We start from the raw sequence: 54,129 nt of genomic DNA, 5'->3' as shown, positions 1-54,129 counted from the left end.
GTTGGCGCTCGTGTTTCTCGCCAGGGTAGCCGCAGAACGTGAAGCGCAGATAGGTCACTTCCTCGCCGGTGCGGTTGGAGGTGTAGCGCGACATATACATGCCGACCAGCGCGGTCGGCGTGAAATCGTAGGCGGTTTCCTCCAGCGTTTCGCGGATGACGGCCTGCTCCAGCGATTCATACGGATCGAGATGGCCGGCCGGCTGGTTGATGCGGATGCCGTCGCTGGTGACTTCTTCGATCAGCAAGAACTTGCCATCTTTTTCGACGATGGCGGCGACAGTAACAGAGGGTTTCCAGATACGCGGCATGAGTCATCCTTGAAAGAGCCGATATTTTAGCCTGTTCCAGCCTTTTGGTTTGAGCTGGAACAAATTTAGCGGGTAATTAATGACAAATAGTAATACTTGAAATGATGAAACCGATGTTTCATGGCCTAAAAAACCATGTTAGATTGTAGTCAGTTTATTAATCGTTTTGGAGGCACCATGAGAATAAGCGTACCGGCCGAAACTCGGCCGGGGGAGACCCGGGTGGCAGCCACGCCGGAGACTGTGAAAAAGTTGGCCGCGAAGCATCAGATACTGGTGCAGGCGGGTGCCGGTCTTGCCGCCTCGGTGACGGATGAAGCCTATGTCGCAGCTGGTGCACAAATCGTGCCCGCCAGCGAGGTGTGGGTGGCGGACGTGATCCTCAAGGTGCGTGCCCCCAATCCCGAGGAGCGGGCGCAGATCAAGCCGGGGACGGTGCTGATCGGCATGCTGAATCCTTTTGATGCGGACAACAACGCGGCGATGGCGGCGGCCGGGCTGCAGGCGTTCGCGCTGGAAGCGGTGCCGCGCATCACGCGGGCGCAGTCGATGGACGTGCTGTCGTCGCAGGCCAACATCGCTGGCTACAAGGCGGTGATGGTGGCGGCCAATACCTACCAGCGCTTCATGCCGATGCTGATGACGGCGGCCGGCACGGTGAAGGCGGCGCGGGTCCTGATCATGGGCGTCGGCGTGGCGGGCTTGCAGGCGATTGCCACCGCCAAGCGCCTGGGCGCGGTGATCGAGGCGTCCGATGTGCGGCCGCCGGTCAAGGAGCAGGTGGAGTCGCTGGGCGCCAAGTTCATCGACGTGCCGTATCTGACCGATGAAGAGAAAGAGATCGCGCAGGGCACCGGCGGCTACGCGCGGCCGATGCCGGCCGACTGGATGCGCCGCCAGTCCGAGCTGGTGCACGAACGCGCCAAGCTGGCCGACATCATCATCACCACCGCACTGATACCGGGCCGCCCGGCGCCGGTGCTGATTTCCGAAGAGACGGTGAAGGCCATGAAGCCGGGCTCCGTGATCGTCGACCTGGCGGTGTCGCAAGGCGGCAACTGCCCGTTGTCGGAGCTGGGCAAGACGGTGGTCAAGCATGGCGTGCATATCGTCGGCGAGCCGGATCTGGCCACCCACGTCGCGGCCGATGCCTCGGCGCTGTATGCGCGCAACGTGCTGGACTTCCTCAAGCTGATTATCGATAAAGAGGACAAGTTAGTCATCGATCGCGAGGACGAGATCATCAAGGCCACGCTGCTGAGCACTGGCGGCGAACTGCTGCGCAAATAACAAGGGGACCGACATGGAAGTCAGCCACACCATCATCAATCTGATTATTTTTGTACTGGCCATTTACGTGGGCTACCACGTGGTCTGGACCGTGACGCCGGCGCTGCATACGCCGCTGATGGCGGTCACCAACGCGGTATCGGCCATCATCATCGTGGGCGCCATGCTGGCGGCCGCGCTGACCGACGGCTGGGTGGGACAGGTGGCCGGCACGGTCGCGGTGGCGCTGGCCGCCGTCAATGTGTTCGGTGGCTTCCTGGTCACGCAGCGCATGCTGGAGATGTTCAAGAAAAAAACCAAACAGGGAGATAAGGCATGAACTTCATCTCCATGAATCTGGTGACGATGTTGTACCTGATCGCATCGGTGTGCTTCATCCAGGCGCTGAAAGGCCTGTCGTCGCCGGCCACGGCGCGCCAGGGCAATGCGTTTGGCATGACCGGCATGGCGATCGCGTTCGTGACGACGATTGCGCTGATCCTCAAGCTGCAGTCGGAAGCCACCGCAGCGGTGGCGGCGGGCGGCGGGTTGGGACTGGGACGCGTGGCGCTGGGCGTGATCATCGGCGGCGGCATTGGCGCGGTGCTGGCCAAGAAGGTCGAGATGACCAAAATGCCGGAACTGGTGGCGGCGATGCACTCGCTGATCGGCCTGGCGGCGGTGTGCATCGCGGTGGCGGCGGTGTCGGAGCCGCACGCGTTCGGCATTGCCGCGCTGGGCGAGGCGCTGCCGACCGGGAACCGCATCGAGCTGTTCATCGGCACCTTTGTGGGCGCGATCACCTTCTCCGGTTCGGTGATCGCGTTTGGCAAGCTGTCGGGCAAATACAAGTTCCGCCTGTTCCAGGGCGCACCGGTCAGCTTCCCCGGCCAGCATTTGCTGAACCTGATCCTGGCGATCGTGATGGTTGGCCTGGGTCTGACGTTTGTGGCGGCCGGTGGCACCGAGCCGGCCTGGCTGCCGTTCCTGCTGATGACCGCGATCGCGTTCGTGCTGGGTGTGCTGATCATCATCCCGATCGGCGGCGCCGACATGCCGGTGGTGGTGTCGATGCTGAATTCCTATTCCGGCTGGGCGGCGGCGGGCATCGGCTTCTCGCTGAATAACTCGATGCTGATCATCGCCGGTTCGCTGGTGGGATCGTCGGGCGCCATCCTGTCCTACATCATGTGCAAGGCGATGAACCGTTCGTTCTTCAACGTGATCCTGGGTGGCTTTGGCGGTGCGCCGGCGGAGGCGGGTGCTGGCGGCGCCAAGGAACAGCGTCCGGTCAAATCCGGTTCGGCCGACGATGCCTCGTTCATCATGGCCAACGCGGAAAGCGTGATCATCGTGCCGGGCTACGGCCTGGCGGTGGCGCGCGCGCAGCACTCGCTGAAGGAGCTGGTGGAGAAGCTGACGCACAAGGGCGTGACGGTGAAGTACGCGATCCACCCGGTGGCGGGGCGCATGCCGGGCCACATGAACGTGCTGCTGGCGGAGGCCGAGGTGCCGTACGATCAGGTGTTCGAGATGGAGGACATCAACGGCGAATTCGGCCAGACCGACGTGGTGCTGATCCTCGGCGCCAACGACGTGGTCAACCCGGCTGCCAAAGACCCGAAATCGCCGATCGCCGGCATGCCGATTCTGGAGGCGTACAAGGCCAAGAGCATCATCGTCAACAAACGCTCGATGGCCTCCGGCTACGCGGGCCTGGACAATGAGCTGTTCTACCAGGCTAATACCATGATGGTCTTTGGCGACGCCAAGAAGGTCATCGAGGACATGGTCAAGGCGGTCGAGTAATCCGGATGCTGAAAAAAATCGTATTTATGGTGTGCGCCGCATTCGCCTTTCAACTGGCGTTTGCGGCGGATGCCGAACCTGCCACGTCTTCCTATCTCGATGGTCAGTGGGAGGGCGCGCTGCGTGATCTGGAGCCCGCCGCAGGCGGTAAGACGGAGCTGGAATTGAAGGTCCGTCTGCATATTGCCGGAAAAAAGGCTCAAGTTTTCACGGCGGGAGAGGATGGCAAATGGAGCGAGGTCAAGCCGGGCAAGTTCAACGTATTTCAGCGTAACTTCAGTGCCGTGGTGTTAGCCAATGACTCCTGGGATGGCGACTGTTGGGATGAAACATGGTCATTTACCGTGGCGCTCGACAATGCCAATCAGTTGGTGACCCGCTTTGGGCGTGCCGTCTCCAACGTCCGTTGCATGAGTGCGAAAGCGGAAAGCTTTGGCCGCGCGCGGGCGGGTGTGCTGCATCAGCAGCCAGCGGATGACAGCGCCGTCGCTCACTGATGGATGTGATAAACCCGTTCCAGGAACTGCAGGGCATCGGCATTACCTTGGTCGGCTGCGCGGCGCAGCCACTGTTGCGCTAGTTGGGCGTCTTTCGGCACGCCCAGGCCGAGGCTGTAGGCGCGTCCCAGGCGCATCTGGCCCACCGCATTCCCTTGTTCTGCCGCGCGTTTGAACATGACCACCGCATTGGCGGCGGCGCCGCTGTTGTCGGGATTCAGACCATACAGCATGAACATGCCCATATCCGCCACGGCGGTCTGATTGCCTTGACTGATCGATAGTCTCAGATACCGCATCGTCTCTTCGGTAGTGACCGCGCCGGCGTCGCCAGTCTGATAGAGCAGCGCCAGCTTGCGCTGCGCTTCGCTGTCGCCCTGATCGGCCGATTTCTTATACCACTCGGCGGCCTTCAGGTAGTCGCGTTTAACGCCGATCGCTTCCTGATACGCAGTGCCCAGGCGTAGCTGTCCGTAAGCGTCGCCAGCCTGCGCGGACTGCAGGTACAGGGCGAATGCCTTGTCCAGGTCTTTCTCCACCCCATGCCCCATTTCGAAGTGTTCGCCCAGCTTGGCGACGGCGGTATCGTCGCCCGCCTCTGCGGCTTGTGCGAACCAGGCATGTGACTGACGGTAATCCCGCACGATGCTGGTGCCGTTTTCATGGAAGACACCGAGGTTGTACATGGCGGTGCTATTGCCAGCCGTCGCCGCGCTGATATACCCGCGCCGAGCCTCGGCGTGATCAGGATGGCCACCCTGACCGTTGTCGAGCATGTAGCCAAGGCTGGCCTGTGCCCGGTCATCGCCTTGATCCGCCGACTTGCGCAGCCATGTTTGCGCTTGCTGATCATCCAGATCAGTACAACTGCCAGTGCGGTAACATTGCGCCAGGTGATATTGGGCGGAGGCGTTGCCTTGTTCGGCTGCGGCGCGATAAAGCCGCGCCGCCTGCGGGAGGTCGACCGGCACGCCCTTGCCATATTGATCCATCCAGCCCTGTTGCAATTGGCCTTCCGGATTATTCTTTGCCGCCGCCAGCGCGAACCAGTGATACGCCTTGGCGTAGTCCTGCTTGACGTGCTTGCCTTGCTGATAAAGCGCTCCAAGCGTCAACTGAGCCTGAACGTCGCCCTGCTCCGCTTCGGTGGCGAGTTCGCGGACGTAAAGCGGTGCCAGCAGGTCCGGCACCGTTGTCGGCCGCTCCGCCGCCTGGGTCAGCAAACACAAGCTCGCGCTCAGGAAGCCGATCAGATATCGCATGTTTGTCTTAGTTAGCGGCGGCCGTACATCATCAGTTCGGCCAGCAGGCTGCGGGCGGGGCTGATGATGTCGATGGCGGCTAGTGAGAGGCCCAGCAGCGCTTGTGCCGGCGAGTCGTTGGCGAAGATGCGGGCCATGGTATCGGTGATGCGCACGGTGGTCGTGCGGTCGCTCTGGCGTTGGGCGATGAATTGCGTCAGCGCTGTCGGCGTGGCTTGTTGGGCCAGCAGGCGCGCCAGCACGGTGACGTCGCGCAGGCCGAGATTCAAACCTTGGCCGGCCACAGGATGCAGCGTTTGCGCGGCATTGCCGATGGCGACGGTGCGATTGGTGCTGTGGGCGGCGGCGTTCAAACCTAAGGGGAAGCCGAGGCGCGGTGTGGCGTGGGTGAACGCGCCGACGCGGTCGCCGAAGGCTTTGCTCAGCGCTTGCAGGAAGCCGGCGTCGTTGAGGGCCAGCAGTTGGTCGGCGGTGTCGGGACGCACGCACCACACCAGCGAGTATTCGTCATCCTGCGGCAGCAGCGCCAGCGGGCCTTGTTCGGTGAAGCGTTCATAGGCGCGGTGCGGCGGCGGTGTGCTGCTGCGCACCTGGGCGATGATGGCGGTTTGCTGGTAGTCGCGATTCTGGGCGCGGGTTTGCTGCTCGTTGAACAGGCCACCTTCGGCCTGCACCACGATGGCGGCGCGGATGGTTTTCGGCGCGCCTTCGCTGTCGAGGATCAGGGTGACGGCATCGGCTTCTTCGTCCAGCGCGATCACGCGCGCCGGGCGCAGCGCGGTGATGCCGGCTTGTTCGCATACGGCGCCCAGCGCGCTGACGATGTCGCCGTAGCGGGTGACGTAGCCCAGCGCCGGCAAATCGTAGTCCTTGCGGTCGATCAGGCTGCGGCCGAACTGGCCGCGACGCGAGACGTGAATTTGTTCGATGGCGGTGGCCACGGCGGGCCAGGCGGCGATCTGTTCCAGGATCTGGCGGCTGCCCCAGGACAGCGCCAGCGAGCGCGGATCTTTGCTGGCCTGGGCCAGCGTCTTGGCGTCGATCAGGGCGATGCGGGCGGCGGCCATGCCGCGCTTGACCAGCAGCGCGGCCAGCGCCATGCCGGCCGGTCCGGCGCCGCAGATGGCGATGTCGTAATCCAGTTCAGTCATGCCGCATCAATTCTTCAATCTCGGCCACCGTCTTGGGCGCGGCGGCGCTGAGGATGGTATAGCCGTCGGCCGTCACCAGCACATCGTCTTCGATGCGGATGCCGATGTGCCAATACTCTTGCGGCACGCCTTCGGCCGGACGCACGTAGATGCCCGGTTCCACCGTCACCACCATGCCCGGTTGCAGCGGGCGCGATGGCTTGTCGGCCTGGCTGACGTCGCGGTACTGGCCAACGTCGTGCACGTCCATGCCCAGCCAGTGGCCGGTGCCGTGCATGTAGAACTGGGTGTAGCGCTTTTCGGCGATGATCTCATCCAGGCTGCCTTGCAGCAGGCCCAGATCCAGCATGCCTTGCGCCAGCACCTTCACCGCCGCCTCGTGCGCACCGGAGTAGGGCAGGCCGGGGGCGATGGCGGCAAACGCCGCATCCTGCGCCGCCAGCACCAGTTCATACAAACGCTTTTGCGGCGCGCTGAATTTGCCGTTGACCGGAAAGGTGCGGGTGATGTCGGATGCATAGCCATCCAGCTCGCAGCCGGCGTCGATCAGCACCAGATCGCCGTCCTGCGATTGCGCGTTGTTGCTGTTGTAGTGCAGTACGCAGGCGTTCGCGCCGGTCGCCACGATGGAGGTGTAGGCCGGCGCCTGCGCGCCGTTGCGGCGGAATTCGTACAGCAGTTCCGCTTCCAGTTCATATTCGTGGACGCCGGCACGGGCCGCGCGCATCGCACGCGCGTGAGCGGCGGCCGAGATGTCGGCGGCGCGCTGCATGATGGCCTGTTCGTGTTCGTCCTTTAGCAGACGCATTTCGTCCAGCAGCGGTAGCAGGTCGACCGTGGATGCGGGAGGAGTGACGCCGCTGCGGGACTTGGCGCGCACCGCGTTCAGCCAGCCGGCCACGCGCACATCCAACTCACCGCCCAACGGGTAATACAGCGCCGGCACATTCGACAGCAGTGCAGCCATGGCATCGTCCAGCGAGGCGATGGCGTGGGCTTCGTCGAAACCGAACGCCTCGCGCGCGGCTTGCGGACCGTAGCGATAGCCATCCCAGATTTCGCGGTCGGGATTTTTCTCGCGGCAGAACAGCAGTGTGCGCGCCGGCGTCTCACCTTGCGCGGCCACCAGCACCACGGCGGCTTCCGGTTCGGTGAAGCCGGTCAGATAGTAGAAGTAGCTGTCGTGGCGGTACAGGTATTCGCTGTCGCCATTGCGGGTGACTTCCGGCGCGGTGGTCAGCACCGCCACCGCGCCCGGCGACATCTGCGCCAGGACGCGAGCGCGGCGGGCGGCGTAGGGCGCGCTCATTACTGCACACCCTTGCTGACTGGCGCGCGCGACGCCAGCGGCGCGTTCAGCAGATCCAGCTGCGTCACGGTGCCGACATTGTGCCATTCGCCGCTGTAGACTTCTCCGCCGACCTGCTTGTTGTCGGCGTATTCGCGAATCAGCGGGCCTAGCTTGGCGTAGTCGCCGGCGGCGATGCGGTCGAACATTTCGGGACGATAGACGCCGATGTTGCCGAAGGTCCACTTGGGCGATCCCTCGTTGCTGACCGAATACAGCGTCAGGCCGAAATCGCCGTCCGGATGGAAATCCGGATTCGGCACCAGGTACAGCCAGCAGATATCGCGCTTGTCGGCCGGATAGGGATTGCCCCACATGTCCTCATCCTTCAGCACATCCTTGACCTGCTCGAAGTCGAAGTAGGGCATGTAGATGTCGCCCGACACCGCCACAAACGGCGCATCGCCCAGCAGATGGCGCGCCTTGGCGATGCCGCCGGCGGTTTCCAGCGCCTGCTCCTCGTGCGAGTACAGCAGCTTGGCGCCGAACTGGCTGCCGTCACCCAGCGTCTGCTCGATCTGGTCGCCCAGGTGAGCGTGGTTGATGACGATCTCGGTGATCCCGGCCTTCACCAGGTTGAGGATGTGCCAGACGATCAGCGGCCGGCCGCGCACCTTCAGCAGCGGCTTGGGCGTGGTGTCGGTCAGCGGGCGCATGCGCTCGCCGCGGCCGGCGGCGAAAATCATCGCTTTCATGCGTGCAGCCTCAGAAGGTGTAGCCGACTTGCGGCTCACGGTCTTCCAGCAGATCCAGCAGTTTGATCAGCGGCTTCAGATCCTTGTAGCGGCCGGCGGTCTTGCGCACGTATTCCATCACGGTCGGCAGATCGTCCAGATACTGGGCCTTGCCATCGCGGTAGTTGAGGCGGCAGAACAGGCCGAGGATCTTCAGGTGGCGCTGCAGCGCCATGTATTCGAAGTCCTTGTAGAAGGCGTCGATGTCCGGCGCCACCGGCAGGCCGAGCGACTTGGCGTGCTGCCAGTAGCGGATGGCCCAGTCCAGCACCAGTTCCTCGTCCCATTGCACGTAGGCGTCGCGCAGCAGCGAGGCGACGTCGTAGGTCATCGGACCGTACAGCGCGTCCTGGAAGTCCAGCACGCCCGGATTGCCGGCGTCGACCACCATCAGATTGCGCGAATGGTAGTCGCGGTGTACATAGACCTGGGCCTGGGCGGTGACGTTGGCCAGAATGGCGTCGAACACGCCCTGCAGCGTGGCTGCCTGTTTTTCAGTCAGCGTGGCGTTCAGGTGCTTGCCGATGTACCACTCGGGGAACAGATTCATTTCGCGCTGCAGGAAGGCGCGGTCGTATTCCGGCAGCACGTCCGGCCGGCTGGTCAGCTGGAACTTGACCAGCGCTTCCAGCGCTTCGGCGTACATGGCCGAGGCGTTATCGTGGTTCAGCGCCGACAAATAGGTGGTGGTGCCGAGGTCGGACAACAACATCAGGCCGGCCTCGTAGTCGGTGGCGACGATGCGCGGCACGGTGACGCCGGCATGTGTGAGCATTTCGTCAAGCTTGACAAAGCCCAGCACGTTTTCGCGCTCGGGCGGCGCATCCATGGCGATCAGGGTCAGGCCCAGCGTGGCCTGGTGGGCCGGCAGCACGTCGAGGCGGAAATAGCGGCGGAAACTGGCGTCGGCCGAGGCTGGACGCAGGCTGTCCACATCTACCACGTTCAGGCCGCGCAGCCAAGTGACCAGCAGTTCCAGACGTGTATCGGTGGTTAAATTCTGTAATAAAGACATTGAAGCGTGCCGAGGAATCCGGCGTTCGGTGGAGATTCCCATATAATAAGGGATTCAAATCAAAAAATCGCCTGTCATGGTGTTTCATCCAGTCTTTTCATGAGTCGCATGCGCTGGCTACTGGCCCCCAAAATTAAACCGCAGCGCCTGGCGTATGCCTTGTCCGCTATCGTTACCGTCTCGGCGCTGCCGGCGTATGCCTATGGGCAGACCACACTCAAGCCGCAGCGCGCGCCCCGGGTGGAGGACAAGAACGCCGTCACCACCGTGCAGGCCGAGGATATCAGCGGCCGCCCCGAGCGCGAGCTGATCCTCGAACGCGACGCCGAACTGGTCAAGGACAAGACCCGGGTCAAGGCCGATGACGCCTGCTACCGCCAGGTCGAGGATGAGATCGAGGCCAAGGGCCATGTGCAGATCTGGCGCTTCGGCGACTATTTCACCGGCGATGAAGTCAAGCTGAACATGGATACCGGCAAGGGCTATATGCTCAACCCGACCTACAAGCTGGAAGCCAATGGCGGCCGCGGCAAGGCCGAGCGCCTGAATTTCATCAACGAAGACGTGGCGCAGGTGGTCAACGGCACCTACAGCACCTGCCAGGCCGCCGATCCGGACTGGTATCTGCGCTCGGACACCATGAACCTGGACTCGGGCCGCGATGTCGGCACCGCCGGCACCACGCTGATCTATTTCAAGGACGTGCCGATTCTGGGCACGCCGGCGATGTCGTTCTCGCTGTCGGGCGCGCGCCGCTCCGGCTGGCTGTCGCCAACGCCGGGCTATAGCTCGAAAAACGGCGCCGAACTGGTGGTGCCGTACTACTTCAACATCGCGCCCAACCGCGATTTGACGATTTACCCGAAAATCATCGGCGCGCGCGGCATTCAGCTGGGCGCGCAGGGCCGCTACATGGGCGAGACCGACGGCGGTCTGTACCAGGGCGAGACCTACATCGAGTATCTGCCGCACGACCGCGAGTACGCCAAGGCGCACCCGAACGAGTCGAGCGACCGCTGGATGATACGCTCGACCCACAGCGCCGACATCACCAAGGACTGGGCCTACAGCTGGAACTTCCGCGGCGCCTCGGATGACAACTATCCGAATGATTTCTCCAAGACCGTGTCGGCTTCGACCGACCGTCAGCTGCTGCGCGAGCTGCGCACCGACTACCATGGCGAGTTCTGGAACCTGACCGCGCGGGTGCAGAAGTACCAGGTGCTGCAAGATCCGGAATCGGTGACCGACCCGTCGCTGACCGTGACCCGGCCGTACGACCGTCTGCCGGCGGTCAACTTCAACGCCGCGCAATACGATGTGATGGGCGGCTTCGACTGGGCCTTCAACGCCGAGGCGACCCGCTTCTACCATCCGACGCTGATCAACGGCACCCGGCTGGTGGCGATTCCGCAGCTGAGCTATCCGATCATCGGGCCAAGCTACTTCATCACGCCCAAGGTCATGGTCAACATGGCCAGCTACAAGCTGGACTCGTATGAGGGGGCGGCGGCGCAGAGCATGTCGCGCTCGATTCCAACCTTCTCGCTGGATTCCGGCCTGGTGTTCGAACGCGACATCACCTACGGCGGCAAGAAGATGACGCAGACGCTGGAACCGCGCCTGTTCTACGTCTACACGCCGTACCACGACCAGAGCAATTTCCCGACCTTCGACACCGACACCGCGACCTTCAACTTCACGCAGATCTTCAGCGAGAACCGCTTCGTCGGCTCGGACCGCATCGGCGACGCCAACCAGTTGACGGCGGCGATCACCTCGCGCTTCCTTGACGCCAATGGCGCCGAGGCGCTGCGGCTGGCGTTCGGCCAGCGTTTCTACTTCAAGGATCAGCGGGTCCAGCTGGACTCGTCGACGCCGGTGGTCGATTCGCGTTCCGACATCCTGCTGGCCGCCACCGGCCGCATCTCGGAAACCTGGACCTTTGACAGCGCGGTGCAGTACAACACCGACAATCGCCGCGTGATCTCGGAAACCTACACCGCGCAATGGGTGCCGGGCGCCAAGAAGGTGCTGAACCTGGGCTACCGCTACACCCGCGACAGCTTCAAGAATGCCGAGATATCGGGCCAATGGCCGATGTTCGACCGCTGGTACGGCGTCGGCCGCATCAGCTACTCATTACAGGACAAAAAGATCCTGGAAAGCCTGGCGGGCCTGGAATACAAGGCCGACTGCTGGGTGTTCCGCACTGGCGCGCAGCGCTGGGTGACCACTTCGACCAAGGCCTCGACCCAGATCTTCTTCCAGCTGGAGTTGAACGGCCTGTCGCACCTGGGCGTTGGCAGCCCGCTGGAGGCGATGAAGAGCAGTATCGCGGGCTATCAACGCGTGAATGACGATTACGGTCGCTAACCGTGTACACTTGGCGTCCGCCGCGCAAGTCCTGTCGCGGCGCTTTTTGACTTTTTTATACCTCTTGAGCGTTCTACCACCATGCGTAATGCCAGTAAGTATCAGATGAAACTCCTCGCAGTCCTGTTGTGCACGGCCGCGCTCAGCGGTTGTAGCCTGTTCTCATCGAAAAAGAAAGCGGAACCGCCGAAGCCCGAGACTGTGGCCGCCGCTCCGGCCGCCGCTACCGCGCCGGCGGTCGCCAAGCCGGCTGACAAGAAAGACGGCGCCGGCTTCCTGCCGCCCGGCGAATCGGGCAATGTGGCGATCGACTCGATCCTGGTGGTGGTCAATGACGAGGTCATCACCCAGCGCGAGCTGAACAACCGCATCCAGACCGTTACCGCGCGCATGAAGCAGCAGAATGTGCAGATGCCGGACGCCGCCGACCTGCGTCGCCAGTTGCTGGAGCGCATGATTGTCGAGCGCGCGCAGCTGCAGCAGGCCAAGGAATTCGGCGTGCGGGTTGACGACCTGCAACTGGACCGCTCGATCAGCCGCATCGCCGAGGCGCAGAAGCTGAGTGTGCAGCAACTGCGCGATCAAATGGAAAAAGAGGGCACGCCGTTCGCCTCGTTCCGCGAAGATATTCGCCAAGAAATCATTATGCAGCGCCTGCGCGAGCATGAAGTCGACGCCAAGATCCAGATTTCCGACGCCGAGGTGGACAGCTTCCTGGCCGCCGAAAAGGCCGCCGCCGCCGAGCAGTTCGAAGTCAATATCTCGCAGATCATGGTCCGCATTCCGGACAACGCCAGCGCCGAGGTGATCGCCCAGCGCCGCGCCCGCGCCGAGGAAGTGATGCGCCAGTTGCGCACCGGCGCCGACTTCGCCAAGATGGCCGCCACCTATTCGGACGCCAGCGACGCGCTGCAGGGCGGCGCGGTGGGCTGGCGCCAGCCTGAGCGCCTGCCACCGATCTTCGCCGAAGCGCTGTCCAAGCTGAAGCCGGGTCAGGTGACGCCGATCATCAAGAGCACCGGCGCGTTCCACATCCTGAAGGCGGTGGACCGCCGCAGCCTGGCCGAGGCGCAAGCCGTGGCCGCGGTGCAGCAGACCCACGCCCGCCACATCCTGATCAAGGTGACGCCGACCATGAGCGCGGCCGACGCCAAGCGCAAGCTGCTGGAGCTGAAAGAGCGTCTGGACAACAACGCCGCCAAGTTTGAAGACCTGGCGCGCCTGGTGTCGAACGACGGTTCGGCCTCCAAGGGCGGCGATCTGGGCTGGCTGTACCCTGGCGATACCATGCCGGAATTCGAAGCCGCGATGAATGCGCTGAAGATCGGTGAAGTTTCGCAGCCAGTGGAAACCAGCTTTGGTGTCCACCTGATCGAGGTGCTGGAACGTAAGAGCGACGACGTCTCGAAAGAGCGCGAGCGCAACACCGCGCGTCAGGCGCTGCGTGACCGCAAGGTGGAAGAGGCGACCGAAAGCTGGCAGCGCGAAGTGCGCGACCGCGCCTACGTTGAGTACCGCAACGAGGACGACAAGCTGGCCAACGCCAACGCCAACAAGTAACGCAAAAGGGGAGCACGCATGAGCGCCACTTCATTTAAACGGCGCCCGGGAGTGCGCCCCGCCATTGCGGTGACGGTCGGTGAGCCGGCCGGCATCGGTCCTGAAATTTCGCTGCGCGCGGCGTGGGCGCGGCGGCACGAAGTCAATTGCGTGCTGCTGGGCGACGCCGCCTTCCTGGCCATGACGGCCGCCGATATCGATCCCGCGATCCGGATTTCCTCGCTGTCGCTGATGGCGGTGCGGAATGGCGGCCTGCCGCATTTCGGCGCCGACCGCATCAGCGTGATCGACGTGCCGCTGAGCGCGCACGTGGTGCCGGGCCAGCTGAACAAAGAAAACGGCCGCGCCGTGCTGGCCACGCTGGACGCCGCCATCGAGGGCGTGCGGGCCGGCTGGTTCGAGGCGGTGGTGACCGCGCCGCTGCAAAAGAGCACCATCAACGACGCCGGCGTCAAATTCTCCGGCCATACCGAATACTTTGCCGACCAGACCGCCACCTCGCAGGTGGTGATGATGCTGGCCGGCCCGCAAGCCCTCTCTGGCGAACTCAGCGGCAAACAGCTGCGGGTGGCGCTAGCGACCACTCACTTACCGCTGAAAGACGTGGCGGCCGCGCTGAGCCAGGATGGCCTGGCGCGGATACTGGACATCATCGACGCCGACCTGCGCGCCAAGTTCGGCCTGACCGCGCCGCGCATCCTGGTGTGCGGCCTGAATCCGCACGCCGGCGAGGGCGGCTATCTGGGGCGCGAAGAGATCGAGCTGATCACGCCGGCGATCGCGGCGGCGCAGGCGCGCGGCATCGATGCGCGCGGACCGTATCCTGCCGACACCCTGTTCCAGCCCAAATACCTGCAGGATGCCGACTGCGTGCTGGCGATGTACCACGACCAGGGCTTGCCGGTGTTGAAGTACGCCACCTTCGGCAACGGCGTCAACATCACGCTGGGACTGCCGCTGATCCGCACCTCGGTCGACCACGGCACCGCGCTGGACCTGGCCGCGCAAGGGCTGGGCCGGGCCGACTGCGGCAGCATGGAACAAGCCATCAGCGCGGCGCTGGCGATGGCCAACAATTCTTTGGATAATAAAAAATGAAACAACACGTAGCCCGTAAACGCTTCGGCCAGAACTTCCTGCATGACCAGAATGTGCTGAGCAGCATTACCGAAGCCATCGATCCCCAGTCCGGCGACGCCATGGTGGAAATCGGCCCCGGCCTGGCCGCCATGACCGATCAACTGCTGCGCTCGCTGAAGCATATGCACGTGGTCGAGCTGGACCGCGATCTGGTGGCGCGGCTGGAAAAAGCCTATCCGCGCACCAAGCTGACGGTGCACTCCGGCGACGCGCTGAAATTCGACTTTGGCGGCATCCCGGTGCCGGAAGGGCAGAAGTTGCGGATCGTCGGCAACCTGCCGTACAACATCTCCAGCCCGTTGTTATTCCACCTGGCGACGTTCGCGCCGCTGGTGCAGGACCAGCATTTCATGCTGCAGAAGGAAGTCGTGGAGCGCATGGTGGCGGCGCCGGGCAGCAAAACCTACGGCCGACTGTCGGTGATGCTGCAATGGCGTTACGACATGTCGCTGCTGTTCGTGGTGCCGCCGGACGCCTTCGACCCGCCGCCCAAGGTGGATTCCGCGATCGTGCGCATGATCCCCGTGGCGCAGCCGCTGGCCTGCGAGCAAGCCAAGCTGGAAGCGGTGGTGCAGAAAGCCTTCTCGCAGCGGCGCAAAGTCATCCGCAACTGCGTGGCCGGCATGTTCACCGAAGCCCAGCTGATCGAAGCCGGCATCAACCCCACCGACCGTCCCGAAATGGTCGGCCTGGCTCAATACGTCGCCCTCGCGAATCTGCTGTAAAAACTCCGGGGTAGGGGCAAAAAAATAGCCCGCTAAGAGCGGGCTAGAAATCCATTTCTTTGCAAGAAGTGGAGGAGACAAGTGCAGTATGCGCGGAAAACGTGTATCAGGCTACTTTATTTTCCTAATATCAACTATTTGAATACTGAATAACTCCTCCGCTGCCGGCGCCGCCGAGGCGGCGCCGGTGCTGGCTTATTGCGAGGTGCAGGTCAGCAGCAGGTTGGTGACGGCCGCTTCGTGCATCACGCCGGTGCCGTTTTCCAGCGTGCAGGTCAGGCCGTTGGTCGGGGTCACCACGGTCACGCCGTAGGCCGCGCCGTCAGCCACGTAGGTGCTCAGCACGAAGTCGCCGCTGGTGGCGGTGTCGCTGCTCACAGTCGCCGTGCTGCCGGTCGAGCCGTTGATCAGGGTCACGGTGCGCGCGGTGCCGTCGGCCGCTGCGGTCACGCCGCTGTACTGGCCGCCCACGGTGTAGGTGTTCTGCACGCAGGTGACGGCGGCCTGGATGGTGACGTTGTAGCCGGCCGAAGCATTGCCCGAGGTGACACTGCAAGTCATGTGCGCCGGCTGGGTCTTGACGGTAATGTTGTACGTCGTGCCATAGTCGATCTCTTTGCTGAAGGCGAAGCTGGTGGCGCCGGCCGCCACAGTCAGGTCGTTGCCACCGTTATTGACCAGCACCAGGCCGTCGGTGTTCAGGTTGGTGACCGTGCCGCCCACCACGTACTGCGCCTTGCCGCCGCAACCGGCCAGCGTGGCCACCATGGCCACGGCTGCGATGACATTTACTAACGAAAATTTCATGTATTTCTCCAAAAATAAATGCCGGCGGCTTAGTTGTTGGTGCAGTTGACGACCAGCGTCAGCAGGCTCGCACTCGGCATGACGCCTGGATTGTTGCTCGAATCGAAGGCGCAGGTCTGGCCGCTCGGCTGCGACAGCACGGTACCGCCATAGTTGGCGCTATCGCCGACGGTCGTCGGGAAGGTGAAGCTGACGTCGGAACCGGAGCCGTCCGCTGCGGCCGCCACGGCCACGGTGTCGGAGCCGTTGGCCAGGATCAGGCCGGTGCCGGTCAGGCCCTTGACGGTGCCGCCCAGGGTGTACGGGTTGGCCGCGCAGGCGATGGTGATCGGGGTGTAATACAGGGTGTAGGTGTTGGCGGTGCCGCTGCCGTTGGTGACCGTGCACTTGGCGCCGGTCGGCTGGGTCTGCACTTGCACGTTGTAGGATTCATCCACCGCCGCCAGCTTGGTGAAGTAGAAGGTGGAGGCGCTGCTGGCGATGGTCAGTTGCTCGCCGGTGCTGGAGTTGACCAGGATCAGGCCGGCCCGGTCCAAGCCGGAAATTGTGCCGTAGATTTGCAAGCTGCCGTTATTGCCGCCGCAGGCGGCCAGGATCACACCACACAGCAGGGCAAGGCCCGCACGCAGAAACGAACTTTTCATAAAACTTTCTCTCCAAATCGATTAGGCCCGGCAGCACGCACGGGAGGCAGCATATTACACTCGTGGGGCGTATTTTAGTGCATTTGGTAATACCCGCCTCGCAAATGGATGTAACAGCGTGTGTCGCCGCGAACAGCGGGCCGCGCCGGCTGCCCGTACAATAGGGGTGTTTGCCATTCTTCCCACCTGATCATGACGCCACGCCGCCCCCTCGCTTTGCTGTTTGACCTGGATGACACGCTGTGGCCGATCGGCCCGGTCATCATCGCCGCCGAGGAAAGCTGGCATGCCTGGCTGGCCGCGCACGCGCCGCGCGTGGCGCAGGCCTGCGACGTGACCGAGCTGCGGCTGCGCCGCCTGGCCTTGCTGGAGCGCCGGCCCGAGCTGATCGCCGATCTGTACCAGCTGCGGCGCGAGGCGCTGGCCGAGGTGTTTGCCGAGGCCGGCGAGGATCCGCTCCACATCGAGGCCTCGATGCGGCACTTCGCCGCGCTGCGCAACGCGGTCACGCCGTATGCCGATGTGCTGCCGGTGCTGCCGCTGCTGCAGGGCATGCTGCGGCTGGGCGTGATCACCAACGGCAACGCCGATCTTGAAGTGATCGGCCTGCAGCACCATTTCGAGTACACGCTGTCGTCGGCCCAGTTCGGCCGCGCCAAGCCCGATCCGGGCATCTTCCTGCGCGCCTGCGAGGCGATGGGGGTGGCGCCGCAGGATGCGGTCTATGTCGGCGACGACCTGCGGGCCGACGTCCAGGGCGCGCAGAGCGCCGGCCTGCGCGCGGTCTGGATGAACCGCCATGGCAGCCAGGCCCATCTGGAGGCGGGCGTGACGCCGGATGCGATTTGTGCCACGTTTGACGAGCTGCTGGCATGGATCCGTGCGCAGATGCAGCATTGAAGTGCATAATAGGCGGAACCTCTTCACCGGCAATCACCGATATTTAGCATGCAACTCGACAACCGCGCCCAAACCCTGTTGAAAGCCCTGGTGGAACGCTATATCGCGGACGGCCAGCCAGTGGGCTCGCGCGCGCTTTCCAAGATTTCCGGCCTGGAGCTGTCGCCGGCCACCATCCGCAACATCATGGCCGACCTGGAGGAGCTGGGCTACGTGGCCAGCCCGCACACCTCGGCCGGCCGGGTGCCGACGCCGCGCGGCTACCGCATCTTTGTCGACACGCTGCTGACGGTGCAGCACATCGACGAGCAGGCGGTGGGCGCGCAGCTGCGCCTGCAGGCGCCGCAGCCGCAGAAGATGATCAGCAACGCGGCGCAGATGTTGTCGTCGCTGTCGCAGTTCGCCGGCGTGGTGCTGAGCCCGCGCCGCGAGTCGGTGTTCCAGCAGATCGAATTCCTGCGCCTGGGCGAGAAGCGCATCCTGCTGGTGATCGTGGCGCCGAATGGCGACGTGCAGAACCGGCTGCTGCTGACCGAGGTTGATTACACGCCGGCGCAGCTGGTGCAGTCGGCCAATTACATCAACCAGAATTACGGCGGGCTGGCGTTTGACGAGGTGCACGCGCGCCTGCAGAACGAGGTGCGCCAGCTGCGCGACGACATGGGCCGGCTGATGCAGGTGGCGGTGGAAGCCGGCAGCGAGGCGATGAAGGATGATAGCGACGACATGGTCATCGCCGGCGAGCGCAATCTGCTGTCGGTCAGCGACCTGTCTTCCAACATGAGTTCGCTGCGGCAGATGTTCGACATGTTCGAACAGAAAACCGGCCTGATGCAGTTGCTGGACGTGTCGGCCAAGGCCAGCGGCGTGCAGATCTACATCGGCGGCGAATCCAGCCTGGTGCCGATGGACGAGATGAGCGTGGTGACCGCACCGTACACCGCCAACGGCAAGATCGTCGGCACGCTGGGCGTGATCGGCCCGACCCGGATGGCGTATGAGCGGGTGATACCGATTGTCGATATCACCGCGAAATTGCTGTCAAACGCGCTGAGTCACTCTTAGCCCGGACGGTGCGGGCAGGCGGTCTTGGTGCAGTTGCCGTAGATCGCCAGCGCGTGCTCGGCGATCTTGAAGCCGCGCTCCTTGGCGATGACGTGCTGGCGCTCTTCAATCGCCTCGTCGTAAAACTCTTCGACGCGGCCGCAATCGACGCACACCAGGTGGTCATGGTGCGAACCGGCGTTCAGCTCGAAGATGGCCTTGCCGGTTTCGAAGTGGTTGCGGTTCAGCAGGCCGGCCTGCTCGAACTGGGTCAGCACCCGGTACACGGTGGCCAGGCCCACATCCATGTTATCCGCCAACAGGATCTTGTACACATCCTCGGCGGTCAGGTGGCGCACTTCGCTGTTCTGGAAGATATCCAGGATTTTGATGCGTGGCAGCGTGGCTTTCAGGCCGCTGGCCTTCAGATCGGTAGGATTGTTACCCATGGTAGAAACTCTTATGTGGTTGGCGATAGCTAGCCGTTAGTTTAACGTACTCCGGGGCGGCCCGCATAGAATCGCCATGCGGCACAAGTTTCTTGTAGGAATTTTACAGTTACAAAGATTTGCCCCATCCCGCACGGTGTGCTTTATGATATAGCGTTTTTCCGCACTTCCGCCGATCAGATTGAGGACCTTTATGCGCGTCACCCAGGCTTTTTCGCAGTCTTTGTTGCACCGTTTCACCCCTATCGCCGCCGTGTCCGTGGCGCTGGCGCTGGGCGGCTGCGCGACCAAAACCACGCTGGGCGAGAAATCGACGGAGGTCAAAGATGCCGCGCCTACGCTGGACGCCAACAAAGGCGCACAGACCACCACCATCACCAAGCTGCAGCGCTTCATGTGGGTGCTGTCGCCATACCGTCCTGACATTCAACAGGGCAACTTTGTATCGGAAGAAATGTTGGCGCAGCTGAAGGTGGGCATGACCCAGGACCAGGTGCGCTTCATCTTCGGCACCGCGCTGCTGACCGATCCGTTCCACGGCAATCGCTGGGATTACGCGTTCCGCCTGGCCAAGGGCAATGGCGAAATCACCACCAGCCGCGTGATCGTGTTCTTCGACAAGGACGGCAAGGTCGATCGCTGGGAAGGCGGCAATCTGCCGACCGAGAAAGAATACATTGCCCGTATCGCCGGTCCGGCGCCCAACCTGAAGAAGGAAGCGGCCACCGAGGCGGCGCTGGCCAAGCCGGCGCCGACCGCGCCGCTGCCATCCGGCACCGACAACCCGGCCGCGGCTTCGCCTGTGGGTGTGACGGTGGGCACCGGTACCGACAAGAAATAACAAGGATTCAAGCATGACCGAAATGAATATCGCCATTGCTGGCGCCGGCGGCCGCATGGGCCGCATCCTGATCGAAGCGGTGCAGAACGCCGATGACGCCCGTCTGGCGGGCGCGCTGGACCGCGCCGGTTCGGAGCAGGCCGACGCCGCCGCCTTCCTCGGCAAGCCGGCCGGCGTGGCGGTGGAATCGGACTTTGGCAAGGGCCTGGCCGATGCGCAGTACCTGATCGACTTCACCCGCCCGGAAGCGACCATCGAGCACCTGAAATATTGCGCCGAGCACGGCATCAAGCTGGTGATCGGCACCACCGGTTTCGACGACGCCGGCAAGGCCGCTATCGCCGAGGCGGCCAAGAAAACCGCGATCGTGTTTTCGCCTAACTTCTCGGTCGGCGTCAACGTCACCATGAAGCTGCTGGAGCAGGCCGCCAAGGCGCTGTCGACCGGCTACGATATCGAGATCATCGAAGCCCACCACCGCTTCAAGGTCGACGCACCTTCCGGCACCGCGCTGAAAATGGGCGAGGTGATTGCCGATGCGCTGGGCCGCGACCTGAAGGAACACGGCGTGTTCGCGCGCGAAGGTGTGACCGGTGAGCGCGATCCGTCGTCGATCGGCTTTGCCACCATCCGTGGCGGCGACATCGTTGGCGACCACACCGTGCTGTTCGCCGGCATCGGCGAGCGCATCGAGATCAGCCACAAATCCAGCAGCCGCGTCACCTACGCGCACGGTGCGATCCGCGCCTGCCGCTTCCTGGCCGACAAGCCGACCGGCCTGTTCGACATGTACGACGTGCTGGGCCTGAAGGACCAATGAACCCGGCGGCCAGCCAATTCACCCTGAGCCGCTTCTGGGAGCAGGGCGACGCCATCAGCCACGCGGTGGCGTTTGTGTTGCTGGCGATGTCGCTGGCGAGCTGGTTCTTTATTCTGTCCAAGGCGTTGGCGTCATGGCGCATCCGCCGCAGCGCGCCGGCGGTGCAGGCGTTCTGGGACGCGCCGTCGATGCAGGATGGCGTGGCCGCGCTGAAGCTGGCCGATGCCGAACAAATTTTCCTGCCGCTGGCCGAGCAGGGCGCGGCCCAGCTGGGCGCCGCCGGCCGGCCGTCGCTGGGCGGCGAGATGGACCGCTCGGCGCAAGCCACGCGGGTGCTGCGCGGCGCCATTCAGCGTTCCACCAATCGTCTCGAAAGCGGCTTGACGCTGCTGGCCTCGATTGGTGCCACGGCGCCGTTTGTCGGCCTGCTGGGCACGGTGTGGGGGATTTATCACGCGCTGGCCAATGTGTCGTCGCATGGCACGGTGCAGATCGACAAGGTGGCCGGCCCGGTGGGCGAGGCGCTGGTGATGACCGCGATCGGCCTGACGGTGGCGATTCCCGCCGTGCTGGCCTACAATGGTTTTAACCGCGTCAACCGTCTGACGCTGGCCGAGCTGGATGCATTCGCACACGACCTGCACGCCTATCTGACGAAGTAAGATCATGGCCTTCGGCGCTTTCAATCACCACCGCAATCCCGGCCCGATGGCCGACATCAACGTCACGCCGATGGTGGACGTGATGCTGGTGCTGCTGGTGATTTTCATCCTGGCGGCGCCGATGTTCACCGGCTCGGTGCAGCTGGAACTGCCGAAAGCGCAGGCGCCGGCCGCACCGGCCACGCCGGCCGCCACGGTCACGCTGTCGATCGACGGCAAGGGCCAGATTTTCTGGAATAACGATCCGGTGGCGCAGGATGCGCTGACCTCGCGCCTGGTCGAGGCGGCCAAGCTCGATCCGCAACCGGAACTGCAGCTGCGCGCCGACAAGGACACCCGCTACGAAGTGGTTGCACAGGTGATGGCGGCGGCGCAGAGCAATGGATTAACCAAGTTGGGATTCGTTACGGACCCCAAGGAGAAGAAGTAATGGCAACCGCAGAACTGAATGGCGCAGCCATCAAGGATTTCGACAGCTTTCACGCTGAATGCAAGGTGGCGATGGGTTTCCCCGACAGCTACGGCAACACCATGGATGCCTGGGTCGATTGCCTCAGCTATCTGCGCGATGACGACAGCATGAGCAAGTTCAAGCTCAAGCCGAACGAGCTGCTGGAGATCGTCATCAAGGACGCGGCGGCGATGCAGGCGGCCGTGCCCGACATCGTGGAAGAAATCACTTACTGCGTGGCCGGCCTCAACGAGCGCTACGAAGACTACGGCGAGAAGCCGGCCCTGAAACTTACGCTGCGCTAGGCGGCGCTTCCACGCCGGCTGGCAGCGCGTTCGGGATATTGGCCTTGGCGCCGGTTTCGCCCGGCGCCAGCGTCAGCACCTCGAAGCCGGTCTCGGTCACATAGACCATGTGTTCCCACTGCGCCGACAGCGATTTGTCGCGCGTCTCGACGGTCCAGCCGTCGCTTAATTCCTTGGTGGCGGCCTTGCCGGCGTTGATCATCGGTTCGATGGTGAACAGCATGCCCGGCTTCAGCACCATGCCCTGGCCGGGACGGCCGTAGTGCGTCACCTGCGGATCTTCATGGTAAACCTGGCCGATGCCGTGGCCGCAATAATCCAGCACCACGCTGTAGCCGGCCTTTTCGGCCACGGTCTGAATCGCGAAGCCGACGTCGCCCAAGGTGGCTTTCGGCTTCACGGCGCGGATGCCGGCCCACATGGCGGCGTAGGTGGTCTCGACCAGCTTGCGGGTCGGCTTGCTCGGCTCGCCCACGTAGTACATGCGGCTGGTGTCGCCATGCCAGCCATCCTTGATGACGGCGACGTCGATGTTGATGATGTCGCCGTTCTTCAGCACTTGGGTGTCGGAGGGAATGCCGTGGCACACCACGTGGTTGACCGAGCTGCACACGGTGGCCGGGAAGCCGCCATAGCCGACGTTGGCCGGAATCGCTTGCTGCACGTTGACGATGTAGTCGTTGCACAGTTTGTCGAGGTAGCCGGTGGTCACGCCCGGCTTGACGTGCGGGGCGATCATGGTCAGCACGTCGGCCGCCAGCTGGGCGGCGACACGGGCTTGCACGATCTGCTCGGGCGTTTTGATGAGATTGGCGTTACGGCGGGACATTGGGCTACCTCTTTATTTGCTGAGGCAGTATTTTCCCACAATCGCTAGCGCACCGCTTTGACGTCGAAGTGCTGGTTGTAAATCAGGCAAAGCAGGTTGCCGAACGGATCGGCCAATTCGACCGTCTGGATGCCCTCGCCGACGTCCTGGATGTCGCCGTGAATGGTGGCGCCCAGCGCGGTGATGCGCTTGACTTCCGCTTCGATATCTTCGACGCCCCAGTAGGCCAGGCTGCCGGCTTTGCCGGGCGTGGCGCCGTCCGGCAGCAGGCCCAGTTCAAAGCCGCCGATGTTGAAGCCGACGTAGAACGGCTGGTCGAAGTACGGTTCGGTTTGAAACACCTTGACGTACCAATCCTTGGCCGCGGCCAGGTCTTTGACTGGATAGATAACGGTGCGCAATCCTTGAATCATGTGAGCCTCCGGAGGTCGAAAACCACATCTTGGCACATCAGGCGGCGGCGCGATTGGAAAAATGGAATTGTTCCGGTGTGCTGCTGGAGAATTCCTGGAAATCGTGGATCAAATGGGATTGGTCGAAGTAGCCGCAATCGGCCGCCAGCTGCGCCCAGTCGAGACTGCTCGTGGTGTCGGTGCGCAGCGTGGCGGTGGCGCGGCGGAAGCGGCAAATGCGCGCGTACAGCTTGGGCGACAGCCCGACATGCTGACGGAACTGCGCCGCCAGATGTTGCCGTGACACGTGCAACTGCGCCGCCAGTTCCTCAACGCGCAGCGCGCCGCCGCTGCGGTCCAGCGCGACTAGCGCTTGCCGTACCAGCGGCGCGTCCGCGCCTGGCACTTGGGCTCGCAGCCGCCGCATCAGTTCGCGCTCGATCAACGCCAGCCGCGCGCGTTCGGGCGCGTTGCTGGTCCACAGCGCATCGGCCAAGCGATCGGCATCGCTGCGGCCCCACAGCAGATCGATGTCCGCGCGCTGATCGGTAATCGCATGCAGCGGTGTGGCCAGAAACAGTCCCGCCATGCCTGGCTTGAAGCGCACCGCCAGCGTCAACACCGGCCGCTCGCTGGCAACCAGGATAGCGGCCGACATCATCCCTACCGCATAGCCCGGCTGCCCGCCGTCCTGCCAGAGAATATCGACACAATTATCCGGCAACACCCGATGCGTATGCGCCGAACCCGGCGCCCGCGCCGCCCAAACGCACTCCACATAAGCCGCCAGTGCCGGATGAGGTGGATATTCACGATAAAACATTACAGATAGTCGTCCATTTCATAAGTTTTCGTAACCTTACGCTTAACCGGCCAAATATCCCACAGTTCGTCGCAAATCAGTCGGCTTGGCGATCTGCATGTCCAGCGGCCCGAGCTCGCCCAGGTCGCCGATGTTGAGCAGCAGGAAATCCTGCTCGGGATGGGCATTTTGCAGGGCGGCGAGGGCGGCTGGTGGCAAGATTGGCATGGCGGGCTCCATGTGTGGTGCTTTTGTTAATGCATCCTGCTATTAAGCGCCTGCCGGCCCGCGCCGTACTGGCGTGGCTCAAGGTATAATGTCCGGTTCATATTCACTATCGACCGATCACCGATCATGCAAGATAAATATAGTCCCGCCGACGTAGAAAAAGCTGCTCAATCCCACTGGAAAGCCATCGACGCCTACAAAGCCATCGAGCACGATCCGCGCTTCCCGAAAGGTAAGTACTACGCCTGCTCCATGCTGCCTTACCCATCGGGCAAGCTGCACATGGGCCACGTCCGCAACTATACGATCAACGATGTGATGTACCGCTACCTGCGCATGAACGGCTACAACGTCCTCATGCCGATGGGCTGGGACGCGTTCGGCATGCCCGCCGAAAACGCGGCGATGGCCAACAATGTGCCGCCAGCACAGTGGACCTATTCCAACATCGCCCACATGCGCTCGCAGATGGAGCTGATGGGTCTGGCCATCGACTGGTCGCGCGAAATGACCGCGTGCAAGCCGGAATACTACAAGTGGAACCAGTGGATGTTCCTGAAGATGCTGGAAAAAGGCATCATCTACAAAAAGACCGGCACCGTGAACTGGGACCCGATCGACCAGACCGTGCTGGCCAACGAGCAGGTTATCGACGGCAAGGGCTGGCGCTCGGGCGCGGTGATCGAAAAGCGCGAAATCCCGATGTACTACGCGCGCATCACCGACTACGCCGAAGAGCTGCTGGAACACGTCGACAACAAGCTGCCAGGCTGGCCTGAGCGCGTGCGCATCATGCAGTCGAACTGGATCGGCAAATCGACCGGCGTGCGCTTCGCCTTCCCGCACGACATCAAGGATGCCGACGGCAACTTGATCACCGACGGCAAAATGTACGTCTTCACCACCCGCCCGGATACCATCATGGGCGTGACCTTCTGCGCCGTCGCCGCCGAGCATCCGCTGGCCGTGCTGGCCGCGCAGACCAACGCCGAACTGGCCGCCTTCAACGCCGAGTGCAAACTGGGCTCGGTGATTGAAGCCGACATGGCCACGATGGAGAAGAAGGGCATGCCGACCGGCCTGTTCGTCACCCATCCAATCACCGGCGATAAAGTCGAAGTCTGGGTCGGCAACTACGTGCTGATGACCTACGGCGATGGCGCCGTGATGGGCGTGCCGGCGCACGACGAGCGCGATTTCGCCTTCGCCAAAAAATACAATCTGCCGATCAAACAAGTCATCACCACCGCCGACGCGCCTGAGTACTCGACCGACGCCTGGCAGGAATGGTACGGCGACAAGGAAGTTTCGATCGTCACCAACTCCGGCAAGTACGATGGCCTGCGCTACAAGGACGCGCTGGACGCCGTCGCCGCCGACCTGGCAGCGCAAGGCCTGGGCGAGAAGAAAACCACCTTCCGCCTGCGCGACTGGGGCATCTCGCGTCAGCGCTACTGGGGCACGCCGATCCCGATGATCAACTGCGCGGATTGCGGCTCGGTGCCGGTGCCGGAAAAAGATCTGCCGGTGGTGCTGCCGGAAGACTGCGTCCCTGATGGCAGCGGCAACCCGCTGAACAAGTACGAAGCGTTCCTGAAGTGCGATTGCCCAAGCTGCGGCAAACCGGCGCGTCGCGAAACCGACACCATGGATACCTTCGTCGATTCGTCGTGGTACTACATGCGCTATACCTCGCCAGGCTCGAACGATGCCATGGTCGACGCCCGCAACGATTACTGGATGCCGATGGACCAGTACATCGGCGGTATCGAACACGCCGTGCTGCACCTGCTGTACGCGCGCTTCTGGACCAAGGTGATGCGCGACTTCGGCCTGGTGAAATTCGACGAGCCGTTCGTCAACCTGCTGACCCAGGGCATGGTGCTGAACGAGACCTACTACCGCGAAGACGCCGCCGGCAAGAAGACCTGGTTCAATCCAGCCGACGTTGATCTGACCGTGGACGACAAGGGTCGTCCGCAGGCTGCGACGCTGAAAGACGACGGTCAACCGGTGCAGATCGGCGGCACCGAGAAGATGTCGAAGTCGAAGAGCAACGGCATCGACCCGCAAGCGCAGATCGAACAATATGGCGCCGACACCGCGCGCCTGTTCACCATGTTCGCCTCGCCGCCAGAGCAAACGCTGGAATGGTCGGGCAGTGGTGTGGAAGGCGCCAACCGCTTCCTGCGCCGCGTGTGGGCGTTCGGTTACGCGCAGCGTGAAGCGTTCGCCGCCGCCGGTTCGCCGCTGAGTGCCGCCGCTACCACCGACGCCAGCAAAGCGCTGCGCCGCGAAGTGCACAAGGTGCTGCAGCAGGCCGACTACGACGTCAAGCGCATCCAGTACAACACCGTGGTCTCGGCTTGCATGAAGATGCTGAACACGCTGGAATCGGCCAAGGACGCGGAAGCGGCCGTGCTGTCGGAAGGCTATGCGATCTTCCTGCGCCTGCTGAACCCAGTGGCGCCGCACATCACCCACGTGCTGTGGAAAGAGCTGGGCTACGCCGGTGACATCCTGGACGCCGCATGGCCGCAGGTTGATCCGGCCGCGCTGGAACAATCGGAAATCGAGATGATGATCCAGGTGAACGGCAAGCTGCGTGGCAGCGTGGTGGTCGCGAAGGGCGCCGACAAGGCCGCCATCGAAGCCGCCGCACTGGCCAATGAGGCGGTGCAGAAGTTCATCGAGGGCACGCCGAAGAAGGTGATCGTGGTACCGGGCAAACTGGTCAACATCGTAGTGTAAAGACAGATATGGCGACGACTACTTCCAAGATTTTGTGCGCAGCCGTGCTGGCGGCTTCTCTGACGCTGTCGGGCTGCGGCTTCCATCTGCGCGGCGACGGCGGCCATTACACGCTGCCTTTCCCGACCATGTATGTGGGGCTGCCGGAGTCGTCGCCGCTGGCGATTGACCTGAAACGTAATATCCGCGCCAACGGCGGCACCACGGTGGTCAGCACCGCCAAGGAAGCCGATGGCGTGGTCGAGGTGTTGACCAATCCGGAAAAGACCAAGACCAAAACGATTCTGTCGCTGAACAGCAATGGCCGCGTGCGACAGTATCTGCTGACGTATAACATCGTGTTCCGCATCCTGGACAAGCAGGGCGCCGAGCTGCTGGGGCCAACCACCATCACGCTGACCCGCACCATCGACTTCAATGAAACCCAGCTGCTGGCCAAGGAGCAGGAAGAAGCGTTGCTGTACAAGGACATGCAGACCGACCTGGTACAGCAGATGATGCGCCGTATCGCCGCCGTGAAAACGCCGGGCGTGTCGCTGCCGCCACCGGCTCCGGCGGCGGTGCCGGCGGTGCCGATTCAGTAAGGACGCTTGATGCAATTACGGTTGGAGGCGCTGGACGGCCATTTGAGCAAATCGCTGTCGCAGCTGTACGTCATCACCAGCGACGAGCATTTGCTGGCGCTGGAGGCTGCGGACAAAATCCGCAAGACCGCGCGCGCGCAGGGCTATTCCGAGCGCGACGTGCTGACCGTGGAGCGCAGTTTCAAGTGGGGCGAGCTGTTGGCGGCCAATCAGGCGCTGTCGCTGTTTGGCGATAAAAAGCTGATCGAGCTGCGCATCCCGACCGGCAAGCCGGGCAAGGATGGCGGCGCGGCGCTGCAGAATTATGTGAAGGATCTGAGTCCGGACAACCTGACTTTGATCACGCTGCCAAAGCTGGACTGGCAGACGCAGAAGGCGGCCTGGGTGGCCGCGCTGCAACAGGCGGCGGTGTATATCGACATCCCGCAGGTGGAACGGGCGCATTTGCCCAACTGGATAGGCCAGCGCCTTGCCCAACAAGGGCAGAGCGCGGACCGGCAGAGCATCGACTTCATCGCCGATCGCGTGGAAGGCAATCTGCTTGCGGCCCATCAGGAGATTCAAAAACTGGCCTTGCTGCACGAGCCGGGCAAGCTGACCTACGAGCAGGTGCACGAAGCGGTGCTGAATGTGGCGCGCTATGATGTGTTCAAGCTCAGTGAGGCGATGCTGGCGGGCGATCCGGCGCGGTTGATCCGCATGCTGGACGGCCTGAAAGGCGAGGGCGAAGCGCTGCCGCTGGTGCTGTGGGCGGTGTCGGAGGAAATCCGCACCCTGCTCAAGCTGAAGGCGGGCATGGCGCAAGGCCGGCCGCTGGGGGCGCTGCTCAAGGAGCATCGCATCTGGGGGCCGAAAGAACGCATGATGGACCCGGCGCTGCGCCGCATTTCGCTGCCAACGCTGGAAGCGGCAATGAAGGACGCCGCGCAAGTGGACAAGATGATCAAGGGCCTGCGCGCGAAAGCGTTTGCCGGCGACGCGTGGGACGCGATGCTGCAGCTTGCATTGAAAGTCGCACGCGGCTAACACCGACGAGACGACGATGGACATCAAGCAGTACATGGAACAACTGGGCCAGCGCGCGCGCAAGGCGTCGCGCGGCATGGCCAAGGCCGATACCGCCACGCGCAACCGCGCGCTGACGCTGATCGCCGACGCGATCGAACGCGAAGCCGACGCGCTGCGCGCCGCCAATAAACTGGACATGGAAGCCGCCGCCGCCAACGGCCTGGAACCGGCGCTGCTGGACCGCCTGGCGCTGTCCGACAAAGCCATCGCCACCATGGTGGAAGGCTTGCGCCAGATCGTCGCGCTGCCGGACCCGATCGGAGAAATCTCCGGCCTCAAATTCCGCCCGACCGGCATCCAGGTCGGCCAGATGCGGGTGCCGCTGGGCGTGATCGGCATCATCTACGAATCGCGCCCGAACGTGACGGTGGACGCGGCCGGCCTGTGCATCAAGAGCGGCAACGCCACCATCCTGCGCGGCGGTTCGGAAGCGATTCACTGCAACCGCGCGCTGGCGATACTGGTCAAGCAAGGCTTGCAAGGCGCCGGCCTGCCGGAAGACGGCGTGCAAGTGGTGGACACCACCGACCGCGCCGCCGTCGGCGCGCTGATCACCATGCCGCAATACGTTGACGTGATCGTGCCGCGCGGCGGCAAGAGCCTGATCGCGCGCCTGATGGCCGAAGCCACGGTGCCGATGATCAAACACCTGGACGGCATCTGCCACGTCTACATCGACGACAAGGCCGATCTGAAAAAAGCAGTGGACATCGGCTTCAACGCCAAGTGCCACCGCTATGGCACCTGCAACACCATGGAGACGTTGCTGGTAGCGCGTTCGATCGCGCCGCAGGTGCTGCCGGAACTGGCCAAGCTGTACGCCACCAAGGAAGTCGAACTGCGCGTCGACGCCGAAGCGGCCGCGCTGCTGCAGGGCTATCCGCACCTGAGCGCAGCCACCGAAGAGGATTGGTCGACCGAATACCTGGCCGCGATTCTGGCGGTGAAAATCGTGGCCGACGTCGACGAAGCGATGGAGCACATCGAGCGCTACTCGTCCAAGCACACCGAAGCGATCATCACCGAAGACCATTCGGTGGCGATGCGCTTCCTGCGCGAAGTCGATTCTTCGTCGGTGATGATCAACGCCTCGACGCGCTTTGCCGACGGTTTCGAATACGGCCTGGGCGCCGAAATCGGCATCTCCAACGACAAGCTGCACGCGCGCGGCCCGGTCGGACTGGAAGGTTTGACCTCGCTGAAATACGTGGTGTTCGGCCACGGCGAAGTACGTCAATAAGGAGTTTTATGCTGTACCTCTGGATCAAAGCACTGCACATCTTTTTCGTCATCGCGTGGATGGCCGGCGTGTTCTACCTGCCGCGCATCTTCGTCAACCTGGCGATGGAGACCGATCCCAATACCACCGCGCGCCTGCTGCTCATGGCGCGCAAGCTGTATCGCTTTTCGATGTGGCTGTCGGTGTTTGCGGTGGTGTTCGGAGCGTACCTGATTTATCTGGCGTACGGCGTGCACATGCCCGGCTGGCTGCACGCCAAGCTCACGCTGGTGGTGCTGTTGATCGGCTATCACCACATGTGCGGCGGCATCCTGAAGAAATTTGAACGCGGCCAAAACCAGCGCAGCCACAAGTGGTTCCGCGTGTTTAACGAAGTACCGGTATTCGCCATTCTGGCCATCGTGATTCTGGTGGTCGTGAAACCATTCTGATCGGAGCATCATGAGCAAGGTTTGCCAGTATTTCTTTGGTGCGCATTCGCCGTGGGCCTATCTGGGCCACGAACGTTTGGTGGCGATGGCGCGCCGGCACGGCGTGCGGATCGAGATCAAGCCTTGCGATCTGTCGAATGTGTTTGGGGTTTCCGGCGGCCTGCCGCTGGCCAAGCGCGCGCCGCAGCGCCAGGCTTATCGTCTGGTGGAGCTGGCGCGCTGGTCGGAGTATCTGGAGATTCCGCTGCAACCGCAGCCGCCGTTCTTTCCGGTGTCGCCGGAATTGGCCAACAAGATGATCATAGCGGCGCGCATCGCGCTGGGCAACGACATCGCGCTGGCGCTGGCCGGCGCCATCATGCGCGGCGTGTGGGCCGAGGAAAAGAATATCGCCGACGAGGCGACACTGGCGCGCATCGCCGGTGGCTGCGGCCTGGATGGCGCGGTGCTGCTGAAGTCTGCGGCAACCGGGATCGTGCAGGCCGAGTATGAGCGCAATACCGCCGAGGCGAATGCCGCCAGTGTATTCGGCTCGCCGTGGTATGTGCTGGATGGAGAAAACTTCTGGGGCCAGGACCGCCTGGATTTCCTGGAGCGAGCAATGCAGAAATAAGCGTCGTCCTCGCGCAAGCGAGGGCCATGCCGAGCGTGCCTGGTATGGATTCCCGCCTGCGCGGGAATGACGAATGGCGCGGTTTATTAACGGACAAAAGGTACACCTATGGCATCCTTCTTTTGCCCATGCCCACGAGGCATGGAATCGGCGTTGGCCGAAGAACTACGCGAGATCGCGCAACAAAGCACCACCATGAAGGTGCACAACGAAGTCCCCGGCGGCGTGCACGCCTCGGGTGAACTGGAAGATTCCTATCTCATGAACCTGCATTCGCGCATCGCGTCGCGGGTGCTGCTGCGCATGGCCGCAGGCGGTTACAAAAACGAGAACGACATCTACGACCTGACGCTGGCGCAGCCTTGGGAAGAGTGGTTCAGCTACGACCACACCATCCGCGTCGATCTGACGGCGGTGAAGTCGCCGCTGAAAAGCCTGGAATTCACCACGCTGAAAATCAAGGATGCGATCTGCGACCGCTTCCTCGATCAATATAAAAAGCGTCCTTCGGTCGATACCAAGGAACCGGATATGCGCATCTTCGGCTTCGTCGACGCGCACCAGTTCATCGTTTATCTGGACACCTCGGGCGAGGCGCTGTTCAAGCGCGGCTGGCGTAACGAAACCGGTGACGCGCCGCTGCGCGAAAACCTGGCCGCCGGCCTGCTGCGCGTGGCCGGCTGGAAGCCGGGCATGCCGCTGTTCGACCCAATGTGCGGTTCCGGCACCATCCTGTGCGAAGCGGCGCAGATGGTGCAGGGCGTGCCACCGGGCGCGCGCCGCCGTTTCGCGTTCGAGAAGTTCCATGACTTCGAGGCCAGCGTGTGGCAGGACATGAAGGCTGCCATCAAGCCGAATCCGCTGCCGGCCGAGCCGACCATCTTCGGCTCCGACATCTCGGGCGACATGGTGGCGATGGCGCGCCACAATCTGCGCAGCGCCGGCATTCTGTTCGATGTGCCGCTGAAGCAGATCGAGGCGCAGCAGGTGCAGGCGCCGAGCGCGCAGCCGGGCATCCTGCTGACCAACCCGCCGTACGGCGAGCGTATCGGCGTGCGCGGTGACCGCAGCCTGCCGGAAGATGAACTGGCGTCCGGCTTCTATGCCGATTTCAGCTCGACGCTGAAACAGCGCTTCGCCGGTTGGACGGTGTATCTGTTCACCGCCGATCTGGGCGTGCCCAAGCTGCTGCGTTTGAAGGAATCGCGCAAGACGCCGTTCTTCAACGGCGCGCTGGAATGCCGTCTGTTCCGCTTCGATATGGTGGCGGGCTTCAACCGCCGCGAAGCGGCCAAGCCGAAAGAGTAAGCAGTACCCAGCCTGCCGCCGCCACCGCGCGGACGGCAGGGTGGTGCGCCCCGCCGCGCACCGCGAAAGGTGGCGGCGTTTGTCCAACAAGGAAAACGATTTATGCTGCCGACACCTCCCGCCAATCTCCCCGACAAAGACCTCGATGACAATGTGCCGCCGCCCGAGCCGGCGCACCGCAAGCCGCTGAGCTCCGCCGCGCTGGCCACGGTATTGGCGGCGCTGTCGATGATCGGCCCGTTCTCGATCGACGCCTATCTGCCGGCCTTCCCCAATATCCAGGCCACGCTGCACGCCACCCCGCTGGAAGTCCAGCAAAGCCTGACCTTCTATATGCTGGCCTTCGCCGGCATGGTGCTGTGGCATGGCGCGCTGTCGGACGCCTTCGGCCGCCGCAACGTGATCCTGGTATCGCTGGCGATGTTCGCCATCGGCACGCTGGGCTGCGCCGCCGCCCACACCGTGCACTATCTGTGGGTATTTCGCGTCATGCAGGGCGTGTCGGCCGGCGCCGGCGTGGTGGTGGGGCGCGCCATCATCCGCGACGTTTGCGAGGACGCGGCGGCGGCGCGGCTGCTGTCGCTGGTGACCATGATCTTCTCGATCGCGCCAGCCATCGCGCCGATACTGGGCGGCTGGATCGTCACCCTGTTCGACTGGCGCGCCATCTTCCTGTCGCTGCTGGCCTATAGCACGCTGCTGTTCATCTTTTGCTACCGCCGGCTGCCGGAGACGCTGCCGCCGGAAAAACGCCATCCCTTCAACCCGCGCTTCCTGATGCGGAATTACGGTGACGTCCTGCGCTCACCGCTGTTCCACCTCAAAACCGGGGTGGTGGCGCTGAACTTCGCCGGGCTGTTCATCTACATCTCGGCGGCGCCGATCTTCCTGCCCGAGCAGCTGCATCTGGGCGCCTCGCAGTTTGCCTGGCTGTTCATTCCATCGGTGGGTGGGGTATTCCTGGGCGCGCTGGCGGCCAACCGCATCGCCGGCAAGATGACGTTTGCGCGACAGATCGGCATCGGCTTCTGCTTCCTGCTCAGCGCCTCCACCATCAATCTGCTGTACCACATCTTCCAGCCACCGGCGCTGCCGTGGACCGTGCTGCCGCTCGGCTTCTACACCTTCGGCATGTCGGTGGTGGCGCCGGGGGCGACGCTGCTGGCGCTGGACCTGTTCCCGCACATCCGTGGCACCGTGGCCTCGGTCCAATCGTTCGCGGTGACCCTGCTGGGGGCCATCGTGGCGGGGGTAATTGCACCCGTCCTATCACATTCCGCGCTGTGGTTAGCCGCAGGACAGATGGCATTTAGTGCCTCTGCTCTCGCTTTGTGGTTGACGTCGCGCTATTACCGGCGCATGCTAGCGCGCTAATCAGGTCGATATTTGTTAACGGCAGGAAATTGAGTTAGTTTAGGAAGAAATTTTTCCACCTGTTAAGTTAATATCAGACTTTATGCTAAGATAATTTTTTATGCGGGATGCTTGAAGTTTGAAATGCGCCTGGAGCCCGCATAAAGCCTAACTTTAGCGGAAATTTGCCGTTGACTTCCGCTCCTTGATCGATGTCTACTGGCGGCAATGTTTGATACGATGCATCAACAATCTGACCACGATATTCGCAATCGACTGCTGATAGCCCGTCTGCCGGCCATGCCGCAGATACTCATCAAGTTGATTGAGCACCTGCAAGCCGACGATGCCGGCATGCCGGAGCTGGCCGCCCTGATCGCCAAGGACGCGGCCATGACCAGCAAGATCCTGACCGTTGCCAACAGCTCGGCCTACCACCGCAACGTGCGCACGGTGGGCCTGGAGCAGTCCTTGGTGTCGCTCGGCACCGATATGATCAAGACGCTGGTGATCAGCGAATCGGTATTCCAGACCTTTAACAGCTTCCCCCATTCCGGCAGCACCGACTTGCGCGGCTTCTGGAAAGGTTCGCTCACCACCGCCGTGATCGCGCGCGATGTCGCCCGGCAGATGGACTATCCGCACGTTGAAGAAGCTTATCTGGCCGGCCTGCTGCACAACGTCGGCCGGCTGGCATTGCTGGCCACCGCGCCCAAGGAATACGCCTTCAACTTTACCGCGCGCGACGACGAAGACCTGTGCGCGGTCGAACAGCGCACGCTGCAAATCACCCACTCGGAAGCCGGCGCCTGGCTGATCGAGCGCTGGAACCTGGATTCCTTCCTGGCCGACAGCGTGCTGTATCACCACGAGCCGGTGACGCGCCTCGAAGCGGCGCATCCGCTGATCCGCATCGTGCGGCTGGCGCATCTGCTGTGCTGCCATGAAGACCAGGAGCAGGCCATCCTCGAAGCGGCGCGACTGTGCAATCTGGATGGCGAGATACTGGAGCAGATCACCCGCAACGCCGCGCGCCAGGTGGAGAAGTCGGCCAATTACCTCGGCATCGACCTGGCCGGCGCCGACGATATCGTGGCGCCAGTGGCGTTTGCGCCGCCGCCGGTCGATCCGGTGCAGCAGCGCCTGTCGGAAGAGGTGCGCAACATCATGCTGGTGTCCGAGATGGGCCAGACCTTCGCCCGCCAGAACGGCGAGGCCGGCCTGCTGGAATCGATCACGCGCTCGGCGCGCATTCTGTTCGACTTTGAAACCGCCGTGGTGCTGCTGGAGAATCCCACCGGCCACGCGCTGCACGGCATGCCGACCGGCGAGCATCAGCGGCTGGCGGAATTCGTCATCCCGCTCAACAAGGGCGGCGTGGTGGCGCAGTGCGCGCTGGAGCGCAAGCTGACCTATGTCAGTCGTGAAGGCCAGGCCCACAACGTGGCCGAGGAACAGCTGTTCCGCATCCTCGGCAGCGAAAGCATGGTGCTGCTGCCGCTGGTGGCCAATCAACGCTGTCTCGGCGTGCTGGTGGGCGCGGTGCCTAGCTGGCAGATGCCGCTGCTGCAGAAGCGCGAACGCTTCCTGCATTCGTTCGGCACCCAGGCCGCCGCCTCGCTGGAAACGGCGATGAGCGAGCGCGGTCACGCCAAACGCCAGATCGCCCATGTGGCGGAAGAATACCGTGAAGCCTCGCGCCGTGTGGTGCACGAGGTGAACAACCCCCTGTCCATCATCAAGAACTACCTGTCGGTCCTGGACAGCAAGCTGGCACGGCGCGAGCCGGTGGTCGGCGAAATGTCCATCCTCAATGAGGAGATCGACCGCGTCGGTCAGCTGATCAACGGCCTGGCCGACCTGCAGCCGACCGAAGTGTCGCGCACCACCGACGTGGGCAAGGTGGTGGACGATGTATTGCGCCTGTTCCGCGCCACCGATTTTGTGCCGGCCTCGGTGCAGATCGTGGTCCGCATGCAGGAAGAACCGGCTGAAATTGATGGCGACGCGGACCTGCTGAAGCAGATCCTGGTCAACCTGATCAAGAATGCGGTCGAAGCCTTGGGCGACGGCGGCAAAATCGAGATTTCGAATCGCGGCCATGTGAACCGCGAGCGTAAGCTGTATCTGGAACTGGTGGTCAGCGACACCGGTCCGGGTCTGTCGGCCGAGGTATTGGCCAACCTGTTCTCCCCTGTCCGCAGCAGCAAGGAAGGCGCCCACCATGGCCTTGGACTGTCTATCGTCCATAGCCTGGTCAAGAAAATGCAAGGGTTGATTACCTGCCGCTCCGGCAAAACGGGTACTACGTTTGAAATCCTGCTGCCCGCCAAAGGCAGCAACAGCCAAGTCGCCGGCGTGCAAACGCGGGTGATGGATTCCGCATAAGGCCATGATGAACCTGAACTCTTTCGACCTAGCCCCCGTCGAAGCCATGTCCTCCGATAACCGTCCGCGTTTGCTGCTGGTCGACGATGAACCGCGCTTGCTGTCATCGTTGTACGAGTTGCTGCGCGACCGCGATTACCATTTGGTGACCGCGACCTGCGGTAGCGAAGCACTGGCCCAACTGACCAAACTGAAATTCGATCTGATCCTGCTCGACCTGCGATTGCCGGACATGAGCGGACACGAGATCATGGATTACATCAACGCCCGGGAAATCGACGGCGACGTGATCGTGATGAGCGGCGATGTCGGCATCGAAGCCGCCATCGGTGCCCTGAAGCGCGGCGCCTACGATTATCTGCGCAAGCCGTACAGCCGCGAAGAGCTGCTGAAAACGGTGGAGAACGCGCTGCAGAAGCGCCGCCTGGCGATCGACAACGAGCGCATCGCCTCCAAGCTGGAAAACTCGGAGAAGATGTATCGCTACCTGGTCGACTCGTCGCCGGACATCATCTACACCTTGAACCACGAGGGCAAGTTCACGTTTGTGAACGACCGCGTGCAGCAGCTGCTGGGCTTTACCCGCGAAGAGCTGATCGGCCGCCACTACTCGTTGCTGGTGCATGACGAGGACCAGGAGCGCGCGCGCTACGCCTTCAACGAGCGCCGCGTCGACGAACGCGCCTCGCGCAACGTCGAGCTGCGCCTGAAGTGCAATACCGGCGGCGGCATCGAGCGTACCTTCAACAACACGCTGATGACGATCTCGCTGAACGCCATCGGCATGCACATTCCCGACCATGAGGTGAAGACGCGCGAGTTCTTCGGCACCTATGGTGTGGCGCGTGATATCACCGACCGCAAGCGCGCCGAGGAAGTGATTTCGTATCAGGCTTACCACGACATCCTGACCGATCTGCCGAACCGCATGCTGTTCAAGGACCGTCTGGGCCTGGCCGTGATTCAAGCCAAGCGCAAACTGACCGAGCTGGCGGTGATGTTTGTCGATCTGGATCGCTTCAAACTGGTCAACGACACGCTGGGCCACGTCAAGGGCGACGAGCTGCTGCAACAGGCGGCGCAACGCCTCAAGGATTGTCTGCGCCGCGGCGACACGCTGGCGCGTCAGGGCGGCGATGAGTTCACCATCGTGCTGCCGGAGCTGCGTGACCGCCAGGATGCCAAGGCCATCGCCGACAAATTCCTCGAAAGCCTGCAACGGCCGTTTGACCTGGATGGCCATCAGGTGCATATCTCCGCCTCGATTGGTATCGCCATCTATCCGGGCGACGGCGAGACCATCGACGAACTGCTGCGCCATGCGGACATCGCCATGTATCAGGTGAAGGCGCTGGGCAAGAATGGCCACAGCTTCTATCACAACTCGATGCTGGATGTGTCCCACCAGAAGATCGCGCTGGAACAGGCGCTGCGCAAGGCGCTGGAACTGAACGAACTGGAAATGTACTACCAGCCGCAGGTCGACGTGGCCACCGGCCGCATCATCGGCGCCGAGGGGCTGATGCGCTGGAACCATCCGCAGCGCGGCTTGCTGTCGGCCGGCGAGTTCCTGCCGTTCGCGGAAGACAATGGCCTGATGCTGCCGATTTCGGATTGGATGCTGGGCGCGCTGTGCCGCGATCTGCTGCAGTGGAACGCGGCCGGCGGCGATGCGATTCGCTTGTCGCTGAACCTGTCGCCGCAATATCTGGACCGTGGCGATTTCTTCGAGAAGATGCGCGGCGCGTTGACGCGCTATGGCATTTCGCCGGCGCAGATCGAAGTCGAGATCACCGAGAACATCTGCATCCGCAATCCGCAGTATGCGATCGAACAGCTGAACAAGTTGTGCCAGCTGGGCGTGTCGGTGGCGATCGACGATTTCGGCACCGGTTACTCGTCGCTGGCGTATCTGCACCGCTTCCCGATTCACACGATTAAAATCGACCAGTCCTTCGTCAAGGAGATCCACGATGAGAACGGCCACTATCCGGTGATTTTGGCGATCATCTCGATCGCGCGCGGCCTCGGGCTGCACCTGGTGGCGGAAGGGGTGGAAACCGATGTGCAGGCGCGCTATCTGGAGGCCAACGGCTGCACCACCATGCAGGGTTATCTGTACCATCGTCCGATTTCGCTGGCCAGTTTTATCGACGTGCTGCAGGAGCAGAACCGGCGCCTGTCGTCGGTGACCGTGCTGCACGCGGTGTCCAACGTGGTCGAACATGAACACCAGCCGGCCATGGTGGCAATCCAAGCCTGATAAGAGAGCATGACGAAATACGGTCCCAACGAAGCCGACGCAAATAGCGGCAGCACTTATACCGCCGAGTTCTTGCGCGTCAAGGGACTGGCCGAGCGTGGCGTGGCCAATGCCCAGCATAGTCTGGGCTTCATGTATTTCAACGGTCAGGGCGTGACCCAAAGTTATGAGCTGGCGGTGATCTGGTATCGTCAGGCCGCGCAATCGGGGCTGGAGCACGCGCAGTACAACCTGGGCGTGATGTATCAGAAGGGCCAGGGCGTCGAGCAGAATTTCGAAGAGGCGGCGGCGTGGTATCGCAAGGCGGCGGAGCAGGGTTATGCGGCCGCGCAGTACAACCTGGGCTGGCTGTACGCCAAGGGCCAGGGTGTGCCCAACGATACGCAGGAAGCCATGCACTGGTTCAGCAGGGCGGCCGAACAGGGCGACGCCGGCGCGCAGAACAATCTGGGCATGATGTACGACACCGGCAAGGGCGTGCCGCAGGACTTCAAGCAGGCCATCTTCTGGTATCGCAAGGCGGCTGAGCAAGGCTATGCGCGCGCTCAGTTCAACCTCGGTCTGCGCTATGACAACGGGCAGGGCGTGCCGCAGGATGTGGGGCAGGCGTTGTCGTGGTATCGCAAGGCGGCCGATCAGGGCTATGCGCCGGCGCAGTTCAATCTGGGGCTGCGCTTCGACAAGGGCGATGGCATCGCGCAGGATTCGCAGAAGGCCATCCTGTGGTATCGGCGCGCGGCGGAGCAGGATCATGCCAGCTCGCAGTTCAATCTGGGCCTGATCTACGATAACGGCCAGGGCGTGCCGCGCGATGAGCAGAAGGCGCTGGACTGGTATCGCAAGGCGGCCGAGCAGGGACACGCGGCGGCGCAGAATAACCTCGGCCTGCGTTACGACCATGGCCAGGGTGTGGAGCAGGATTACGAACAGGCGCAGTTCTGGTATCGCAAGGCGGCCGAGCAGGGCTTCCCCGGCGCGCAATATCATCTGGGATTGCTGTACGACGCCGGTCATGGCGTGGTGATTGATCATCAGGAAGCCATCTTCTGGTACCGCAAGGCGGCCGATCAGGGACATTTGCGGGCGCAGTTCGACCTCGGTCTGCGTTACGAAACGGGACGCGGCGTGCCGCGCGACTATCGCAAGGCGATGGGCTGGTACCGCCGCGCCGCCGAGCAGGATTATGCGGCGGCCCAGTATGCGCTTGGTCTGTTGTTCGATAACGACGAAGGTCCGCAGCCGGATGTGATGCAAGCCAATCACTGGTACGGCAAGGCGGCGGAGCAGGGCCACACCCAGGCGCAGTTCGCGTTGGGTCTGCGCTACGACAATGGCCAGGGCGTGCCGCGTAATTACGAGCAGGCGCACCACTGGTATCTGCAGGCGGCGTCGCAGGGCCACGCGCGCGCGCAGTTCAATCTGGGCCTGATGTATTTGACCGGGCAGGGCGTGCGCGCCGATGTCAGCCAGGCGTGGATGTGGCTGACCATGGCCGAACGGGCCGGCTTCAACGCCGCGCTGCGTTATTTGAAAACCGCCGCCGGCCGCATGGACCCCTCACAGCTGGCGCAAGCGCGGGCGCGTATGGAAGTGCTTCCAGGTTGATGCGCTTCGGTGATATTATCAAATCATCAAATACACATCAGGGGAAATTCATGAACAAGATGTTGAGCATGGCCGCTGTGTTGGCGGTCGCCGTTGGCCTGTCCGCCTGTGCCACGCCGGAACCGGCGGCAGACCAGCAGTTGGCCGGGGTGGCGCCGTCGTCCAAACTGAACGCGAGCAGCATCACCGGCAGCCGCATTCCGAGCAAGAAGACCGACCAGGCGGTGCAGGCGATCGACGGCAAGGAATACGAGCGCACCATGCGCAACCTGGCCAACCCTTACGAAAAATAAGCCGGCGCCGAGACGTGACCGACCTGGAAGTGGCGTTCCGCCACTTCCACCACTTCAGCCGCCGGCCGTTCGCGCCACAGGCATAGCCGCGTGATGGTCCACGTCACCGGTTCAAATCCCACCACCACCGCCAGCGCGCCGCGCTCCAGCATGCGCTGCGCATACGCTTCTTCCCGTTCCCTCAACTGAGCCAGTGCGCTGTATGGCGCGATGCTGGTGCTGCTGCACGTGGCGTGACGCGCGCTGCGTACCTCGTCGCCGACGGTGGCGTGCCATGGTGTCCAGGTACGCACCGACGGCCAGCCGAAAGCGCGCGCGACACCATCAAATGCCGGGCCGTTGAGGAAGGCGTGCATGGCCTGCTCATCGCGCCATAGGTAGAACGGTGCGTAGCTGCGCTCCGGCTCCTCCGCGTGCAGATAGGCTTTGAAGACCAGGCCGGGCAGCTTTTCCAACGCCGGGCCTTTTGTGGCGATGCGATCGCGGATGATGGCCATGTCGTAATCGTGCGGCAGCACAAAGCTGTACTGCATGGAGATCATGCTTGCACTCCCAGCGAGGCGGCGGGGCGGCCGCCACCGAACGACCAGTCATCACCCTGCGACGAGGAGATCACGATCATCACATCATCCGGCGCTACGCCTGGTGATTCGGCCAGTAGCGCGACCAGACGGCGGTAAAAGGCCAGCTTCACTTCCGTGCTGCGCGGCTTGCCGGTGGTGATGGCGATGACGATGAAGTCATCCGAGCGCTCGCCCTCGTAGTGGCGGTCAAACATCATCTCGTACGGTTCGTGCTGGTGGATCAGCTGGAAGCGGTCGTTCTTCGGCACGTTGAAGGCTTCTTCCATCGCGCGTTGCAGGCTGTCGCCCACGGCGCGCAGGTAGTCGGGCGATTTCCCCTTCAGCAGGGAGATGCGGCTTATCGGCATGATTCATTCCTCCATTTGTTTGAGCAGATTGACGGCGGAAGCCGCGCTCGGCCAGCCGGCGTAGAACGCCAGATGTGTGATCAGTTCCGCCAGTTCTTCCCGCGATACGCCGTTGTCGCGGGCGCGCCGCAGATGAAACGGCAGCTGTTCCAGCCGATACAGCGCCACCAGCGCAGACACCGTGGCCAGGCTGCGCTCGCGCGGCGACAGGCCGGGGCGCTGCCACACATCGCCGAACAACACCTGGTCGGTCAGTTCCGCCAGCTTTGGGGCGACGGTTTCCATTCCGTGTACTGTCATCTTGATGCTCCGTGTTGGTTGACAGGCTTACGATACCGTCCTATCTTGATTCTGAAAATCGGGAATATTTTGATCAACAGTTCGATAAAGCGGGATGGTTATGCGACGTATCACCTTTGACCTCGATGTGTTGCGTACCTTCGTCACCGGCGTCGACATGGGCAGCTTTGCCAAAGCGGCGGACCGGCTGGGGCGCTCCACCTCGGCCGTCAGCGCGCAGCTGAAAAAACTGGAGGACCAACTGGGCATGCCGGTGTTGCGCAAGGAAGGGCGCGGCATGGTGACCACGCCGGCCGGCGAATCGTTGCTGGGCTATGCACGCCGGCTGCTGGAGCTGAACGACGAAGCGGCCAGCGCGTTGCGCGGTGCCGAACTGGCGGGCAGCGTGCGGCTCGGCATCCAGCAGGATTTTGGTGAACAGATGTTGACCGAGGTGCTGGGGCGCTTCACCCGCGTCCATCCGCAAGTGCGCATCGAAGCGCGGGTGGCGCGCAATTCGGAATTGATGGAGCAGCTGGGCGGTGGCCGGCTGGATCTTGCGCTGGCCTGGGACAACGGCGTCGCCGCGCCGCAGGCGGTGGACGTCGGCCGCCTGTCGATGCGCTGGATCGGCCCCGCCGACGTCGGTGCCGGCCGCAGCGCCACACAGCTGCTGGCGCTGGCCGGCGCCGCGAGCGAATCGCTACCGCAGGCCGCCGCCGCGCCGGGCGCATCCGGCTTTGCCGGCTCAGCGCAATCCCCCATCGACTACGCGCAGGAACCGCTGCCGTTGGTGATGATGGACGCGCCCTGCATCATGCGCAGCGCCGCCACCCGCGCGCTGGACCAGGCGGGCATCCCATGGCGCATCGCGTTCAGCAGTCCAGGCTTGTCGAGCGTGTGGGCGGCGGTGGCGGCGGGGCTGGGCGTAACGGTGCGCACCAGCGCCGGCCTGCCACCCGCACTGCGCGTGCTGGACGCCCCCGACTTGCCGCCGCTGCCGCAAGTCGGCCTGCGTCTGCACCGCGCCGAAACCGCGCTATCGCCCCCGGCACAGCGCCTGCACGACATCGTGCTGGAAGCCCTGCGCGCACAACCGGGACTTACTGGCCGGGGGTGAACTGCACCAGCGCCGCAGCCACGCGCTGCAGCACCTCATCCCAGTCGCCAGCGCGCTGCTGGCGGAACAGCCGCATGGTGGGATACCACGGACTATCCTCGCGCCCCAGCATCCAGCGCCAGTCGGGCGCATAGGGCAGCAGCAGCCAGACCGGCTTGCCCATGGCGCCGGCCAGGTGCGCAATCGAAGTATCAACGCAAATCACCAGATCCAGCTGTGCCACCAACGCGGCGGTTTCAGCGAAGTCAGTTTGCTCTGCCGCGTAGCTGCGTATTGCCGGCTCGCGTGCCAGCAGCACGCGGTCGACCGCCGACAAGTCGCGCTGCAGGGCGATGAAGTCGCAACCGGTGTTCAGCAGACGGCGCATCGCCAGCAGCGGCAGCGAACGCGCCGCATCGTTGTCATGTTTTGGATTGCCAGCCCACGCCAGCCCGACACGCGGCGCCCCGCCAGCTGCGGCACCGAGCCTCGCCCGCCATTGCGCCACGCGCGCCGGATCGGCCTGCACATAGGGCGCGCCGGCAGGAATGGTGTCCAGACTGGTGCCAAACGCCAGCGGTAAACTCATCAACGGCATGCGGAAGTCATGCGACGGCAGCGGCTCGCCGTCCCCGATCACGGTGACGCCTGGCCAGCCCGCCGCACCAGACATGCCGGCCATCGCGGCCAGCAGCGGCACGAGCGCCGGCTGCACACGCAAGATCACACACGCACCTTGTGCGATCAGCAGCGGCACGTAGCGTGCCATGTGCAGCGTATCGCCCAGCCCCTGTTCCGCATGTACCAGCAGCGTCTTGCCTTGCAGAGGCGCGTCACCCAGCCACACCGGCTGCGTGTACTGCTGCGCGATGCTCTGATACGCCGGCTTGCGCCAGCGCCATTCGTATTGTTGGAAGCCTGCTTGCAGATCGCCGGCCAGCAGGCGACAGGCGCTCTGGCCGAAATGCGCATCGACCATATCCGGCTGCCGCACCAGCGCCGCATCGTAGCTGCGCATCGCTTCCTCAAGACGGTTTTGCAGCTGCAGCGCATTGCCCTGGTTGTACAGAGCCAGCGCGAAGCCAGGCTGCAGTTGCAGCGCACGCTGAAGACAGAGCAGCGCTTCATCGAGCCGACGCAGTTCGATCAGCGCGTAACCCATGCCATTCCACGCCGTGGCATCGCCGTCATTCAGGCGCAATGCGCGCTCCAGCAAAGGCAACGCCTCCGCCGGCCGTTTCAAATCCGCCGACAGCAGCGTGGCGCCATTGTTCAACGCCAGCGCGTTGTCGGGCTCCAGATGCAATGCCTGCTGAATGGCCAGCAGCGCCTCCTGCAAGCGTCCCTGCTTCTGCAGTACCGCCGACAGATGCACATGCGCCGCCGCCGCGTCAGGACGAACGCGCAGTGCCTGCGTAATCAGCCGATGCGCCGTCGCCAGATCACCCGTCTGAAACGAGTACACGCCCAGCATGTGCAACGCATCGAAATGCTGCGGCTCGGCGCGGATGATTTGCAGGTACAGAGCCGCCGCGGCATCCAGCTCGCCGCGCGCGTGCAGATCGATGGCCCGTGCCAGCAAATCGTCCATCGCTTACTTCTTGACGCGCACGCCGGCCAGCTGCGCCACACCGGCCAGCGTGGTCTGCGCCGCATTCAGGCCAAGCAGGAAATCCTTGTCCGAATAATTCGCAAACAAATCGGTGGGCTGATGCCAGTGCGGATTCCAGCCCGACCCGATCTGCTGCCCGCGCTCATTCTCGCGCAGCGAAATCGACGGCACCAGATCCATGAATGGCGTCGAATCGGTATTCGTCATGTGGAAACCAACAGCGGCCGGGTAATTGGTCGCATACTTATCGTTGGCGGAACGGAAGGCCCATGCCAGCTTGGCCGAACCCTCGGCCTGCTTCGACACCGACTGATACTCGATATTCACGTCCGCCTCCAGACGCTGCTCCGGCGGCGACACATAAGTAGTCTTGCCATCCTTGTCCACCTGCGGAATCGGCATGCCATGGTCATACATCATCATGTCATGCTGGATCATGCCCAACCACTTCGGCTCCGGATACTTGCCCGAACCCTTGGGCGACTCGATACCCTGCAAATCCTTGCGCTGCTCGACGTAAGCGGCGGCGCCGTGCAGGCCGGTCTCCTCGTTATTCCACAGGATGAAGCGGATCGAACGATCCGTCTCCACGCCCGGCATGCTGAAGATACGCGCCAACTCCATCACCAGCGCGGTACCAGAACCGTCATCGTTGGCCGCCTCACCGAAACCGATACCGTCCATGTGCGCGCTGACGATATACATCTCCTCCGGATGCTTGCTGCCGATTTTGGTGCAGTAGACGTTCTCGCGCAGCGACGTGCCGACCGGCGTCTGCTCCGCATTCAACGCGCGCAGGCGTTCGTCGGGCTGGCGCAGCGGATCACTGTTGACGCCAGTCGGAATGCGGTTGCCGAACAGCGTGCTGCCGCCTTGTCCCGGCGGGCCGCCAGCGCCGCCGCTAGGAATGCCGGGCGCGCGCTTGGGCGATGGCGTGCCCGGTGCCGCTTGCGTGTATTGATACTGCAGGCGTTCGGTATTGGAGCAGCCGTAGGACTTGAGCTGGGCCTCGATCCAGTCCAACGCCTGACGGTTGCGCTCCGTACCCTGGCGGCGATCGCCGAACTTGGTCAGGCTCTTGATGGTGGCCTTGTACCGATCCAGCTCCAGCTGTTTGACTAGCGTGGAGACCGGATCATCGATCGACTGGGCCGAGGCCAGCGGCGCGGCAAACGCCAGCGCAACGCTCAGGGCTACAACTGCTTTCATGGGGCATCCTTTGTTGTTATTCGAGGCCCGGTCATTCTGCATCAGTTATTCGGTTTAGATCAATAGTGAATGCTACTCTTTGAATTTGCCCAACACGGCAGGCCCGGTCAGCACGATACGCACCAGATCCGATTGTCGCGTGACGCCGATCTTTGCGGCAGCCGCTCTCACTTGGGTACGGATGGTATTCAGAGACAGCTGCCGCTTGTCCGCGTATTCCTGCAATGTGCAGCCGTTGACCAGTGCTTCGGTCAGACGCGCCTCCGCTTCCGTCAATTGATAAAGCTTGCACAGGGTAGCGCTCAGGCTGCGAGGCTCGGCTGCCGAGTCGGTCAGGAACACCGCAGCCGTTCCATTGACACCGAATGGCGAGGACCACGAGGGCAGCGGTGTAACCAGGATCTGCAGATAACTACGATCTGAACGCAGGATGCGCATGGAGCCGCCGGCGTCCACCTGAGGCATTTTGCCCGCGCCGATGCCGCAGGCGCGCTGCAGAATTTTTTGCAGCTGAGCGTTGTCAGCGGATCGCAAGCAAGACAATCGTCGGTTGGGGATGCAGGTCAGCAGAAGGCTGCTGTCGATCATCGCCAAGGCGCGACGTGTGGCGTGAAGAACCTGACCTTGTGCGTCCAGCAGAATCACGCCGCAGAACATGCGCTCAAGCGCTTCGGTAGCGGACTCGGAAAGCACCTTCAATTGATGCAGCCGTCGGTGGAGCGCAATCGCGGATTGGAAATGTGGCATTAGTTCGCGCATCATGGCCAGCTCCGCTTGTGTGTAGGGGCCGGCGCGCTCCGCGCGTACCAGCGTCACATTCACAGAGCGGCTGTTGCGCTTTTCGACTACCGCCGCCGTGCTGTAGAAGATTTCCTGCGGCCTTAGCCAATCTCCCCAGTATTCCGTCTTCTTTACTCTGTTGTCGGGGAACAGGTGCGAACTCACAACGACCTGGCCTTCGTTGTGCAGCGTCTCGTCCTGGAGCCAGATATTGTGTTCCGAGTAGTAGGCGGAGAAGGTTTCGAGCGCCGCAGGATCAAAACCATGGTTCACGAAAAAACCATCTCCCGGCAGTGCAATGTCCGCCTGCTTATGCGCAAAATCATTCGCCCAGATGATGCTGCCGTGGGAATTCAAACGCTGAGCCAGCTCTGTGAGAAAAACTCCCCATTGCCCCGGGTCGAGCGCTGAATCATAGATCTTCGCTACGAATTGTGAAAAGTCTGGACCATAAGCAGGGAACATGATGGCGTTCACATAGGTGATGGTGTCAATAATATAACACCACGTCTTGAGCTCAACGACGCCTTTATTGTCATCATTGTTTTGGATGATGTGATTTTGCTACGCAGGTTTTAGCCTCCTGATGACGCGATTTGCGTTCTATCTTATTTACAGGAGAGGAAGCATGAAAACGAAATCCGCTGTGGCAGTGGCGATCTTTTTTGCCGGCATTTGTACCGCCGCCCTGGCCGGTGAAAAAGTGGAGGGCAATGGTTGGACCAAGGAGTCCGCTGCACGTGCCGCCGAGGCGCGTGCGAGGGAGCGGTCGCGTGAGAAGGGAACCTGCGGGATCACCCATGCCCGACTACACGAGTGCATCCAGGAAAAGGATGGGACGTGGACCTGTTTTGCCTGGTCGGACAACGAGGGTTCCTGCCGTTGATGCCCGGCCATGAGAACCATTAATCGATTCAAAGTTCTTCTGGGCTTTAGCGTGGCGCTGACCGGATGTGCTGATTTTGCCGAGGGAATGCAGCGCGGCATGGCCAGTCAACAAGAATACCGGGACCGCGAAGCTGATCCTTTCGGCGCTTACCTTGCAGACTTGCCCATGTCGCCGGCCAAAATCAAGCAGCTGCCCGCGCCGGAGTTTTACCGATGCACTGGCGAGGGGCGTTCACTCGATTATGCATTCTATCGGGGTGAGTGGTATCACAAAGGCTGGCGTGAGGGGGAGTGGACGGTTCTGGGGTGTAATCAGGGGAACAGGCGTAGCGTTGCCTTCTTGTCCTATGCCAGCTCCACCTGTGGCGACAACGGGCGCAAATTCTGGAACATCACCACCATCACATCACGCGATGGCTTCACGATTTCAGAAGCGGAGCTGGACAGAAAAACCCTTGTTTACAGCACCAAGTACACGTTCGGTGGCAGCACCAGACACTTGCGTGCCACGTGCAAGCAAATTGAGATGTAGTCCAACCATATTAAACGGAGCTTGATATGAAAACTTCTTTTCTCCTTTGCGGGGTTGTCGGGGTGCTGACTGGTTGTGCGTCAGCAGGTGAGTTCATCGGCCGGGCGGCGGTGGAGCTTCCTCACGCGACGGATACCTTGCAACGCGAGCTGCAGCAGAATGGCACGCAGCAGCAGCGCTCGTCGGCAGACGTCCGTCTGCCAGGCGTTCGCTGAACTATCCCGGCGCTTCGAATTCTGTGCGACGACATCATTGCCAACAGCAGTGAAACGCGCATAGAATGCGAGGCATGCGGGTGTAGTTCAATGGTAGAACGGCAGCTTCCCAAGCTTCATACGAGGGTTCGATTCCCTTCACCCGCTCCATTAAGTATTTCTCTCCAGCGCCTTGATATAGGCTGCGTTCCTCTTACGTTTGCCTGCGGCCAGCACGTGGACTGTAATGGTGTCGTCTATGACCTTATACACCAACCGATAACCCAGCTTGGCCAGTTTGATCTTGTAGAGGTCTTCGTCGCCGCGCATCCGCGACTTTGGAACACGGGGCTGCACCAGACGCTCCTTGAGCTTCCGAGGTTATAGCTCATCCAAGGTGACCCTGATAGGTTTTTTGCCGTCAGCCATCCGTGCCCGGGCGATTTTGACGAGTTCCTGATCTTCCAGCAGTTCGTGGATTTTGGCCCAGGCTTCGGCGGAAAGCAGGTAGCCTACCGGCTTGTTCCTGTTCAAGATGGCCACCGGCTGGCCACCGGCAGCTTCCAGTACTGCAGTGGGATTGGCCTTCAGTTCACTAATCCCAACCGACGCTGGCGCGAGTATGGTGTCCATGAGAGCCGTCCCGTAGTCTTTTAAAAGACCTTATAGTACACCCGCTCAGCCCTTGCCCGGCGCTGCCTTCACCAGGTTGTTGCGCAGTTTGACTACGGCTTTTTGCAGCACGGCGAATTCTTCCGGCGTCAGGCCGGTGGCGTCGCGCAGGTTCATGGACAGCGCGCTTTCGCGCAGGGCGCGGCCTTCCGCCGTCAGGCCGACGCGGACGATGCGCTCGTCTCCGGTGTCGCGCGCGCGGTGCACATAACCCATCGCTTCCAGCTTTTTCAGAATCGGCGTCAGCGTGTTCGATTCCAGATACAGCTTTTCGCCCAGCCCGCTCACGGTCTGGTTGTCTTCTTCCCACAGCGCGATGATGGTGATGTATTGGGTATACGTCAGCCCCAGCTTGTCCAGGATGGGTTTGTAGGCCTTGCCATAGGCCAGGTTGGTGGAATACACCGCGAAGCACAGGAAATCGGCCAGTTGCGGTTTGTTCGGTTTGTTCATGATGTGTCCTCCTATGTCTTAAGTATATATCGGATACGATTTAATCGAAAGTGCTTGACACGCAAAAAAGCCGGGTCTAATATGCAACGCATGCGCTTCAATCGAATGCGATACAAATCCAACCCAAGGAGAAAATCATGAGCAAAGTTCTGTACACCGGCAAAACCCACACCACCGGCGGCCGCGAAGGCGCTGCCCGCAGCAGCGATGGCCGTCTGGACATCCAACTGTCGTCGCCCGGCAGCACCGGCCAGGGCACCAATCCGGAGCAGCTGTTTGCCGCCGGCTGGTCGGCCTGCTTCATCGGCGCCATGGGCCTGGTGGCGGGCAAGTCGAAAGTCACGCTGCCGGCCGATCTGTCTGTGGACGCTGAAGTCGATCTGAAAAACGACGACAGCGGCTTCTTCCTGGCCGCGCGTCTGAATGTGAGCCTGCCGGGTCTGGACGCCGCCACCGCCCGTGCTATCGTCGACGGTGCCCACCAGGCCTGCCCGTACTCCAAGCTGACCCGCAACAACATCGATGTTGAAATCAATCTGATCTAAACAAAGAGAGGAGAGCGCATCATGTCCCACGATCTGCACCACGGTTCCTGCCACTGCGGCGCCGTTCAGTTTGAAGTGCGCACCGTGCTGGCGCCGGCCGCGCGTTGCAACTGCAGTCTGTGCCGCCGCAAGGGCGCGCTGATGTCGCCGCTGTTCCCGGCCGCCCAGCTGACGATCACCAAGGGCGAGGATGCGCTCACTCTGTACCAGTTCAACACCCGCACCGCCAAGCATTACTTCTGCAAGCATTGCGGGATTTATCCCTTCCATCAAACGCGCAAGGATCCACTGCAGTGGCGCGTGAATATCGGCTGCCTCGATGGCGTCGACCCTTACTCTTTCGAAGCCGGCGTCAATGACGGCGCCAGCCTTTCTACCGTTATCCTGGAGGATGCATAATGAAAACCGTTCAACGTCAAGTCGTCGCCGCCACCGCTTTCGCTTTCGCCGCTTTGTTCGGCGCCAGCGCCCACGCACAGACCGCGATCCCGCCCACTTTCAAGACCATCAAGCAAATCGATGCCGGCGACCTGAATGTCGGCTATGTGGATGAAGGCCCGGTCAACGGTCCGGTGGTGATTCTGCTGCACGGCTGGCCGTATGACATCAACAGCTTCGTCGACGTGGTGCCGAAGCTGACCGCGCAAGGCTACCGTGTGATCGTGCCGCATCTGCGCGGTTACGGCAGCACCACCTTCCGCGATCCGCAGGCACGCCGCAACGGCGAGCCGGCCGCGCTGGCGGCGGACGTGGTGGCGCTGATGGACGCGCTGAAGATCGATAAAGCCACGCTGGCCGGTTACGACTGGGGCGCACGCACCGCCGATATCGTGGCCGCGCTGTGGCCGCAGCGGGTGAAAGGTCTGGTGTCGGTCAGCGGTTATCTGATCGGCAGCCAGGAGGCGGGCAAGCAACCGTTGCCGCCGGCCGCTGAACTGCAGTGGTGGTACCAGTTCTACTTCGCCACCGAGCGTGGCGCGGCGGGCTACGAAAAGAACCACAAGGACTTCGCCAAATTGATCTGGAAGCTGGCGTCGCCGGAATGGCGCTTCGATGATGCGACTTATGCGCGCAGCGCGGTGTCGCTGGATAATCCGGACCATGCTGCGGTCACGATCTCCAACTACCGCTGGCGCCTGGGCCTGGAGCAGAGCGAGGCGAAATACGCGGGGCTGGAAGACAAGCTGGCGCAGTTCCCGTCGATCAGCGTGCCGACCATCACGATGGAGGGCGACGCCAACGGCGCGCCGCATCCGGAACCCGCCGCCTACGCCAAACGCTTCACCGGCAAGTACAAGCATGAGCTGATCAGCGGCGGCGTCGGTCACAACCTGCCGCAGGAAGCGCCGGAGGCGTTTGCGAAGGCTGTGATCGAGGTGAATCAGCTTTAACGTATCAGCGCGATCAGGATGATGATCGGGATCGGTACGCCGAGCAGCCACAGTAAGATGGAACGCATGTTGTTCTCCTTGTGTTAGATGGTGACGCGTGCATGGTCGCGGTTGCGGCCACCCACGATGGCGGTGACGGCGGCCACGAAGGCGCCCAGCAGCAGGGCGGCGAACATCCACAGTGCCGAATGGGCCGCCGCCTGGCGTGCCTGTTCGGCGGCCGCTTGTGCCTTGGCCTTGGCTTCGCTGGCGGCCTGCGTGGCCTGGGTGTAGATCTGGTCCACGCGCTGTTCGGCGTCGGCCTGGCTGATGCCGGTGCGTTTGGCGATCAGCTGGGCGAGGTAGGTGCGGTCTTCGCCGCTGATCTTGCCGGCCGCCAGATCGGTCAGCAGGATGCGGTTGACTTCCGAGCGCTGCGCATCGGTGGCGGCGTCGCCATCGGGGGCGCGCAGGATCAGGTCCGCGAAGTAGCTATTACCGCGCGGGCCGGTCGCGGTGCTGGCGCTGGCGCCAGCGGCGGCTGCGGCCGGGGCGACGGCGTTGGCCACGGCGGCACCGGTGTCGATGGCGCCACTCAGCGCGGCGCGTGCGCCGCCGGCCAGTATCGCTACCGTCACCAGCGTCGCCACCGCCCAGGCCAGCAGGCCGTGCGCGGTGTCGCGGAAGTAGACTTCATCACCATGGACGCGCGCCCATTTCACGCGCAGCCGTCCCGCCATATAGCCGCCGATGCCGGCCGCCGCCAGCTGGGTGAAGGCGATCCAGCCGACACTGGCCGGTCCGAGTGGCGTGGCGTTGTACTGATACGGCGACACCGCCGACAAGCCCAGGCCCAGACCCAGTATCAGCAGGATGAAGGACAGCGCGGCGGCAGCGGCGGCGCCGGCCAGGATCGCGCCCCAGGAGACGCCGGAAGCGTAGCCATCGCCGTCGGGCGCGGTGGCGACGGCGATGCCGGCATTGAGAGGTTGTGTTTGCATGATGACTCCTTATTGTTGGTGTAGGCATCATGCGCTGCCGCGTGCCGGCGGTATGTTCGTGCTCCAACATATCCGTCTATACTGTGCGCCTCTTCCACATGAGGCAAACGCATGAACAAGGTCGGTCCACTCCAGCGCTTATCCACCCGCCTGGCGTTTCTCGCTTCCGGCCTGGCGATGGCGACCTGGGCGCCGCTGGTGCCGTTTGCCAAGCAGCGGCTGGCGATGAGCGAGGCGGAACTGGGCCTAGTGCTGCTGTGCCTTGGCGGTGGTTCGATGGTGGCGATGCCGCTGACCGGCATGTGGACCGCGCGTTTCGGCTGCCGGCTGGTGGTGCTGATCTCCGGCGCGCTGACCTGTCTGTTCGTGCCGGGACTGGCGTTCGCGCCGACGCCGCTGCTGTTGGGCGCCACGCTGTTTGCGGTCGGCGCGTCGATCGGCACGCTGGATGTGGGCATGAATGTGCAGGCGGTGATCGTTGAGCGTGAGAGTGGCGGTTCGCTGATGTCCGGCTTCCATGGCCTGTTCAGCGTTGGTGGTTTTATTGGCGCCGGCTTGATGGCGCTGATGCTGTGGTTGGGCGTGTCGCCTACCGTCTCGGCCACGGTGGTGGCGGCGCTGGTGGCGTTGTCGCTGATCGTGGCGGCGCCGCATCTGCTGCGCGAGCCGGATGCGGCGGAGCGCGATGCGCCGCTATTCGTGGTGCCGCATGGCGCGGTGATCTTGATCGGCGCCTTGTGCTTTCTGTGCTTCCTGGCCGAGGGCGCGGTGCTGGATTGGAGCGCGCTGCTGCTGACCGTCGATCAGGGCCTGGATGCCAGCCGTGGCGGTCTTGGTTACGCGGCGTTTGCGATTGCGATGACGCTGGGGCGCCTGACCGGCGATCGCGTGGTGCGCGGCTTGGGTGGCAAGCGCGTGCTGCTATTGGGTGGCTTGTGTGGCGCGGCTGGATTCTTCCTGTCGGTGCTGGCGCCGACGGTGCCGCTGGCGCTGGTGGGCTTTGTGCTGATCGGGCTGGGGGCGTCGAACGTGGTGCCGATATTGTTCACGGCGGCCGGCAACCAGGCCGTCATGCCGGCCAGCCTGGCGATTGCGGCGGTGACGTCGCTGGGTTATCTGGGCATTCTGGCCGGGCCGGCGCTGATCGGTTTTGTCGCGCATGCATCGAGCCTGAGCCTGGCCTTCGGTGCGCTGGGCGGTTTCATGCTGCTGATCGCCGCCAGCGCAAGGTTGGGCGGCGTTCGCAAAGCCTAGGCCAGCTTGCCGCCGGCACGCTGCACCAGCAGCTCCACCATGGCGCGGTGGTCGGGCAGGTCGGCCAGCGCGCGCTGCGACATCTGTGCGATCATGGCGAACTCCTTGCGCGCTTCCTCCATGCGCGGCAGCGTTTTGCTGTTGCCGTACAAATCGGTCGGATACTCCATCCCGTACAGCACATACTGCCAGCTCGATGGCGGATACATCTCGTAATCGACCACGAAGTCCATGCGGTGCGGCGCGCGCTTGCGCCACATCGCCAGCTTGTCCTGCAGCGTCTCCGGCACGCTCGCCATATCCGCGTTATCGATCCAGAACTGATGATCCTTGCGCTGCGTGAGACAGTAGTGCAGCTTGACGAAATCGACGATGCGCTCGTAACGCGCCTTCATCATCTCGTTATAAACCCGTGCCACCGGTTCGAAATCGCCATCGTGCGGGAACAGATAGCTGACCAGATAAGCCGCCGTTTCAATCAGGCCGATACCGGACGATTCCAGCGGCTCCAGGAAGCCGCCCGACAAACCTACCGCCACGCAGTTCTTCACCCAGTGCTGCTCGCGATAGCCGACATTGAGCTTGAGCTGGCGCGGCGTCAGTCCATCGGCCGACTTGCCGATGTAACCGCGCAGGACTTCTTCCGCGCGCGTGTCGTCGGTATGGCGGCTCGAATACACATAGCCGATGCCGCGCCGCTGATGCAGGCCGATATCCCAGGTCCATCCCGCTTCATGCGCGGTGGCGATGGTGTAGGAGGGAATCGGCGCGTCGGCGCGCTCATACGGTACCTGCATCGCCAGCGCGCGGTCGACGAACAGCACGTCGTTGATGTTGCGGAAGCGCGTACCCAGCGCCTCGCCGATCAACGCCGCGCGGAAGCCGGTGCAGTCGATGTACAGGTCGGCCGTCAGCACGCCGGCTTCCACCGTGTGCACCGCGCCGATCGCGCCTTCCTCGTCCAGCGCCACCCGCTCCACCGTGGCCTGCACATGCTGCACGCCCAGCGATTTGGCGTGGGTGCAGAGCAGGGCGGCGAACTT

At 62.8% G+C, this 54,129-nt stretch carries 58 protein-coding genes, 1 tRNA gene and 1 pseudogene (2 of these 60 cut by a window edge); 36 read left to right on the top strand and 24 right to left on the bottom strand.

Annotated elements, in window-relative coordinates:
* Window positions 1-310: the 5' portion of an NUDIX hydrolase gene (locus GJ699_RS25700; RefSeq protein WP_154381742.1), read on the bottom strand. Its footprint begins 188 nt before the window's first position; the window shows 310 of its 498 coding nt (coding positions 1-310); its start codon is at window positions 308-310; the stop codon falls past the left edge of the window.
* A gap of 177 nt (window positions 311-487) precedes the next feature.
* Here GJ699_RS25700 and GJ699_RS25695 point away from each other — a divergent pair, with 177 nt between their 5' ends.
* Genes GJ699_RS25695 through GJ699_RS25680 form a run of 4 tightly spaced genes read left to right on the top strand, consistent with a single transcriptional unit; the run spans window position 488 to window position 3,885 of the window.
* Window positions 488-1,600 carry a Re/Si-specific NAD(P)(+) transhydrogenase subunit alpha gene (locus GJ699_RS25695; RefSeq protein ID WP_154381740.1) on the top strand — a complete coding sequence of 371 codons (1,113 nt, stop codon included), beginning with the start codon at window positions 488-490 and terminating at the stop codon, window positions 1,598-1,600.
* A gap of 13 nt (window positions 1,601-1,613) precedes the next feature.
* Complete coding sequence (locus tag GJ699_RS25690; protein WP_154381738.1) at window positions 1,614-1,919, top strand: NAD(P) transhydrogenase subunit alpha part 2; 306 nt, start codon at window positions 1,614-1,616, stop codon at window positions 1,917-1,919.
* A complete protein-coding gene (locus GJ699_RS25685) occupies window positions 1,916-3,388 on the top strand; it encodes an NAD(P)(+) transhydrogenase (Re/Si-specific) subunit beta (RefSeq protein ID WP_154381736.1) in 1,473 nt (490 codons plus the stop codon). Before GJ699_RS25690 ends, GJ699_RS25685 begins: the two co-directional genes overlap by 4 nt.
* A 5-nt stretch (window positions 3,389-3,393) precedes the next feature.
* Window positions 3,394-3,885, top strand: coding sequence for a hypothetical protein (locus GJ699_RS25680; protein WP_154381734.1), 492 nt, complete (start codon window positions 3,394-3,396; stop codon window positions 3,883-3,885).
* Here the strand turns inward: GJ699_RS25680 and GJ699_RS25675 are convergent.
* The 5 genes from GJ699_RS25675 to GJ699_RS25655 are packed head-to-tail and all read right to left on the bottom strand — an operon-like array spanning window position 3,879 to window position 9,395.
* A complete protein-coding gene (locus GJ699_RS25675; RefSeq protein WP_154381732.1) occupies window positions 3,879-5,147 on the bottom strand; it encodes an SEL1-like repeat protein in 1,269 nt (422 codons plus the stop codon). The two genes, GJ699_RS25680 and GJ699_RS25675, sit on opposite strands and share 7 nt — an antisense overlap.
* Before the next feature lie 11 nt (window positions 5,148-5,158).
* The gene (locus GJ699_RS25670) at window positions 5,159-6,298 is read right to left on the bottom strand and encodes a UbiH/UbiF/VisC/COQ6 family ubiquinone biosynthesis hydroxylase (RefSeq protein ID WP_154381729.1); all 1,140 of its coding nucleotides are present in this window, start codon (window positions 6,296-6,298) and stop codon (window positions 5,159-5,161) included.
* The gene (gene pepP, locus GJ699_RS25665) at window positions 6,291-7,607 is read right to left on the bottom strand and encodes a Xaa-Pro aminopeptidase (protein WP_154381726.1); all 1,317 of its coding nucleotides are present in this window, start codon (window positions 7,605-7,607) and stop codon (window positions 6,291-6,293) included. Before pepP ends, GJ699_RS25670 begins: the two co-directional genes overlap by 8 nt.
* The gene (gene murU, locus GJ699_RS25660; RefSeq protein WP_154381724.1) at window positions 7,607-8,341 is read right to left on the bottom strand and encodes an N-acetylmuramate alpha-1-phosphate uridylyltransferase MurU; all 735 of its coding nucleotides are present in this window, start codon (window positions 8,339-8,341) and stop codon (window positions 7,607-7,609) included. Before murU ends, pepP begins: the two co-directional genes overlap by 1 nt.
* Before the next feature lie 10 nt (window positions 8,342-8,351).
* The gene (locus GJ699_RS25655) at window positions 8,352-9,395 is read right to left on the bottom strand and encodes an aminoglycoside phosphotransferase family protein (RefSeq protein ID WP_154381722.1); all 1,044 of its coding nucleotides are present in this window, start codon (window positions 9,393-9,395) and stop codon (window positions 8,352-8,354) included.
* Between the two features lie 108 nt (window positions 9,396-9,503).
* Here GJ699_RS25655 and GJ699_RS25650 point away from each other — a divergent pair, with 108 nt between their 5' ends.
* The 4 genes from GJ699_RS25650 to rsmA all read left to right on the top strand — a co-directional run bounded on the left by GJ699_RS25650 (window position 9,504) and on the right by rsmA (window position 15,196).
* Complete coding sequence (locus GJ699_RS25650) at window positions 9,504-11,771, top strand: LPS-assembly protein LptD (RefSeq protein ID WP_154381720.1); 2,268 nt, start codon at window positions 9,504-9,506, stop codon at window positions 11,769-11,771.
* A gap of 105 nt (window positions 11,772-11,876) precedes the next feature.
* Entirely contained in the window at window positions 11,877-13,331 is a 1,455-nt protein-coding gene (locus GJ699_RS25645) for a peptidylprolyl isomerase (RefSeq protein ID WP_154381718.1), read from the top strand.
* Window positions 13,332-13,349: 18 nt separating this feature from the next.
* Entirely contained in the window at window positions 13,350-14,429 is a 1,080-nt protein-coding gene (pdxA, locus tag GJ699_RS25640) for a 4-hydroxythreonine-4-phosphate dehydrogenase PdxA (RefSeq protein WP_154381716.1), read from the top strand.
* Complete coding sequence (gene rsmA / locus GJ699_RS25635; protein ID WP_154381714.1) at window positions 14,426-15,196, top strand: 16S rRNA (adenine(1518)-N(6)/adenine(1519)-N(6))-dimethyltransferase RsmA; 771 nt, start codon at window positions 14,426-14,428, stop codon at window positions 15,194-15,196. The genes pdxA and rsmA overlap by 4 nt, the downstream gene beginning before the upstream one ends.
* A 195-nt stretch (window positions 15,197-15,391) precedes the next feature.
* On the opposite strand, the gene GJ699_RS25630 is transcribed toward rsmA, so the two are convergent.
* Together GJ699_RS25630 and GJ699_RS25625 are read right to left on the bottom strand one after the other, a co-directional pair.
* Window positions 15,392-16,003, bottom strand: coding sequence for a hypothetical protein (locus tag GJ699_RS25630; protein WP_154381712.1), 612 nt, complete (start codon window positions 16,001-16,003; stop codon window positions 15,392-15,394).
* Between the two features lie 29 nt (window positions 16,004-16,032).
* A complete protein-coding gene (locus GJ699_RS25625; RefSeq protein WP_154381710.1) occupies window positions 16,033-16,647 on the bottom strand; it encodes a hypothetical protein in 615 nt (204 codons plus the stop codon).
* Window positions 16,648-16,839: 192 nt separating this feature from the next.
* Here GJ699_RS25625 and GJ699_RS25620 point away from each other — a divergent pair, with 192 nt between their 5' ends.
* Entirely contained in the window at window positions 16,840-17,547 is a 708-nt protein-coding gene (locus GJ699_RS25620) for an HAD family hydrolase (RefSeq protein WP_154381708.1), read from the top strand.
* 48 nt (window positions 17,548-17,595) lie between these two features.
* Window positions 17,596-18,612: a heat-inducible transcriptional repressor HrcA gene (gene hrcA, locus GJ699_RS25615; protein WP_154381706.1), complete on the top strand. Its 1,017-nt coding sequence runs from the start codon at window positions 17,596-17,598 to the stop codon at window positions 18,610-18,612.
* Here hrcA and fur read toward each other — a convergent pair.
* Window positions 18,609-19,040, bottom strand: a complete 432-nt coding sequence (gene fur / locus GJ699_RS25610) for a ferric iron uptake transcriptional regulator (RefSeq protein ID WP_154381704.1) — start codon at window positions 19,038-19,040, stop codon at window positions 18,609-18,611. The genes hrcA and fur overlap by 4 nt on opposite strands.
* 193 nt (window positions 19,041-19,233) lie before the next feature.
* On the opposite strand from fur, the gene GJ699_RS25605 reads away from it, so the two are divergent.
* From GJ699_RS25605 to GJ699_RS25585, 5 genes are read left to right on the top strand one after another with little or no spacing between them, the layout of a single operon-like run.
* A complete protein-coding gene (locus GJ699_RS25605) occupies window positions 19,234-19,881 on the top strand; it encodes an outer membrane protein assembly factor BamE (RefSeq protein WP_154381702.1) in 648 nt (215 codons plus the stop codon).
* Window positions 19,882-19,894: 13 nt separating this feature from the next.
* A complete protein-coding gene (dapB, locus tag GJ699_RS25600) occupies window positions 19,895-20,701 on the top strand; it encodes a 4-hydroxy-tetrahydrodipicolinate reductase (protein ID WP_154381700.1) in 807 nt (268 codons plus the stop codon).
* The gene (locus GJ699_RS25595) at window positions 20,698-21,363 is read left to right on the top strand and encodes a MotA/TolQ/ExbB proton channel family protein (protein ID WP_154381698.1); all 666 of its coding nucleotides are present in this window, start codon (window positions 20,698-20,700) and stop codon (window positions 21,361-21,363) included. Before dapB ends, GJ699_RS25595 begins: the two co-directional genes overlap by 4 nt.
* 4 nt (window positions 21,364-21,367) lie before the next feature.
* The gene (locus GJ699_RS25590) at window positions 21,368-21,793 is read left to right on the top strand and encodes an ExbD/TolR family protein (protein WP_154381696.1); all 426 of its coding nucleotides are present in this window, start codon (window positions 21,368-21,370) and stop codon (window positions 21,791-21,793) included.
* Window positions 21,793-22,119 (top strand): barstar family protein, encoded by a 327-nt coding sequence (locus tag GJ699_RS25585; protein WP_154381694.1) that lies wholly within the window; start codon window positions 21,793-21,795, stop codon window positions 22,117-22,119. The genes GJ699_RS25590 and GJ699_RS25585 overlap by 1 nt, the downstream gene beginning before the upstream one ends.
* Here GJ699_RS25585 and map read toward each other — a convergent pair.
* From map to GJ699_RS25565, 4 genes are read right to left on the bottom strand one after another with little or no spacing between them, the layout of a single operon-like run.
* Complete coding sequence (gene map / locus GJ699_RS25580) at window positions 22,106-22,948, bottom strand: type I methionyl aminopeptidase (RefSeq protein WP_154381691.1); 843 nt, start codon at window positions 22,946-22,948, stop codon at window positions 22,106-22,108. The genes GJ699_RS25585 and map overlap by 14 nt on opposite strands.
* 44 nt (window positions 22,949-22,992) lie before the next feature.
* Entirely contained in the window at window positions 22,993-23,361 is a 369-nt protein-coding gene (locus GJ699_RS25575) for a VOC family protein (protein ID WP_154381689.1), read from the bottom strand.
* A gap of 37 nt (window positions 23,362-23,398) precedes the next feature.
* Window positions 23,399-24,163 carry a helix-turn-helix transcriptional regulator gene (locus tag GJ699_RS25570; protein WP_154381687.1) on the bottom strand — a complete coding sequence of 255 codons (765 nt, stop codon included), beginning with the start codon at window positions 24,161-24,163 and terminating at the stop codon, window positions 23,399-23,401.
* 42 nt (window positions 24,164-24,205) lie between these two features.
* Window positions 24,206-24,370, bottom strand: coding sequence for a hypothetical protein (locus GJ699_RS25565; protein ID WP_154381685.1), 165 nt, complete (start codon window positions 24,368-24,370; stop codon window positions 24,206-24,208).
* Window positions 24,371-24,496: 126 nt separating this feature from the next.
* Here GJ699_RS25565 and leuS point away from each other — a divergent pair, with 126 nt between their 5' ends.
* The 12 genes from leuS (at window position 24,497) to GJ699_RS25505 (ending at window position 40,267) form a co-directional block, all read left to right on the top strand.
* Window positions 24,497-27,121, top strand: a complete 2,625-nt coding sequence (gene leuS, locus GJ699_RS25560; protein ID WP_154381683.1) for a leucine--tRNA ligase — start codon at window positions 24,497-24,499, stop codon at window positions 27,119-27,121.
* An 8-nt stretch (window positions 27,122-27,129) separates the two neighbouring features.
* Window positions 27,130-27,705, top strand: coding sequence for an LPS-assembly lipoprotein LptE (locus GJ699_RS25555; protein WP_154381681.1), 576 nt, complete (start codon window positions 27,130-27,132; stop codon window positions 27,703-27,705).
* Window positions 27,706-27,714: 9 nt separating this feature from the next.
* A complete protein-coding gene (gene holA / locus GJ699_RS25550; protein ID WP_154381678.1) occupies window positions 27,715-28,731 on the top strand; it encodes a DNA polymerase III subunit delta in 1,017 nt (338 codons plus the stop codon).
* A gap of 16 nt (window positions 28,732-28,747) precedes the next feature.
* Window positions 28,748-30,013, top strand: coding sequence for a glutamate-5-semialdehyde dehydrogenase (locus GJ699_RS25545; protein ID WP_154381676.1), 1,266 nt, complete (start codon window positions 28,748-28,750; stop codon window positions 30,011-30,013).
* An 8-nt stretch (window positions 30,014-30,021) separates the two neighbouring features.
* Window positions 30,022-30,444 carry a CopD family protein gene (locus GJ699_RS25540; protein WP_154381674.1) on the top strand — a complete coding sequence of 141 codons (423 nt, stop codon included), beginning with the start codon at window positions 30,022-30,024 and terminating at the stop codon, window positions 30,442-30,444.
* A 10-nt stretch (window positions 30,445-30,454) separates the two neighbouring features.
* A complete protein-coding gene (locus GJ699_RS25535; RefSeq protein ID WP_154381672.1) occupies window positions 30,455-31,057 on the top strand; it encodes a 2-hydroxychromene-2-carboxylate isomerase in 603 nt (200 codons plus the stop codon).
* Window positions 31,058-31,165: 108 nt separating this feature from the next.
* Window positions 31,166-32,365 carry a THUMP domain-containing class I SAM-dependent RNA methyltransferase gene (locus GJ699_RS25530; protein ID WP_371867670.1) on the top strand — a complete coding sequence of 400 codons (1,200 nt, stop codon included), beginning with the start codon at window positions 31,166-31,168 and terminating at the stop codon, window positions 32,363-32,365.
* A 102-nt stretch (window positions 32,366-32,467) separates the two neighbouring features.
* Window positions 32,468-33,739 carry a multidrug effflux MFS transporter gene (locus GJ699_RS25525; protein WP_154381668.1) on the top strand — a complete coding sequence of 424 codons (1,272 nt, stop codon included), beginning with the start codon at window positions 32,468-32,470 and terminating at the stop codon, window positions 33,737-33,739.
* A 219-nt stretch (window positions 33,740-33,958) separates the two neighbouring features.
* Entirely contained in the window at window positions 33,959-36,106 is a 2,148-nt protein-coding gene (locus tag GJ699_RS25520; protein WP_195763647.1) for an HDOD domain-containing protein, read from the top strand.
* 7 nt (window positions 36,107-36,113) lie between these two features.
* Window positions 36,114-38,369: a putative bifunctional diguanylate cyclase/phosphodiesterase gene (locus GJ699_RS25515; protein WP_154381851.1), complete on the top strand. Its 2,256-nt coding sequence runs from the start codon at window positions 36,114-36,116 to the stop codon at window positions 38,367-38,369.
* A 9-nt stretch (window positions 38,370-38,378) separates the two neighbouring features.
* Window positions 38,379-39,974 carry an SEL1-like repeat protein gene (locus GJ699_RS25510; RefSeq protein WP_154381666.1) on the top strand — a complete coding sequence of 532 codons (1,596 nt, stop codon included), beginning with the start codon at window positions 38,379-38,381 and terminating at the stop codon, window positions 39,972-39,974.
* 50 nt (window positions 39,975-40,024) lie between these two features.
* Window positions 40,025-40,267 carry a hypothetical protein gene (locus GJ699_RS25505; RefSeq protein ID WP_154381664.1) on the top strand — a complete coding sequence of 81 codons (243 nt, stop codon included), beginning with the start codon at window positions 40,025-40,027 and terminating at the stop codon, window positions 40,265-40,267.
* Here GJ699_RS25505 and GJ699_RS25500 read toward each other — a convergent pair.
* The 3 genes from GJ699_RS25500 to GJ699_RS25490 are packed head-to-tail and all read right to left on the bottom strand — an operon-like array spanning window position 40,255 to window position 41,498.
* Window positions 40,255-40,809, bottom strand: coding sequence for a DUF4865 family protein (locus tag GJ699_RS25500; RefSeq protein WP_154381662.1), 555 nt, complete (start codon window positions 40,807-40,809; stop codon window positions 40,255-40,257). The two genes, GJ699_RS25505 and GJ699_RS25500, sit on opposite strands and share 13 nt — an antisense overlap.
* Window positions 40,806-41,198, bottom strand: coding sequence for a tautomerase family protein (locus GJ699_RS25495; RefSeq protein ID WP_154381660.1), 393 nt, complete (start codon window positions 41,196-41,198; stop codon window positions 40,806-40,808). Before GJ699_RS25495 ends, GJ699_RS25500 begins: the two co-directional genes overlap by 4 nt.
* A 3-nt stretch (window positions 41,199-41,201) precedes the next feature.
* Window positions 41,202-41,498 carry a carboxymuconolactone decarboxylase family protein gene (locus GJ699_RS25490; RefSeq protein WP_154381658.1) on the bottom strand — a complete coding sequence of 99 codons (297 nt, stop codon included), beginning with the start codon at window positions 41,496-41,498 and terminating at the stop codon, window positions 41,202-41,204.
* A 100-nt stretch (window positions 41,499-41,598) separates the two neighbouring features.
* Between GJ699_RS25490 and GJ699_RS25485 the strand changes: the two genes are divergently transcribed.
* Window positions 41,599-42,597 carry a LysR substrate-binding domain-containing protein gene (locus tag GJ699_RS25485; RefSeq protein WP_154381656.1) on the top strand — a complete coding sequence of 333 codons (999 nt, stop codon included), beginning with the start codon at window positions 41,599-41,601 and terminating at the stop codon, window positions 42,595-42,597.
* Here the strand turns inward: GJ699_RS25485 and GJ699_RS25480 are convergent.
* From GJ699_RS25480 to GJ699_RS25470, 3 genes are all read right to left on the bottom strand, one after another.
* A complete protein-coding gene (locus GJ699_RS25480; protein ID WP_154381654.1) occupies window positions 42,581-44,167 on the bottom strand; it encodes a tetratricopeptide repeat-containing glycosyltransferase family protein in 1,587 nt (528 codons plus the stop codon). The two genes, GJ699_RS25485 and GJ699_RS25480, sit on opposite strands and share 17 nt — an antisense overlap.
* A 3-nt stretch (window positions 44,168-44,170) precedes the next feature.
* Entirely contained in the window at window positions 44,171-45,397 is a 1,227-nt protein-coding gene (locus tag GJ699_RS25475; RefSeq protein ID WP_154381652.1) for a M28 family peptidase, read from the bottom strand.
* Window positions 45,398-45,469: 72 nt separating this feature from the next.
* Window positions 45,470-46,654: a helix-turn-helix transcriptional regulator gene (locus GJ699_RS25470; RefSeq protein ID WP_154381650.1), complete on the bottom strand. Its 1,185-nt coding sequence runs from the start codon at window positions 46,652-46,654 to the stop codon at window positions 45,470-45,472.
* A gap of 151 nt (window positions 46,655-46,805) precedes the next feature.
* On the opposite strand from GJ699_RS25470, the gene GJ699_RS25465 reads away from it, so the two are divergent.
* The 4 genes from GJ699_RS25465 to GJ699_RS25450 all read left to right on the top strand — a co-directional run bounded on the left by GJ699_RS25465 (window position 46,806) and on the right by GJ699_RS25450 (window position 47,962).
* Window positions 46,806-47,063 carry a hypothetical protein gene (locus tag GJ699_RS25465; RefSeq protein WP_154381648.1) on the top strand — a complete coding sequence of 86 codons (258 nt, stop codon included), beginning with the start codon at window positions 46,806-46,808 and terminating at the stop codon, window positions 47,061-47,063.
* Between the two features lie 9 nt (window positions 47,064-47,072).
* Complete coding sequence (locus GJ699_RS25460) at window positions 47,073-47,597, top strand: hypothetical protein (RefSeq protein WP_154381646.1); 525 nt, start codon at window positions 47,073-47,075, stop codon at window positions 47,595-47,597.
* 26 nt (window positions 47,598-47,623) lie between these two features.
* Window positions 47,624-47,812 (top strand): hypothetical protein, encoded by a 189-nt coding sequence (locus GJ699_RS25455; RefSeq protein WP_154381644.1) that lies wholly within the window; start codon window positions 47,624-47,626, stop codon window positions 47,810-47,812.
* Window positions 47,813-47,888: 76 nt separating this feature from the next.
* Window positions 47,889-47,962 (top strand) — tRNA-Gly (locus GJ699_RS25450).
* Here GJ699_RS25450 and GJ699_RS25445 read toward each other — a convergent pair.
* The 3 genes and pseudogenes from GJ699_RS25445 to GJ699_RS25435 all read right to left on the bottom strand — a co-directional run.
* Window positions 47,963-48,154, bottom strand: a pseudogene (locus GJ699_RS25445) (type II toxin-antitoxin system RelE family toxin); the annotation flags it as partial.
* A gap of 18 nt (window positions 48,155-48,172) precedes the next feature.
* A complete protein-coding gene (locus GJ699_RS25440) occupies window positions 48,173-48,424 on the bottom strand; it encodes a type II toxin-antitoxin system Phd/YefM family antitoxin (protein ID WP_154381640.1) in 252 nt (83 codons plus the stop codon).
* Between the two features lie 45 nt (window positions 48,425-48,469).
* On the bottom strand, window positions 48,470-48,916 hold the full coding sequence (locus tag GJ699_RS25435; RefSeq protein ID WP_154381638.1) for a MarR family winged helix-turn-helix transcriptional regulator: 447 nt from the start codon (window positions 48,914-48,916) through the stop codon (window positions 48,470-48,472).
* 137 nt (window positions 48,917-49,053) lie between these two features.
* On the opposite strand from GJ699_RS25435, the gene GJ699_RS25430 reads away from it, so the two are divergent.
* The 3 genes from GJ699_RS25430 to GJ699_RS25420 are packed head-to-tail and all read left to right on the top strand — an operon-like array spanning window position 49,054 to window position 50,852.
* Window positions 49,054-49,461: an organic hydroperoxide resistance protein gene (locus GJ699_RS25430; RefSeq protein ID WP_154381636.1), complete on the top strand. Its 408-nt coding sequence runs from the start codon at window positions 49,054-49,056 to the stop codon at window positions 49,459-49,461.
* 21 nt (window positions 49,462-49,482) lie between these two features.
* A complete protein-coding gene (locus GJ699_RS25425; RefSeq protein ID WP_154381634.1) occupies window positions 49,483-49,860 on the top strand; it encodes a GFA family protein in 378 nt (125 codons plus the stop codon).
* Window positions 49,860-50,852, top strand: coding sequence for an alpha/beta fold hydrolase (locus tag GJ699_RS25420; protein ID WP_154381632.1), 993 nt, complete (start codon window positions 49,860-49,862; stop codon window positions 50,850-50,852). Before GJ699_RS25425 ends, GJ699_RS25420 begins: the two co-directional genes overlap by 1 nt.
* A gap of 83 nt (window positions 50,853-50,935) precedes the next feature.
* On the opposite strand, the gene GJ699_RS25415 is transcribed toward GJ699_RS25420, so the two are convergent.
* Window positions 50,936-51,832, bottom strand: coding sequence for a hypothetical protein (locus GJ699_RS25415; RefSeq protein ID WP_154381630.1), 897 nt, complete (start codon window positions 51,830-51,832; stop codon window positions 50,936-50,938).
* A 111-nt stretch (window positions 51,833-51,943) separates the two neighbouring features.
* Between GJ699_RS25415 and GJ699_RS25410 the strand changes: the two genes are divergently transcribed.
* Complete coding sequence (locus GJ699_RS25410; protein ID WP_154381628.1) at window positions 51,944-53,086, top strand: MFS transporter; 1,143 nt, start codon at window positions 51,944-51,946, stop codon at window positions 53,084-53,086.
* Here GJ699_RS25410 and GJ699_RS25405 read toward each other — a convergent pair.
* Window positions 53,083-54,129, bottom strand: the 3' portion of a protein-coding gene (locus GJ699_RS25405; RefSeq protein WP_154381626.1) for a tryptophan halogenase family protein. The gene runs 525 nt beyond the window's last position; the window shows 1,047 of its 1,572 coding nt (coding positions 526-1,572); its start codon lies off the right edge, out of view — the gene reads right to left on this strand; the stop codon is at window positions 53,083-53,085. The genes GJ699_RS25410 and GJ699_RS25405 overlap by 4 nt on opposite strands.

This window comes from Duganella guangzhouensis, assembly GCF_009674535.1.
Classification (GTDB): Bacteria; Pseudomonadota; Gammaproteobacteria; order Burkholderiales; family Burkholderiaceae_D; genus Rugamonas; species Rugamonas guangzhouensis.
This window is presented reverse-complemented; position numbering and strand designations above follow the sequence as displayed.

Coding starts and splice junctions, on each gene's coding strand:
- GJ699_RS25695 (WP_154381740.1), top strand. CDS start 488: ATGAGAATAAGCGTACCGGCCGAAACTCGGCCGGGGGAGACCCGGGTG.
- GJ699_RS25690 (WP_154381738.1), top strand. CDS start 1,614: ATGGAAGTCAGCCACACCATCATCAATCTGATTATTTTTGTACTGGCC.
- GJ699_RS25685 (WP_154381736.1), top strand. CDS start 1,916: ATGAACTTCATCTCCATGAATCTGGTGACGATGTTGTACCTGATCGCA.
- GJ699_RS25680 (WP_154381734.1), top strand. CDS start 3,394: ATGCTGAAAAAAATCGTATTTATGGTGTGCGCCGCATTCGCCTTTCAA.
- GJ699_RS25675 (WP_154381732.1), bottom strand. CDS start 5,147: ATGCGATATCTGATCGGCTTCCTGAGCGCGAGCTTGTGTTTGCTGACC.
- GJ699_RS25670 (WP_154381729.1), bottom strand. CDS start 6,298: ATGACTGAACTGGATTACGACATCGCCATCTGCGGCGCCGGACCGGCC.
- pepP (WP_154381726.1), bottom strand. CDS start 7,607: ATGAGCGCGCCCTACGCCGCCCGCCGCGCTCGCGTCCTGGCGCAGATG.
- murU (WP_154381724.1), bottom strand. CDS start 8,341: ATGAAAGCGATGATTTTCGCCGCCGGCCGCGGCGAGCGCATGCGCCCG.
- GJ699_RS25655 (WP_154381722.1), bottom strand. CDS start 9,395: ATGTCTTTATTACAGAATTTAACCACCGATACACGTCTGGAACTGCTG.
- GJ699_RS25650 (WP_154381720.1), top strand. CDS start 9,504: ATGCGCTGGCTACTGGCCCCCAAAATTAAACCGCAGCGCCTGGCGTAT.
- GJ699_RS25645 (WP_154381718.1), top strand. CDS start 11,877: ATGAAACTCCTCGCAGTCCTGTTGTGCACGGCCGCGCTCAGCGGTTGT.
- pdxA (WP_154381716.1), top strand. CDS start 13,350: ATGAGCGCCACTTCATTTAAACGGCGCCCGGGAGTGCGCCCCGCCATT.
- rsmA (WP_154381714.1), top strand. CDS start 14,426: ATGAAACAACACGTAGCCCGTAAACGCTTCGGCCAGAACTTCCTGCAT.
- GJ699_RS25630 (WP_154381712.1), bottom strand. CDS start 16,003: ATGAAATTTTCGTTAGTAAATGTCATCGCAGCCGTGGCCATGGTGGCC.
- GJ699_RS25625 (WP_154381710.1), bottom strand. CDS start 16,647: ATGAAAAGTTCGTTTCTGCGTGCGGGCCTTGCCCTGCTGTGTGGTGTG.
- GJ699_RS25620 (WP_154381708.1), top strand. CDS start 16,840: ATGACGCCACGCCGCCCCCTCGCTTTGCTGTTTGACCTGGATGACACG.
- hrcA (WP_154381706.1), top strand. CDS start 17,596: ATGCAACTCGACAACCGCGCCCAAACCCTGTTGAAAGCCCTGGTGGAA.
- fur (WP_154381704.1), bottom strand. CDS start 19,040: ATGGGTAACAATCCTACCGATCTGAAGGCCAGCGGCCTGAAAGCCACG.
- GJ699_RS25605 (WP_154381702.1), top strand. CDS start 19,234: ATGCGCGTCACCCAGGCTTTTTCGCAGTCTTTGTTGCACCGTTTCACC.
- dapB (WP_154381700.1), top strand. CDS start 19,895: ATGACCGAAATGAATATCGCCATTGCTGGCGCCGGCGGCCGCATGGGC.
- GJ699_RS25595 (WP_154381698.1), top strand. CDS start 20,698: ATGAACCCGGCGGCCAGCCAATTCACCCTGAGCCGCTTCTGGGAGCAG.
- GJ699_RS25590 (WP_154381696.1), top strand. CDS start 21,368: ATGGCCTTCGGCGCTTTCAATCACCACCGCAATCCCGGCCCGATGGCC.
- GJ699_RS25585 (WP_154381694.1), top strand. CDS start 21,793: ATGGCAACCGCAGAACTGAATGGCGCAGCCATCAAGGATTTCGACAGC.
- map (WP_154381691.1), bottom strand. CDS start 22,948: ATGTCCCGCCGTAACGCCAATCTCATCAAAACGCCCGAGCAGATCGTG.
- GJ699_RS25575 (WP_154381689.1), bottom strand. CDS start 23,361: ATGATTCAAGGATTGCGCACCGTTATCTATCCAGTCAAAGACCTGGCC.
- GJ699_RS25570 (WP_154381687.1), bottom strand. CDS start 24,163: ATGTTTTATCGTGAATATCCACCTCATCCGGCACTGGCGGCTTATGTG.
- GJ699_RS25565 (WP_154381685.1), bottom strand. CDS start 24,370: ATGCCAATCTTGCCACCAGCCGCCCTCGCCGCCCTGCAAAATGCCCAT.
- leuS (WP_154381683.1), top strand. CDS start 24,497: ATGCAAGATAAATATAGTCCCGCCGACGTAGAAAAAGCTGCTCAATCC.
- GJ699_RS25555 (WP_154381681.1), top strand. CDS start 27,130: ATGGCGACGACTACTTCCAAGATTTTGTGCGCAGCCGTGCTGGCGGCT.
- holA (WP_154381678.1), top strand. CDS start 27,715: ATGCAATTACGGTTGGAGGCGCTGGACGGCCATTTGAGCAAATCGCTG.
- GJ699_RS25545 (WP_154381676.1), top strand. CDS start 28,748: ATGGACATCAAGCAGTACATGGAACAACTGGGCCAGCGCGCGCGCAAG.
- GJ699_RS25540 (WP_154381674.1), top strand. CDS start 30,022: ATGCTGTACCTCTGGATCAAAGCACTGCACATCTTTTTCGTCATCGCG.
- GJ699_RS25535 (WP_154381672.1), top strand. CDS start 30,455: ATGAGCAAGGTTTGCCAGTATTTCTTTGGTGCGCATTCGCCGTGGGCC.
- GJ699_RS25530 (WP_371867670.1), top strand. CDS start 31,166: ATGGCATCCTTCTTTTGCCCATGCCCACGAGGCATGGAATCGGCGTTG.
- GJ699_RS25525 (WP_154381668.1), top strand. CDS start 32,468: ATGCTGCCGACACCTCCCGCCAATCTCCCCGACAAAGACCTCGATGAC.
- GJ699_RS25520 (WP_195763647.1), top strand. CDS start 33,959: ATGCATCAACAATCTGACCACGATATTCGCAATCGACTGCTGATAGCC.
- GJ699_RS25515 (WP_154381851.1), top strand. CDS start 36,114: ATGAACCTGAACTCTTTCGACCTAGCCCCCGTCGAAGCCATGTCCTCC.
- GJ699_RS25510 (WP_154381666.1), top strand. CDS start 38,379: ATGACGAAATACGGTCCCAACGAAGCCGACGCAAATAGCGGCAGCACT.
- GJ699_RS25505 (WP_154381664.1), top strand. CDS start 40,025: ATGAACAAGATGTTGAGCATGGCCGCTGTGTTGGCGGTCGCCGTTGGC.
- GJ699_RS25500 (WP_154381662.1), bottom strand. CDS start 40,809: ATGATCTCCATGCAGTACAGCTTTGTGCTGCCGCACGATTACGACATG.
- GJ699_RS25495 (WP_154381660.1), bottom strand. CDS start 41,198: ATGCCGATAAGCCGCATCTCCCTGCTGAAGGGGAAATCGCCCGACTAC.
- GJ699_RS25490 (WP_154381658.1), bottom strand. CDS start 41,498: ATGACAGTACACGGAATGGAAACCGTCGCCCCAAAGCTGGCGGAACTG.
- GJ699_RS25485 (WP_154381656.1), top strand. CDS start 41,599: ATGCGACGTATCACCTTTGACCTCGATGTGTTGCGTACCTTCGTCACC.
- GJ699_RS25480 (WP_154381654.1), bottom strand. CDS start 44,167: ATGGACGATTTGCTGGCACGGGCCATCGATCTGCACGCGCGCGGCGAG.
- GJ699_RS25475 (WP_154381652.1), bottom strand. CDS start 45,397: ATGAAAGCAGTTGTAGCCCTGAGCGTTGCGCTGGCGTTTGCCGCGCCG.
- GJ699_RS25465 (WP_154381648.1), top strand. CDS start 46,806: ATGAAAACGAAATCCGCTGTGGCAGTGGCGATCTTTTTTGCCGGCATT.
- GJ699_RS25460 (WP_154381646.1), top strand. CDS start 47,073: ATGAGAACCATTAATCGATTCAAAGTTCTTCTGGGCTTTAGCGTGGCG.
- GJ699_RS25455 (WP_154381644.1), top strand. CDS start 47,624: ATGAAAACTTCTTTTCTCCTTTGCGGGGTTGTCGGGGTGCTGACTGGT.
- GJ699_RS25440 (WP_154381640.1), bottom strand. CDS start 48,424: ATGGACACCATACTCGCGCCAGCGTCGGTTGGGATTAGTGAACTGAAG.
- GJ699_RS25435 (WP_154381638.1), bottom strand. CDS start 48,916: ATGAACAAACCGAACAAACCGCAACTGGCCGATTTCCTGTGCTTCGCG.
- GJ699_RS25430 (WP_154381636.1), top strand. CDS start 49,054: ATGAGCAAAGTTCTGTACACCGGCAAAACCCACACCACCGGCGGCCGC.
- GJ699_RS25425 (WP_154381634.1), top strand. CDS start 49,483: ATGTCCCACGATCTGCACCACGGTTCCTGCCACTGCGGCGCCGTTCAG.
- GJ699_RS25420 (WP_154381632.1), top strand. CDS start 49,860: ATGAAAACCGTTCAACGTCAAGTCGTCGCCGCCACCGCTTTCGCTTTC.
- GJ699_RS25415 (WP_154381630.1), bottom strand. CDS start 51,832: ATGCAAACACAACCTCTCAATGCCGGCATCGCCGTCGCCACCGCGCCC.
- GJ699_RS25410 (WP_154381628.1), top strand. CDS start 51,944: ATGAACAAGGTCGGTCCACTCCAGCGCTTATCCACCCGCCTGGCGTTT.